Raw genomic sequence first — 57,671 nt, 5'->3', positions numbered from 1 at the left:
CAGATGAACTATTCATAAATTTGTTCGGATTAAGCCAAATTAATCCTGAAGTGGCAAAAGCTTTATTTATTTTCGCGTCTCAAAAAATTAATGCTCTATTTGGCATCTCTTTAGACGAGTACGCTAAAAAAGTCGCTTTAAAAAATTCAGGTGAATTTAAATCATGGTTTGAGTCTTTATCTAATCCACAACCAGTGAAAATTCCTGAAATTGATAATGTATTAAGGCAAAAACGAGTTGAAGATGCTAAAAGAGTGATTTCAGATATCGTTCAGCGCATCAATTCTTTTCCATTTAGTTTTGAAGGTTTTAAAACTGTTGCCCATATTAATCTTAATGCAGAAGAGCTCAGAGGCCAACTTAAGCAAATAATTAATTCTGGCGAATTGCAAAATGCGTTGCAAGTGCTTGATTTACCTGATGAACATCCGGAAGTTCAGAAGGCTTTGCAACGTAAGTTACGCATGATAGACACCGCAGCTAATCGACGTTTGGATTTTCTCAAGAAATATGAAGCGGATATAGATGAACAGGTCAGGCAAATAAGAGAATTCCCAATCAACTTTAATGATGCGAATACCATAGTCGCTATTGAATCACAACGTATTCTGTTGAACAAAAAACTTCACACACTGGTCAAGGCTGAAGATCTTTTGGGCGAACAATTAATCGGCAATCCAAAAATAAAAATTGTCTATTATGCTCAGGTTGAAAAGATCAATTCGCAGGCTGAATTATTGCAAAAACAGCTTCTTGATGAGGGGCAAAAGGTTATCGATTCTGTTGAGAAAAGAATTAATAATTTTGCAGTTCGTTTTAATGATAGAAGTACTTCTTCTGCAATAGAACGGCAGCGTAATCATTTATTACAACAACTGGATAATCTGGTTAAACCGAATCAAGCCTTGTTAAGTGCGGGAAAGGTTCTGGATTGCACGGATTTACACCCATCGATAGCTAGAGCACTGCAAGCTAAAAAGCAAACAATAAATGAAACTGCTGATCAACTGCTCGTTAAAATAAATGCTCAAGAAGTAGTAAAAAGCTATGAAAAACAAATCAGGGAATTTCCGGTAAGTTTTAACAGGTGCCAATCAGTTGAAGAAGTAATTGCCAGAAAACAGGATTTAATTCAATCGGTTCAAAATTTGGTGGAAAGCCAGCCAGATTTGCTTAAGGCCCAAGAAGAGCTTCAACTATCATCCGGTGAGAATCATAGTGACATCAGAATGGCTCTGGCAGATAAAATTCGTGAAATCAACAAACAAGCTGATGCGATGTGTAAGCGGATTAAGAACCAGATCGCAGCGACAAAAGAAACTTTGAATATTCTTGCCGAAATTAAATTTTCCGAGCACTTAAAAGCTATAGAAAGTATGGTTAAAACAATGGAAGCCAAAGCGGTTGGAGATAAAAATTATCAACGTGCAGCACCCATAGCAAGAACATTTTATAGTGATTTATTAATGGCTGAAGAGCATTTCAAAAATTCGCATCTGCCCAGGAATGTGAAATGTAGGGATTTTCATCAGGCTTGTGTCGCCGCCATCAATGCGACTTTACCTGTTTTAGAGGTGCATCGTGGCTGGAAACAAGTTCTTGCTGATTTAGCGAGTGCTTTAGTCACTTTATGCACTTTGGGCGGAGCCAATTTATACGCGGGGAGATGGCGATTATTTCCTGTACCCACCGAGTCTGAAAAAATTGTCAAAGATTTTTCATTGTCAATGCAACCGCTCGCTGTCAGAGCCTGATGAAATTGATTTGATATTATTTGGACTGGTTGTCAGGCTTCACATAGTTTATTTGTTTGCTATCAGAATAAACTTTGTGAAGCTCGACGGTTCTTTTACCGCTTCAAAATATTTTTCATGAGTTCCTCAACGATCTGAGAGTTAGCAAGGGTTGTTAAATCTCCCAGCTCATCAATGTGGGAAACTTCTTTGCAAGCAATTTTTCTTAGTATTCGGCGCATAATTTTACCTGAACGGGTTTTCGGCAAATCATTTACAAACTGAATGACATCTGGTTTGGCAATAGCGCTGATTTCATCCTTGACTCGCTCCATCAATTCAGTCTGGAGTTTGGCATCCGGCTCATTTCCCTGTTTCAGAATGACATAGGCAAATATGCCTTGCCCTTTTAAATCGTGAGGAATACCTACAACACCAGCTTCTGCCACCTTAGGATGGCTGACTAAGGCTGATTCAATTTCAGCAGTACCCAATCGATGCCCGGAAACATTAAGTACGTCATCAATTCGGCCTGTAATCCAATAGTCTCCGTCTTCATCTCGTCTGGCGCCATCGCCAGTGATGTAATAGCCATTGGATAAATAAGTGTTGCAGTATCTTTGGTGATCTCCTGCAATGGTTCTTGCCATAGAAGGCCATGGGTATTTGATAGCCAAAAATCCTTCTCCAGCACCATTAATTTCATGCCCTTGCTCATTCAACAGGACTGGTATGATCCCCGGAACGGGTTTACGAGCAGAGCCTGGTTTGATAACTTCATCGCTGGCGCTGGGACTAATCATAATGGCTCCGGTTTCTGTTTGCCACCATGTATCCACTATCGGGCATTTCCCTTGCCCAACTTTTTGGTGATACCAATTCCATGCTTCCGGGTTAATTGGCTCACCTACTGAACCCAGTAAACGAAGAGAACTTCTTGAGCTTGAGTTTAGCCATTGATCGCCTGCTCTCATGAGGGAGCGGATGGCCGTAGGGGCTGTATAGAATACATTCACTTGATGCTTATCAATGATGCGCCAATTCCTTGCTGCGTCAGGCCAAGTGGGTATTCCTTCAAACATCAACGTAGTAATGCCATTGCATAGGGGGCCATAGACGACATAACTATGGCCTGTAATCCAACCTACATCAGCAGTGCACCAAAATACTTCATGGTCCTGACAATCAAATATCAGTTGATGCGTATAAGCGGCCTGCACTAAATAGCCGCCTGTGGTATGTACCACTCCTTTCGGCTGTCCAGTGCTTCCAGAGGTATAGAGAATAAACAGAGGATCTTCTGCGCCCATTGTTTCCGGCGCGCATTGATCCGATACGGTTTGTTTCAGCTCATGCCACCAATGCTCTTTATCTTTATCTAGTGTTATTGAGGTATTAGAGTTTTTAACAATCAGTTTGGTGATATTTAGATCCCGGCTGGCTTCATCGGCCTGTTTCTTTAAAAGGATAGTTTTTCCACCACGTTGAAACGCATCCGCAATGATTAAATATTTGCAGGACGAGGCTACTAATCGCTGTTGCAGTGCATGGGCTGAAAACCCGGCAAACACCACGGTATGAATAGCCCCAATGCGAGCACAAGCCAGCATGGCAATGGCCGCTTCAGGAATCATGGGCATGTAAATGCCTACCGTATCACCTTTGCGAACATTTAGGCTTTTTAACACATTGCTCATTTTACATACTTCAGAATAAAGCTGCGCAAAAGTCAGGGTTTTATTTTGGTTTTCATCATCACTTTCCCAAATGATGGCCGTTTGATTCGCTTTATGGGGTAAATGCTTATCCAGACAATTAGCGCTCACATTGAGCAAGCCGCCTTGAAACCATTTCACATCGCCTTTGTGTAATCCTCCCTGCAGGGTAATACTCCAAGGTTGTATCCAGTCAATGGTTTGTGCGGCAATTTCAGACCAAAATTCAGATAAAGATTCTTCTGTAGGTGTTAAATGAGGGTGCCTTAGATGAACGGGAAGCATGCTACACCTCTTGTGTTTTGCCAATGTGTTTAATAATGGCTGAAAAATCGATATCACCAAGGCCTTGATCGACAAATTGTTGATAAATTTCAGTTGTTTTGGCGCCAAGGGGTGTTTCAATGTGTACTGATTTCGCAGTATTTTGACTCAATAACAAATCCTTCAACATCATGTTTGCTGCAAACCCTGGCTTATAATTATTATTTGCAGGAACATTGTCCAATATTCCCGGCACAGGGGCGTATTTGCTCATAGCCCAACATTGACCTGATGAATTGTTTACCACCTCAAATAATTTTTCATTAGATAATCCTAACTCTTTCGCCAGAATGAACGCTTCTGATATGGCAATCATTGTGGTGCCCAGTATCATGTTATTGCAAATTTTGGCTGCTTGCCCACTGCCTGCACCGCCAGTGTGAATGATTTTTTTCCCCATAGCAGAGAGCATGGGATGCGCCGCATTATAAGCCTCTATTTCACCACCGACCATGAATGTCAATGTGGCTGCGGCCGCGCCCGCTACGCCGCCAGAGACGGGGGCATCGACGACCAGAAGATGATTTTCTTTCGCTATTTGATGAGTTTCTCGAGAGCTTTTTACATCAATTGTAGAGCAATCGATGTACAATGAGCCAGCATTTAACTGACTGAATATACCATCTACACCAAGGCATACGTGTAAAACTTGCTGTCCGGTTTGTAACATAGTAACAATGACATCTTTGCCTTTTGCCAATTCCTGCAAGTTATGGGCAATAGCTCCTCCTTGTTCAGCAAAATGCTCAAGTGCTGATTGTTGCAAATCATAGCCCATGACACTATGACCAGCTTTCAAAAGATTAATGGCCATTGGAAAACCCATATGACCCAATCCCACAAATCCAATATTAGCCATATATTTCTCCGTAATAAGCCTGATTAATCATGAGTGGGCATGGCAAAGCTGCTGTCCTTTAATTCAGTTATTGGCCATTTGCTGGTAACCGTTTTGCGTCGAGTATAGAAATGAATACTTTCCTCTCCATGCATGTTGGTGTCTCCAAACACAGATCGCTTCCAGCCTCCGAAAGGATGGTTAGCAATGGGAACAGGTATTGGAATATTAACCCCGACCAAGCCTGCTTGAACCCGTTGACTATACTCACGAGCTGTAAAGCCATCTCGAGTGAAAATAGCAGTGCCATTTCCATATTGGTGTTTATTGACCAAAGCAAGAGCTTCTTCAAAATGGTTGACTCGCACGATAACCAGTACGGGGCCAAAAATTTCATTTTGATAGACAGACATTTCTTCGGTCACTTCGTCAAACAAACAAGGTCCCAGGTAAAAACCCTGAGGGTATTGAGGATGTTGGAAGGTTCTGCCATCGATAATCAAGCGAGCACCTTCATTAACCCCTTTTTCAATAGCAGCCAACACTCTCTGCCGGTGAGCCTGGCTGATAAGAGGCCCCATATCCGCGCCCTCAACATCTCCCGCGTCTACACGAATGGCTCGAATGAGGGGAGCAATTTTATTGATTAAGGCATCTGCTGTATGTTGACCAACCGTTACAACGACCGATAACGCCATACAACGCTCTCCAGCCGAACCATAGGCTGCTCCGACGATAGCATTAGCGGCTTGATCCAAATCGGCGTCAGGCATAACCACACAATGATTTTTAGCCCCGCCAAAAGTATGTGCCCGCTTTCCATAGGCTGCTGCAGTGGTATAGATGTATTCGGCAACAGGAGTGGAGGCGACTGCAGTAAAGGCAGCTATATCCGGATGGGCCAGTAAATGCTCGACAGTCGTTTTATTACCCTGGATACAATTGGCAACGCCCGGAGGTAAACCGGCATCACTTAACAGTTCCAGCAAGCGGATGGGCGCCGACGGATCTTGCTCGGAGGGTTTAAGGATAAAGGTATTTCCACAAGCAATGGCAGGAATCATCATCCAAATGGGTACCATGACAGGAAAATTAAATGGAGATACTCCGGCACAGACTCCCAAGGGTTGTCGAAAAGTATGACAATCAATATGGCTGGCCACTTCGGCAGAAAAATCCCCCTTCAGCTCGTTGACAAGCCCACAGTGCAATTCCACCACTTCAATGCCTCTGGCCACTGAGCCTTTGGCGTCATCCAGGGTTTTTCCATGTTCACGAGTGACTATTCGTGCCAGATCCGTTTGGTATTTTTCCAACAACTCTCTAAATCGGAATAAAACCCGTGCTCTTTTTATAGCTGGGGTTTGTGACCATTCATTTCCTGCTGCTTTAGCAACAGCCACAGCTTTGTCACAGGTTGCCTTTGACGCAAAATGAACTTGGCCAATAATTTCACCCAGAGCCGGATTATAAATGGCTTGAGCTTCCGTATCAGTTTCATTAATAAGTTGTCCACCAATATAGTGAGGTACATTGTATCCCATTTTTAAACTCCTTGTATTGAAAGGCAGTAGCTAGATAATAGTTAGAGAAACAGGACTGACATTAATTTTTTGTCATTTATTTCTAGCCAATGATCGCCATTACTTAATGATTAGTCACTTTGTGTTTTAAGTGTTACCTGATATCGTCGATCTGATTGGCTACCTTGTGAACCTAGTGTTTCAACGACTTCAAAATGAGCTGGATTGCCTGCTTTTTTTAAAGCATTTTGAATGGCATCATCAATCCCGGATTCTGAAAAACCGGTAAAATCCTCTATACTTTTCATAGCTATCCTTTTACTATTCCTCCAAAAAAACTAGTTTAGCATGAAGTAATGCTATTAAGGCAATTAACTTCCTGATATCTTAGGCTAAATATATAATTCAATTGTTAATTCAAAACATTGTCACTTTGAATTATTTATACAATAATGAGGAAATTAAGGCAGTAAGGGAATTAAGCTATGGGAAAAGGTATAATTTTACGTGTTTTGGAAAATACAATATTATCTCCTGAGGTATTTGATACACTAGAGCGGCTTCTACCTGGTTACAAATTAGAGTATTTTAAAGAGCAGCCAGATTATCGTAAAAGTATCGCTCGCCGGATAGACAGCCTTCATGATGCCTTTTCATTTATTTTAAAAGCTTATCCTCTTGACCCAAAACATACTTCACTGACGGTTGAAACCTTAAGTACTTATGCTGCGGAATGCAAGGCTTCATGTGATCTGGAAAAGCTGACATTAGAAGAGTTGCATTTTGAACTGGAACGATTTACTGCCAAACTGGTTGAAGCCATTTCAATCGCATGGAAATGGCCTAAAGGCAAGGCAGTCAAAGAAGCGATAGCCTGCCTTAATGAAGCAGAGCAATATGTGCTAATGAGCCGAGGCCGTAGTGATATCGCTACGATAATGCCCATTGAAATGGACAGTGAGACAAAGTATGTTTTGCAATATGACGAGTCCCTTTCTCCTGTTTATGAGCAATGGTTAAATGAATTAAAGCAATTAAAAGAATATAATTTTCCTAAAACACCTGCCTGGTTTAAAAATCTGCCGTCCTATCAACAGGCTTATTATTGTAATCTGAATTTAAGTTCAGTTGATCCTAAAAAAGCGCTGCAGCACTTTAATACATTTTTTGGCAATTGGGGAGATATTGCAAAACGGTCACTGAATTTGACCACGGAATTAAATCAAATACATACCAACTCACCGCCGTATCCTTCCTGGTTCAATGAATTAAGCCTTGCGCAGCAAGCCATGATTCGAGTCTTGTCTGCTACTCCGCATGAGATTAAATCCAGTTTAAAAGAGTTTAAAAAATTTATGGTCGAGCAGGCCAAAAATGAGCAATATGCTTTGACGCTGAGCTTAGTGCCTAAGCTTCCACAATGGTATTGGGTTTTGTCCGAGAAACAACAATACTTTTTGGAATATGCTCTCAAAAATGCAGAGAAAATAGAAGATGTCGTATCCTATTTATCAAGCCGGCACCGAACTTTGCCTGCTCCGGCAAATTATGGTGCACACAGTTTGTATTTAATCGATGGTGAGGGTAAAGAAACTTTATTTTATGACAAGAGGTATCGTTCAAGCCATGTTGCCAGTCGTGATTCATTAAAGTTTCCTGAAGATGTCCAGCAGCGTCATGTTGACTCCAACCTGGTCAAGGTGATGGAGTTTGCCAAACCACAACAGCCTTTCTTATTGCAAACATTAATTAGCCCTATCCATGCGGTAGATTATATTCCGACAGTGGTTACTGACTTTTTACCTGAATTACCTCCGGATCTGGAGTTGTATAAAATTGCCCGAGATGCGGCCACTCGGAGCAAGCGCAGGCATGAAATATTCCAACATAATCATCCTTTTAATATTGCCAAGCGTTATTATTATACCCAGGCAACGGATAAAGACAGCGAGTTTTTATTAAAAGCGGCGCAGAAATGTGTGTCTACCAAGCCCGGATTACAGGCGTTAATCGATGATTATAAGGCTGTTTTAGAGTCTCCTTTAGGATCTGCAACGTTTTGGGATTACGATGGCAGGGAATTATTCCTTAGCTCTTTGGAAGAACTAATCATTCTAACCATGAGTGGGTATAGCTATGGTTCCTGTGTCAGTGGTAAAGACAGAAAAGCAGTCGAGTTGTTGCATACTGATGCCATGATTTTGTATAAGGCAAAATATGGAAATTGGCCTAAATTTGGAATTCCCAAAGAAAAAGAAGAACGAGTCAATTTTATCAATATTGTTGTAGATCTTTATATCTCCAGGCATCAACATGAGCTTGCAGGGCAAAATGCGCCAGGTTCAGAGGGAATCAAAACGCCTGACTGGTACTGGCCAAACGATATCGCTGAGGCTATTAACAAGCGTTTAGGGAGTGAGAAAGCATTAGCCTATGATGACCGATTAGCCACTGATAATGAAGTGAAAAATATTAGCAAGGATTTGCGTTCCTTTTTTCTACCAGAAAACGAATTGCATTGCTTGTTAATTGCCAAACAGCTGGGCGAAAAAATGTGCACCAGGCTTTATGATGTGCTAAGCGCTTTAATCAATGAAGAGCGCAGATTTCAAAAATCAAGCAAAGATTCCTGGAAATTACGGTGGTTCTCTGATAAAGATGTGAGCTCAACGCCGACTGGAATACTCAATATCCGTGAAGTAATGCACGATGAAAACTCCGGCAATGATAATATTCTGCGTATTGGAAAAATATTTGCAGCCGTTTTAAATCGGCCAGAAAGTGATTCATCGAGGACTACAGCAACCAATTCAGTATATGATCGTATTAGGAAATTATTACAACCTCTGACATCAGAAGCTACATTACAAACATTGGCAGATGAAGCGATTTTAGAATGGTCTTCTTTATTTGAGAGTTCCAAAAGAGAAAACAGCGGATTGGTTTATATGTAATGTTTAAGAAGTAGAATTGAAAACCGTTCCATGCCATTTGCTGAAGCGCGAGACCCGTATACTCTGCAGTAATACGGGTCAAATTAATCCTTGCAATTTAAAGCAAATGTTCCAAACCATAAACCAGGTTATTTAAACTTAATACTTTTTGGCAAGCCAGTACTATTCCCGGCATAAAACAGCGGCGATCGATACTGTTATGTGTAATAGTTAATGTCTCGCCAATATTGCCAAAAAGGACTTCTTGCCGGGCAAGCAATCCAGGTAGTCTGAGGGAATGGATATTAATATCATGATGAGAGCCGCCACGGGCCCCTGGGGTTAATTCTTTTAACGCAAGCTTGTTTTTTGGATTTTTGCGTGCCGCAGCTATCATTTCTGCAGTTTTTAAAGCGGTCCCTGATGGCGCATCCAATTTTTGTTGATGATGACCTTCAATAATTTCTACCTCCGAAAAGTATTCAGACACTTTCGTGGCGAGCATCATCATTAAAACGGCACCAAGAGAAAAGTTAGGCGCAATAATTCCACCCATTTGTTTTATTGCACAAAGCTTGCTGAGTTCATCGATTTGCGTTTCAAGCAATCCCGATGTTCCAATAACAGGTCGGGCGCCATGATTAATAATGGTTAAAGAATTTTCATAGACGCAGTCTGCTCTTGTTAAATCAACAACTATTTGTGCTTGGGTGTCCAGTATACTTTGACCAAGGTTGTCCTGTCTGCTTAGTTTGGCAACTATTTCAAACTGCTCATGGTTTTCCAATGTTTCACAGGCGAGTACTCCCATTTTTCCGTGGGCACCATTCACAATGACACGTGTTCGCATTTATAACTCCGAATTATTTACATGGCTTACGAAAAAAACCAATCTTTTTGTTAAAAACATTTTCTTGCCTCGACCTTGGCATTTTTCGTAAGTCCTGATTTAGTTATATGTTGGATAAAAACAGGATTGGGATATTTATTGTTTGGTGTGAGACGCCGGGGTAAGTGGATTGACTGCCCGCCATGCCCAGATTGAAGCAAAAGGCCAGCCAATCAGCGTCGCTTGCATAATCAAGGCAACAACAGCTCCGCCTGGATTGTCTTTAATCAATAAAACCAACCAAGGGATGAATATAGCAAGAATTGAAAGTATTATCCTCATTTTGTAATCACCATTTATACATGATTGAGCGATAAGGTTTCCTTATTTAGTAATCTGGCAAGTATCCTATGCTCTATTCTGTCTGACTTAAATTAATTATAGACATATCATAATGTATTTTGCTAATTGGATACAAATCAAAAGGCATTCAGCTTAATGGAAATAATAAAGAAGGCTTGCAAACAACCAATAAACATTGTACATTGTGCGCTCATTCCTCGAGTAACTAATAGCATAATTTACACCATCTGACTTCACGATATGACTATCATACATTCAAGGTCGACAGACTTTTGCAAATCAAATGATTTTGATAATTTTCATGCCAATAGACTAAACACAATAAGGGTACCAGAATGAGAAAGCAGGCGCTGCACCCACGAACCGCTGTTATCAATAAAGCACAAAAAAATCAATCCAAACGTGCACGATCAGACGCATTATTATGGCTTGCGGCTAATTTTCCTGAGGCATTTGATAATTCCTTGCGTATTCGGCCATTAAAGATTGGTATTATGTCTGACATATTGCAGCATGCAGAAAAAGCAGAGCAAGTTGGAATTTCTAAAAGTAAATTAAGAGAAGCGGTCGTTCTTTTTACCCGTCGTCTTGATTATCTGGCGTGCCTGAAGGCACGTGAAGTCCGTATCGATTTGCAAGGAAATCCAGTGGCGGAGGTTACGGAAGAAGAAGCTGAGCATGCTTCCATGAAAATTAAAAAACGTGTGGAAAAGAGTGTTAAAAATGCTCGCAAACAAGTAAGTGGAAAAGTAGTTACTCATTCGCATGTCAATAATCAACAGAGTACAATTTCCAGCATTAAGCCAATCAATTCGATTGACTCTCATCCTGAGCCTGTTTTGCCAGTATATCCCCTCAGGAGTTCTGCGTATACATCACAAAATACGGCCATGCAATCCGCCAAGCCATCATCCGTAGTAGTCAAACATAAAGCGCCAAAGCAATATGATCCGGATGCCGTAGCTCGTTTAAAAGAAAAATTAGGATTGTCTCGAAAAGCAGAAGATAAAAAGGAAACAACAGAGTAAATGCGAATAGCGACATTATTTTCAGCAGTACTGTTTATTTCTCCACTATGGGCTGCGCCAAAATTCTTTCCATCCCAACCTGCCTTGAATGGAGTATATGACATTAAGGGAACTGAATTATGCAGTACAGCAAAGCATACTTTAGCCTACTTAAATAAAGGCAAAAATTATGATCCCCAAGTGATTCACGATGGAAAAGTCATTAAGATTTCTTTAGACAGAGTGAAAAAAACCTTGGAATTTATTTGTCAAAACCAAAAAAAATTAAATAACCCGGATTTTGTAAAACAGCACTTCGATTTTATTCGATGGTATCCTGACTTAAGGCAAGCGAAACAATTATCTGCCAATAAACCATTATTACAAAATATACCCAAAGATAAGATATTGATGACTAAATATTTTGTGCATTTGGCAGGTGCCAGTCCCAAACCAAGCTCCGCGAAACCCTATCCTTTGTATGCTTTGCCTGAAGACGAGCAGAATTTGACTCTGGATGAAGCAAATGCCAAACCAGGACTGATCCGTTTCAAATATGGTAAGCAAGCGATATTATCCGGTGCTCTTAAAAATCAACCGGTTAGCGAATTGGCTTATTTAAGTCGAGATGATTTGGAGGCGGCTTTACTGCAAGGTACTGTTGTCGCGGATTTTGGACCGACTGCGGGTAAGAAAATATTTAATGTCCATCGTAGTAATAATATTACTTATGATCGAACTAAAACCCCCTATCAGCAGGAGCGATTTTGGTATTTCAAGGAAGTTGATGGAATTAAAGGTTATGGTAAGGACGCTGAATACAAAATTACAGTTAACCCCAAGGTGACCTTTGCGGCTGATTTGGCTGAGTTTGGTTTAGGGAAATTACTGATGATTCAGTATCAAGACAAATCAGGACGCCCAATGACTAAAATGGGCATCCTGGCTGATACTGGGGGCGCTTTTAATAATAATTTATATCAAATTGATTATTTGGCAGGAAGCTTTGCAGGAAAGGACGCTTTGTACAGGGCTACTCGAGATTTACCTGATTATGTTGATGCTTACTTTATGATTTTAAAGCAACCTTAGGCATTTAACATGATTACTTTTGCCATTGCTGTTTACGCACTGTTCACGGGGTAAGTCCTGAGTGTAGAATGATTTTCTACCAATATAGCCTATTGAGCCTTACAATTTGGTAAATTCGATTTCACCTTCTTGTCCTTCTTCCTTGCGTGGTGAAGGGCCATCAGGATCTTTTATGGTATGGAGCTCTTCTTTAAAGCTTATTGATTTTTCTATATTCTTTATTGATTGTTCCATTTGTTTTTGGCGATAAATATAAACCAAACTGCCCCCGGTTTTTATTGCTTCGGTGATGCTTGCTGTAATGATTGTAATAAACTGCATGAATTTTCTCAGGAAATGAGTGCCTTTATCAGCTGAAATTAATTTTTCAATAAAGACAGTGTCATTGGGTAATAATTTAACTTTTAAAGCACGTTGCCTTATTGGGATGTCTCTATTTTGTAATTCTCTATTGATGTTCTCAATATACTCTTTGACATCCTGATTTTTGGGGGGGAGTTTTGCACTGAATAGGCGGAGCCTGTCGTAGGCTTCAAAAACTATCAAATGATCAGGCAAATGTTTTTTTTCAAATTCTTTCAATCCTTGCAGCAACTCTTTTGAACAGTCATCGGCATATAGAAAGCGATTTTTATTTTTTTTGTAATATTCTCTGGCAATTTGTTCATATTCCTGGGCAATCGGCGCTTTAAGCGTTGTATAAACAAGGTGATTACGTAATGACACTTCGAACTGCATGTCCATTAAGACATTTCTGGTTTGATTGGGGTTTTTATCTTCAAGCAACACCATCTGTTGCCTGAGGAAAGCTAATTTATCGTTCTTAATCTCAATTTCAAATGCTATTTCATGATTCGAGGGATCTTCGGACAGCTTTTTCTTTAATGTTTGCAGATCGCTTTCGGTTTGTCTGATGAGAATATTGACATAAGTGGTATCGTCCAGAATAGATAACTTTTTACTAAAAGGCATGTCTAATTCCAAGGCAGCAGATAAGAATAATTGGTTGACTGCAGCCATGGCTGGATTAATTAATGTGCCTGGTTTTAAATTCAGGTAGTCTTCTTCCTGAGATAATTTCGTAAGTAAATCTCTATACGCATTTTCTTTTATCTTGGGGAAGTCATAAGTAACCAAGGTATTGACCATGCCAGCTACCTCAGCTGCCTGAGCCCCAGCCCGTTGAATTTGTTCTAATAAATCAAGAAGAACTTTGATCGTTGCAATATTAAAACCATACTTCTCTTCTAATGTTTCTTTCAATCTGCTAATTTCAGCGTCCATAAATTCTTCATTCGCTAATTGTTCTCGGGTAAACGAACGAATAACCTTGGGCTGTTGACCAAACGCATTTTTGTATCTGGAACTTAAATAGGCTCTTGCTTTCTCTAACTGAGGGGAGGCCAGGTGCGCGTATTTTACCCCCAGTTTTGCAGCTTTTTTTCCTACCGATTCATTACGATCGATTTGTACTTCACGAACTCCAGCTTCAAAAAATGCTTTTTCAATACGATGGTCTCTTGGAGTTTTTCTTTTTAACAATTCTTTATGGGCCTTATTAAGAATAAACTGAAGATCGGCCCAATCTTCTTTGTTGTAATTGATGGATTGAATCTTATTACTGAAACTCAATACAGTCCGAACTAATGGACCATAATGCTCTTTTAACTCAGGAGAAAATCGTTCCACTGCCATTTTTAATTCATGAGCATGGTTTGCAATTTCTACCAACGCTTTTGTTTGCGATACAAGGCTGTCGCTCTTTTTCATTTGCTCGAATTGTTTTAAAGCGGTTTCCAGGTGATATAATCCGTTTTCGACTTCTTTAATTTGCCTTACCATGAGTGGATCTTTGTCATTTATCACATGCAACGGCTTGCCTTGAGGTTTGATTAAATATTTTTGCACTCGAGTGGAGAAATTATCTCTGGTAAGAGCCGAAAATTGCTCTCGTATCATACCCACAGTAGATGACAATTTTAATTCTTGAATGTAAGCTAAATTACCACGAACGGTGTTAAGAGATGAGACCGATGTTGGTTTTAATTCTCCAGGGCCTACAGCAGGTTTCTTGCCTTCGATTTCTAAAAATGTTCTGCGCAGTTGGGGCATATTGATTTCTTTTGATACATCAGATTTTAACTCGAAAGATTTGGCTATAACATGATCTAAGGCTTTATCAATGACTGCAATTTTTAATTCACAGGATTTTTTGTGTTCGTTTAAATTGTTTTCAACAGCAGGCTGCAATTTTATCAATTGAGAGACTGTAACCTTGATTTTATTGCTCTCTTCAGGTGGGGACGTTTCAAGTTGATTTAAAGCAGCAACAAAATCATTGCTTAATTCCAAATTACTATTTGCCATTGCGGATTGAATTTTTACAAAAGCAAGGCGCAATTGAACGAGCTCATTTGGCTTTATGTTGGAGAGTGGTTGACCTGAATAGTTTTTAAGTATCCCGAAAAAAGTGTTAACCGCTTTTTTTTGCTCTTCTATTTGGATCAATGCAAGGCAGTGTTCCGTTTTTTTAGCCATTAAGCGCTCCATGCGCTTGTCGCCCATATAGAATGAAAGAGGAATTTTTTGCAATTTAAAATCAGGTTTGGTTTCAATAATTTCATTAAGCTTGTCGTTAATTTGGTCTAATTCCAGGGCAATAGGTGCTGATAAAAAGCCAGGGGTTAAGTAGTGACGAGTCTCAATTTCATCAAGCATCATCATCAAATTGGGATAACCTTCTTTTAACCATGACTGGTATTGTCGAATAGTGACTTCCTGCAGGTTGGTTCCTTCAAGTTGAATTTTTTTATTTAATTCGATAAGACCAGAGATAGCGCTGAATCCTTTGAACATGCTCATTAAGTGGGCATTTTCTTCAAAAAACAATTCAAATACTGCGCCTATGGCTTCAATTTTTTTGTTGCTGATTCTTAACTCATCAATTGATTTCTCAGATTTTTGATCCAATGAACTTGAAATATTGTTCAATAACCTTGGAATTTCTGAAAATAATTTAACCAGAGAAGCGGTTTGCGTTATTTCATCCGTTTTAGGTTGAACTGTATTAATTCCCTGACCTAAAATGCTTCCCAGTTGTTGCGCTATATCAAGCTCACTGAATTGACGTGCCCATCCATACTGATTAACCAGCTTGTTTGCTTCGATAATCACAGGCGCTATTAAATCGTGGTTCTCACGAATTAAATTGTGAATGTCTGAGAAATCCTCGGTGAACAATGTAAATGATTTGTACACTTGAGATAATGCCGCTACGCCTTGATGTGCTGCAGCAACCTTGCCCAATGTAGTGCTGGTATCTATGCCATGCCAGGTCTTAAGAGCACACTCCGCATGATACATACTGTTGATGATTTTTTTTATTGCCGCGATTTGTGGCGGGTCTTGATCAAGATGAACAAATGGAACGCCATGTTCCTGTGGGTTTAGACTGTCGGCTATGGCAGGAGATAAGGTGGATTTAAACTTACTTAATAACAATGCCCGAGCAGCACTGATTTTATCAGCATAATCCAATAATTCAGTCGTTTTTTCTTTTGGTTTTTTTTCATTTCCCTTTACAGTTTCTTCAGGTAACGTTTTTGTTTTTTCCGGAGATGTTTCGAGTGGACTTCCGGGCCTGGCTTGGCCTTCTATTTTTAATTGTTGCAAGGCGGATAAGTCATTAGCTGTATAATTGGTGTCTGAGAAAGATGACCCTAAAGTCATAATTTGTTGCAACAGTGGAGCTAGCGCTTTTTGACCCTCTGGTGAAAGTTCTTTGACACTTGATTTTAGTTTGGAGGCTGCAGAAGCGATTGCGATAAAATAATGCAATCGGATCATAATCCCATAGCTCAAATCTATTTTTTCAAAATCTTTAAGCGCTTTTTCTAATTGAAACAAATTATTTTCAACGGTTTTAATTTGTTTCACCAACCCAGGATCATTTTCACTGATTTTATATGGAAGAGTTGAAAAACAGGCTTGATATTTTTCTGGTAAATGGCGATGAATCAGAGTATCGACACTTGTTCTTGTGCCATTTACTGTAGTCGATAATTGCATTTCCTGAATGGCTGTAAGTGTTCCACGAAGATTGACCAGTTTCGACGGTTTCACTGCAACAAATTCGGATGGGGGAGCCTCCATCTGAGAGGGTTGTTTTCTCAGGGTTGATTTTATAGCATTGAGACGAGCTTCCGCTTGATATTGTAGTACAGTTTCTTTTATTTTATCTGATCCGGTTCTTAATTTTTCACGGGCTTTTTCAGCAATCAGGATCTTAAATTGCTCGGACGCAATTTGGCTTGACAGAAAACGATCAACAGATTCCCTGGTTCCCAGGATTTTATCAACGTTGTAATTGACCACATAACTGGCTACATAACCTAAACCATCTTTGGCTAATTCCCACCATGATTTAGGTTTAGCTGGGGTTTTTTCAGGGCCGGTAGTGTTTAAAACAGAGGTTAACTGATTTTCAAGATCCAAACTGGCATGCGCCAGCGCTGTTTGTATTTGGGGATATAATTGTCTTAGCACTCTCCGATCCGGTTCTGTTATTTGTGAAAGATTCATGCCCTTATAGGCTTCCAGGATCTGATAAAAATCAGCAGTGGCCGCTAGTTGTTTTTCAGTAGCCATGATAACTTGCACACTTTTGACCTGAGCGTTATGAATTTTTTGCTCTCTTTGTCCCTGCAATGAGTCTATTGTTACAACTCGCTCAGTAACACCAAAACCAGGTTCAGATAAAATGTCATTCACTTGTTTACCCAAATGTTCTATCTGAGAACACAAATTGGCGGATAAGCTGCCTGGTTTTAAATAGTTTTGCCGTTCCAGTTGATCAGCGAAGGCGATTAATGTGGGTAAATAGTGATTTGCCCAGGAAACATATTGCTTAATGGATTTCTTGCTAAAATCAAAACCATCGTCTTGTATGTTCTTAAACCATTCCAATAAATCCTTTATGGCTTTGGAGTCTTCAAAATCACTGATACTTAATTTGCTGATAAAAGGGTTATTGTCCAGGTCATCAAGTAAGGCGCGAATCAATTCTACCGCTTGTTCTTTCTCTTTTCCCGGCATGTCCTTTTCTTGCAGTGTGGATATGGTTTCTACCAGTTTTGATATTTTTGAAAATGCGTCAACAAGAGGATGCGTATCATGCCATTTATCGATATCGGGACCTAATAAATCCATCCCTTGGAAGATCACTTTGGATGCTTTATCGGTCACATCCATTTCCATGAATTCTGATAACCAGCCAGACTCTTGCACGATGGCATACGCTTGAGTAAATAGAGGTTCAAGTAAATGGTAATTGTCTGCTATGACACTTCTTATTTCAGGGCTTGCCTCATCAAGTAAGCCCAAGGATTTGTATATCTGGGTTAGCGCGTGAATTAATTTTGGTGCTGCTTTGGCTTTACCCAATAGCGTACTGGTGTCAATGCTTTCCCAGCTTTTAAAAGCTTCCTCTGCATGATAAAGACAATTAATTACTTTTTTTAGAGTTGCAATTTGTGGTGGATCTTTCTCAAAATCAACAAAAGGAACGCCACTTGGTTGTGGAACGAGTTTTTCAGCTATCAGATCATCTAATTGAGTTTTAAGGGCTTGCAGCAGCAAACCTCTTACTTCATTTATTTGCTGCGATAATAGAGTTTCTGATGATTTTTTATCTGGCATTTTGATCACCTCTATGCTTAATAGTAGCATAGAGGTGATAATTTGATTAAAGTGTCATTAAAATAATCATTTTTTGTTTTTTATGAAAGAACCTTGCTTTCATTAACAGGATATTTTGAACTCAGACAACAGGTATAATTTCCATGCAGTTGGTGCCGCCAGGCATTCCAATTTGGGTTCCACGTGTTAATAAAACATAGCCTCTCTTTTCAAGGTGCCCTGATTTGATTAATTCATGTAAAATTTGTTGATTCAATCCTTCGGGGTTGAATTGATGAAAATCAATGTAGATAGGAAAGACATTGTTTACAAGGCTTAAACGGCCAATGGTTCTCTTATTGGCTGATACAGCAAAAATAGGAACAGTGCTATGGTGTCGGGATACCCATAAAGCCGTGTCTCCGGATTCGGTCAGTGTGATAATGGCCTGAATGGGAAAATGATTGGCGGTATGCATGGTAGCCATAGCGATTGCCTGGTCAGCGCGTTGATAATGACAGGTTTCCGGATCACTATGATAAAAAAAGCTGGCATGCTTCTCAGCGCTTAAACATATTTTATTGACCATGGAAATGACCTTGACTGGAAAAAGGCCGCTTGCTGTTTCTGCCGAGAGCATCACAGCATCAGTTCCATCCAGAATCGCGTTGGCTACATCAGAAACCTCGGCACGGGTAGGCTGAGGATTGCTTATCATGGATTCCATCATTTGTGTTGCGGTAATCACCACTTTATCTAAAAGTCGCGTTTGTTCTATGATGTGTTTTTGAATAGCGGGAACTTCAGCAGCACCCACTTCAACGCCTAAATCTCCTCTGGCCACCATAATGGCGTCTGCTTCGCGAATAATATCAGTTAAGTGATCCAAAGCTTCCATGCGCTCAATTTTAGCGATAATAGGGGTTATTTGGGCCCCATAGTCTTTCATTAGCGCTCTTGCTTGCCGGATATCCTCTGCGTCTTTTACAAAAGATAAACTGATGTAATCCACTTCTGCTTCAATTGCTGTACGTAAATCATTTCTGTCTTTTTCTGTTAAAGTCCTGGCTGCTAAGCCGCCACCCTTTCTATTCAAACCTTTCAAATCAGTGAGTATTCCACCTTCCACTACCTTGCAATGAATTTTTGACCCGGCAATCTCGATGACTTCCAATTCAATTAAGCCATCATTAATCAGAAGATGATCACCAATACTGAGTTCATTGGCCAAATTAGGATAAGCGACTGAAACGCCATTGATGTCGCCCAGGGTATCCGGGGCCATACAATCCAATGTAAAATTTTGTCCATCAATTAAAGTGATGGATTTGTTGTGAAAACGGCCGACTCTTATTTTAGGTCCTTGTAAATCAGCCATTACGGCAACCGGGTGGTTTAATTCATCTGCGATTTTACGAACCAGTGCAATTAATTGCAGGGCAGAGGCATCGGCATGGGAAAAGTTAATTCGTACTACGTTGACTCCTGCAGCCAACATGGAACGCAGGATTTCAGGTTCCTTGCTGGCTGGGCCTAAAGTGGCAACAATTTTAGTTCGTCTTAACATGTTTTGCGCGCTCCTGCAAAATAGCAACAGCAGGCAAGCTTTTTCCTTCCAGACATTCGAGAAATGCCCCACCTCCTGTGGAAATATAAGAAATTTGCTGATTCAAATCATAGAGATCAACAGCAGCTAAGGTATCACCACCACCAGCAATAGAAAAAGCATCACTCTCGGCAATCGCTATAGCAATGGCTCTTGTTCCATATGCAAACTGCGGGAATTCGAATACACCAACCGGACCATTCCAGATGATGGTGTTGGCGTCATGGATGAGGTCTACATAATCTCTTATGGTTTCTGGGCCAATATCAAGAATCATATCGTCTTCAGCCACATTAGACAGAGACTTATTAAAAGCAGGGCAGGTTTCACTAAAGGTTTTGCCTACGACAACGTCGGTGGGTAGTGGGATTTGGCAACCCTTTTCTTTGGCTAGGATAAGAATATGACGAGCCTCATCTAATAAATCAGGTTCGTACAGGGAAATACCAATTTCAAATCCCTGAGCTTTCAGAAAAGTATTGGCAATACCTCCCCCTGGAATAAGAACATCAACCATACCCACTAATTGTTTCAATAGACTGAGCTTGGAGGAGACTTTGGCTCCTCCAACAATAGCGACGATAGGTTTTTTAGGCGCTTTAAGCACTTGGTTTAACGCTTCAAGTTCCCGGATTAGCAGAGGACCAGCAACGGCGATTGGGGCATATTGAGCAACACCATAGGTAGACGCCTGTGCCCTGTGTGCCGTGCCAAAAGCATCCATGACAAAGACATCGCAAAGGTTGGCCAATTTTTTGGCCAGGGATTCGTCATTGGATTTTTCACCAGGATTAAATCGGACATTTTCGCAAATAACTAACTCCCCGGGTTTCACATCCAGGCCATTCAAGTAATCCTTGACGAAGCGAACAGGATATTCCAGGTTTTCTTTTAAATAGTCAGCAACAGGTTCCAAAGAGAATTTTTTTTCGTATTTTCCTTCTTCTGGACGCCCAAGATGGGACAATACAATCACTGCGGCACCACTGTCCAGGGCGGATTTGATGGTAGGCAGGGCTGCTTGCAATCTTTGATCACTGGTAATCATGCCGTCTTTGATCGGGACATTTAAATCCTCACGAATCAGGACTCTTTTGCCAGACAGATCAATGTCGCTCATTTTAATCAGGTTCATTGGTTATCCTTTAGCAGTTCATCATTTGGTGTGCGGTATCAATCATGCGGTTAGAGAAACCCCATTCATTGTCATACCAGGCGACCACTTTGACCAAATTACCTATCACTTTAGTTTCCGTTGTATCGAAAATAGCCGAAGCAGGGTTATGATTGAAGTCACAAGAAACTAAAGGATCTTCATTAATTTGTAAAATTCGGCTTTTAGCCTTGCGCATGATGTCATTGATTTCTTCTACAGAGGTTTCGCGTTTCGCCTGGAAGGTTAAATCAACAACGGATACGTTTAATACCGGTACTCGCATCGCAAATCCGTCCAACTTCCCTGCCAGTTCAGGTAAAACCAAACCAACGGCTGCAGCAGCGCCAGTTTTGGTTGGAATGATGGACTGCGTTGCAGAGCGAGCGCGTCGTAAATCTTTATGGCTTCCGTCCAGAAGCATTTGATCTTTTGTATAGGCATGAACAGTGTTGACCAATCCTGACTCAATTCCTATGGCGTCATTTAATACTTTAACCACTGGGGCAAGACAGTTTGTTGTACAGGATGCATTGGATACAATGACATCAGACGCTTTGATGACAGTGTGATTGACTCCATAGACCACAGTCGTATCAACGCCCTTGGCCGGAGCCGATATTAATACTTTTTTAGCGCCGGCAGTAATATGGCCCATTGCCGCATCTCTGCTGGTAAAGAAACCGGTGCATTCAAAGACGATATCAACGTCCAGTTGTTTCCATGGCAATTTGGACGGATCACGTTCAGCAATCACTTGAATGCCATGCCCATCAACAATCAGCATGTTTCCTTCTATGCTGACATCTGAGCGAAAAGGACCGTGGGTTGAATCGTAGCGAGTCAGATGAGCGGTCACATCGATGCCAGATAAATCGTTAATGGCAACGACTTCAAACTCATTTTGCCTGTTGTATTCAAAAATCGATCTTAAAATGCAACGACCAATGCGGCCATAGCCATTAATCGCGACTCGTATTGTCATACTACTTCTCCGAGTTAGGGTACCCTCCATACTCAGTCAGACTGAATACAGACCTTCTTGAAACTTAAGAAGGGGTATGGGTTACACCATTGTTTGTTTGGTTAATGTATCCAGAGTATTAATAATTTTTTCTACTGTAATTCCAAGGTAATTAAAAGCATCCGTGGCAGGGGCTGATACGCCAAAACAATCCAGCCCAATGACGGCGCCGTCAAAGCCAACAAATTGGTGCCAATAGGCACTGCTGGCCGCTTCTATAGCGATACGTGTACGAACGTCACCAGGTAATACCCTGTTTTTGTAATCATCACTCTGGGCAAGGAATCGCTCGGCACAGGGCATGGATACCACCCTGACATGGAGTCCTCTTGATTTGACCTTCTCTGCCGCAGCCACAGCCAGTTGAACCTCTGAACCTGTGGCTATCAGGATAGCATCAGGCTTTCTTTCACAATCTGCAATAATGTATCCACCTTTCTTAATCAAGTCAGCCGCATCGGTGCCATGAGCTAAAGCGGGCAGATTTTGTCTTGAGAGCAATAAAGCGGATGGGCCATCATGGTGTTCCAACGCTTGTTGCCATGCAACAGCAGTTTCCATTAAATCAGCAGGACGCCAGACCGTCATGCCAGGAGTCATTCTTAACATAGCGATGTGTTCTACAGGTTGGTGTGTAGGGCCATCTTCCCCTAAACCGATAGAATCATGGGTCAATACATATATTACTCTTTGTTTCATTAAAGCGCTTAAACGGATAGCATTTCTTGCATAATCTGCGAAAACAAGGAATGTTCCACCGTAGGGAATAAATCCTCCATGCACAGCAAGCCCATTCATGATGGCTGCCATGGCGAATTCCCTCACCCCATAATAGAGGTAGTTTCCGGAAAAATTGTGAGCCGTGATGGCTTTGCTGCCTGACCAGTCGGTATTATTGGAACCAGTCAAATCAGCCGAGCCGCCGAACATTTCCGGTAATATTGGCGCGAAAAATTCTATGCATTGCTGCGACGCTTTACGCGTTGCTATGGCTTTTTCATTATTCAGACATTGTTTCAGGAATCCAGCCGATATTTCCTGCCAATCATCAGGCAGGTCACCATTGGCACGGCGTAAAAAGTCATCATGTTCCGATGGATATTGTTGCTGGTATTCATGCAGGAGTTGCAGCCATTGTTGTTCTTCTTTTTCTCCCTGCTCTCTATGATCCCACTGCGTATAAAGAGAATCTGGGATTTCGAAGGGAGCATGTTTCCAATTAAAAAATTCGCGAACATTATTTATGTCTTGGGCACTCAATGGAGAACCGTGCGCTTTTTCGCTGCCTGCCACAGAGGAGCCCAGTCCTATGACGGTTTTACAGATAATTAATGAAGGTTGGGTGGTGTTCTTGCGCGCTTCTAATATGGCGTGCTCAATTTGATTTGCATCATGGCCATCGATGGGGCCTATGACTTGCCAGTTGTAGGCTTTAAAGCGAGACGTGGTATCGTCCGTAAACCAGGATTCCACCTTGCCATCAATAGAAATACCGTTGTCGTCATAAAACACAATGAGCTTTCCCAAACCAAGAGTGCCAGCTAAAGAACAAGCTTCATGAGAAATGCCTTCCATCAGGCAACCATCACCGGCAAAAGTATAAGTATAATGATCAACCAGGTTAAAGTGGTCGTGGTTAAAGGTACTGGCCAGCACACGTTCTGCTAAGGCCATCCCGACTGAATTAGCCAAACCTTGGCCTAACGGCCCTGTTGTTGTTTCAACACCGGGAGTATGTCCAAGTTCCGGATGTCCTGGTGTTTTTGAATGCAATTGGCGGAAATTTTTAAGCTCGTTAATATCCAAATTGTATCCAGTCAAATGCAGCAAGGAATAGAGAAGCATGGAACCATGGCCATTAGATAATACAAAACGATCTCTGTTAAACCAGTGCGGATTTTTGGGATTAAATTTTAGAAATTTTTTCCATAAAACGGTGGCAATATCAGCCATACCCAAGGGCATGCCAGGGTGGCCTGATTGAGCCTGGTTTACTGCATCGATGCTTAACATGCGTACCGCATTAGCTAATTCTGTAAAACTGTTCATGCCTACTCTTATGCATTTAACTGAGGCACTATTGTCGCTCAGAAGGCATAAATCGGCAAGAACACCAATCATTTTTAGTTGAAAATAATGCCAATATTAGAGCAAAATGTAAATTTAAGTTTAAATTTTTCCTAATTTTTGACATAATGTTAGGGTTTGATTAATTTTTGCAGTCCAGATAAAGTGACTGGAGCAAAAATTTTTGTAAAGCTACATTACAAACACAAATGATATGCGGATTATTTATTTCAAAAAATCATGACACCGATTATTAGTCATTTACTAAAAATGTTTCCAGAGCTGACCACGCAAGTTGAAACCGATTCTTTGAATTGGACATTTAACACGTGCCTGAAACAATTGGGTCCTGATTTTTATTCGAAAGTAGCGCGCCTTCATCCTATTCTCAATATTGAATACAGTGTATTGTGCCAGCGCTTAAGATATAACCTGTCCTCTCCTGATTACAGTTCGCCTGAGCAAATCAAGGAACAACTGATTGATGCACTCAAACTGGCTGAGCTTTTGGAATACACCTATCAACACTATCTGGTCGTTCCCCGCGAAGTGCTGCGTTTGCGCCGCCATAAAGCCATATACAGAGAATTATTGACTGAATTGTCCGGGTATTCTTTTGTTTTGGATAATCCGGAGCCGGAATCTCTCAAGACAAGCTTGTCATTGACGCAGGCCATTCGTGAGAAAACTGCTCAATCCAATTGGTATAGAATTTTTATCAGCAGAAGTAAACGAGTCATTAATCTTTTGGATAATTTAGACACTGGTTCAAAAGCATTTCGTGATTTTGTCGTGCTGCTTGATAAATACACTAATCCATTTTTGGCTTATTTGGGCTGGTGTTTTTTTGCCCCCAGATTATTTACCAATCTCTTTTTAATTTTAAAGCATACCATTCCTGGGCAATGGATGGGCGAAAAAGAAAAATCACTGGATTGGTCGGATCGATTTTATGCCCACCTGCAACGACGGTGGTTTGAGCTGGCCAATGACAGCGTTTGGTTTACAGTCGGGATTCTCAATTGCTTCGTGCTGGTAGGCGCTTTGGCACCCCTCTCTGTTTATTTGTCGTTGTTTGCGTTTGTCTTTGACGTCGCCAACACAAGCCTGCGTGCTTACATAGAGATTGGTCGATTACAGCAGTTGCAAAAGGAATATGGTGAACTCTTTAATCAGGAAAAAAATGAAGACAAGAAAAAGACAATCAAAGAGTACCAGGACTCCATCAGTTATCGCATTAAATTTGAGGTTCTGCGTTCCTTTTTATCGGTTGGCGGGGCAGCCGCTGTTGTGATTGCAATGGCTTTATCAGTTCCTGCTTTAGGTTTTATAAATCCGGTCATCCCCTTGGTTGGAGCACTTCTTTTATTGGTATTGTGGGGTGTTTCATTATACTTGACCAACAAGTTGGATGAATACAGGCCTGTCGATAACATTGAAAAGCCAGCTCTTTCTGTTATCAACAAATTAGGCTTTTTTGCCTCCAAAAATGAAAAAAGAGAGAGCCTGCATCTTTCTGCCAAGACAGAAAAAGACGATGAAGTGGGGGAGTTAATCCCAACATCCGCCTTTAATTGATTACTGTACTTTGCTGTTTCACAGCGGATAAAGTATAGAGACTAATTCAATTGAATGTTATGCTTTCAAAAAATTACATGATGGAAAGGTATAACATGTCGACCACCGTTGGATTACCACAATTTAGCCATATAGAAGTTGAACATTTCAAATCCCATCTTGATGCGTTATTAAAAAACCATCTCGAGGAAATTGACAGGCTGCTTAAAGAAAATCACCACTACACCTGGGATAATTTAATTTATCCTTTAGATAGTCTGGCTGATGAGCTTGAGCGTTTTTGGTCTCCCTTTGCACACATGCATGCGGTGATGGATTCTGAGGCAATACGTGAATCTTATGAGGCGTGTCTGCCCTTGCTGTCTGCCTATGATGCAGCGATTGGGCATAATCAAGACTTGTATGAGGCCATTAAATCGATAGATCAGCATTCCCTTAATCCTGCCCAGAAAAAAATTATTGCAGACAACATACAGGATTTTGAGTTATCAGGAGTTGCTTTATCCAAGGCGAATAAAAAGCGTTTTGAAGCCATTCAATCGAGACTGGCCGAATTATCCAGCAAATTCGAAAACAATGTGTTGGATGCGACCCATGCCTACACTATTCATATCACCGAAGCAGAACGTTTGGCCGGATTACCCGAGCACGCTTTAAATACGGCAAAAGAATTGGCGCATGAGAAGGGGCTGGATGGCTTTGTTTTAACACTCGAATACCCTTGTTTTCAGGCCGTCATTACGCATGCTGAAGACAGGGCTTTACGTGAAGAAATGTATCGGGCTTACGTCACCAGAGCCTCAGATCAAGGCCCTAATGCAGGAACCTTTGACAATACTCCGCTGATTGATGAAATTCTGTCCTTGCGCCATGAAAAAGCCGAGCTTTTAGGGTTCAATAATTTTGCCGAATTATCCCTGGCGACCAAGATGGCGGCCTCGACCAATCAAGTCACTGAATTTATTTATGATTTGATTGGCAGAACCCGTGACAAGGGTAAGGCTGAATTTAGGCAACTTGAACTGTTTGCACAGGATAAATTCAATCTAAGCCCAGTAAACCCATGGGACGTTGCTTATCTTTCTGAAAAAAGAAGACAGGATTTGTATTCCTTATCTCAAGAGGAATTACGGCCTTATTTCCCACAACCTAAAGTGATGCAAGGCTTGTTCGCGATTGTTAAAAAGCTCTTTGGTATGAGTATCGAGGAGATTGAGGGCGTGGATGTTTGGCATAAGGACGTTCAATGCTATTGCATAGTCGATGAATCCAATCAAACGCGCGGGTACATTTACACGGATTTGTTTGCCAGACCGCACAAGCGCAATGGTGCCTGGATGGACTCCATGCAAAGCCGCAGAAAACTCGAGGATGGCACAGTTCAATTACCCATTGCGACCTTGACTTGCAATTTTGCCAAGCCTTCTGCAAACAGACCCGCCATGTTATCGCACGATGAAGTGGTGACTTTGTTTCACGAGTTTGGTCATTGCTTGCATCACGTTTTGACTCAAGTCGATTACCTTGGCGGCTCAGGAATTAATGGCGTGGAATGGGATGCGGTGGAATTACCCAGCCAATTTTTCGAAAACTGGTGCTGGGATGAGCACGCATTGTCTTTACTGACTTCGCACGTGGATACAGGGGAAACCTTGCCTTCCGCATTGTACGAGCGCTTGATTGCCGCTAAAAATTTTCAATCCGCCATGGCCATGTTAAGACAAATGGAATTCGCCTTGTTTGATTTTCGCATTCACCAGGAATATCAAACGGGTAAAGCGTCATTTGTCCCAAATATTCTGGCGGATGTACGTTCTAAAACCAGTGTTGTACCCATTGTTCCTTATAATCGTTTTCAGCACAGTTTCTCGCATATTTTTGGGGGTGGCTACGCCGCTGGTTATTACAGTTACATGTGGGCAGAAGTATTATCCAGCGATGCCTTTGCGCGCTTTGAGGAGGAAGGTATTTTCAACCCCAAAACCGGGCATGACTTTTTGAAATCCATCTTGGAGGCAGGCGGCTCAAGAAAAGCAGCCGATGCTTTCGTTGAATTCCGAGGGAGACCCGCGACGATTGATGCTTTGCTGCGCCATAATGGGATTTTATAAAATCAGGGCTTACGCCCCCCAATCTTGTTGTTAAAAACTATTGTGTTTTGACCTTGAGGGGCTGTAAGTCCTGAAAATTTATTCGGTATGCTGGCGGGATTTTGCTTACATGCGAGCATTTTATGTTATAATTAAAGTGTACAGAATGGGGGGCGACCTGGCTTCGACGTGGGTTGCAAAACCGGAAGTGCATGCCGAGAAGGAGATCTCTCGTAAATAAGACTCAATTAAATATAAATGCAAACGATGAAAACTTTGCTGGTGGGGAAGCTATCGCTGCCTAATAAGCACTTTAGTTAAACCATCACTGTGTACTGGCCAATAAACCCAGTATCCCGTTCGACCGAGCCCGCTTATCGGTATCGAATCAACGGTCATAAGAGATAAGCTAGCGTCCTAATCTATCCCGGGTTATGGCGCGAAACTCAGGGAATCGCTGTGTATCATCCTGCCCGTCGGAGGAGCCACAGTTAAATTCAAAAGACAAGGCTATGCATGTAGAGCTAAAGGCAGAGGACTTGCGGACGCGGGTTCGATTCCCGCCGCCTCCACCAATTATCAAAACCATTCCTGACCACCAAAGACCATCATAAACCCATGTAGATCAACGAGTTAAATCCACTTTTCTGGTTGATAGGGTCGTCTTTTGTGGTTTTCTGTTGGCTCAAAAATCACCCAAAATATGCCCAAAATTTTTGAAAAAGTACCCAATATCTGCCCAAAAATAGAGCCCAATCAATATCCTACAAATCATGCCATAAAATTATGACAGTCTATAACAAAAATGGGTTGCAAAAAGGATCAAGGGGTTGGATAAAAAATTGAATAAAGCCTTTGTAAAGCGCGATATTGAAGAATTACCTGTTTTAAATAAAATAAAGGATTGTATAATAGTACAAATAATTAGTTGAACAGTCTCTATGTATCATTATACAACAACAAATTGTGCCATAAAAATACTTGGTAATTGTCAATTAAAATATAGCAAATATCCAACCATCAATGATCCTTTCGACACTGGAAAAGACATCATTTATGACCCTAAGGATACAAATGGGGAAAAATTTAAAAATGAGTTTCTAAACAATAAAATTTTAAAGAACACAAAACCCATGCTTTTTGAGATGATAAAAAATCTTAAAGGCAATGAAACTCTGAATGTAGTAAAAAAAAATATAGAAGAAAGCTATTTCTCTAAAATGATAAAAAACACTCCATTCGTGTGTTTTTCTAAAAACAATAACATACAGCTTTTGTGGGCGCACTATGGTGAAAAATATGCCGGTGTAGTATTAGAGTTCAATATAAGTAGGGATAAAGCGGAAGAAGTTAATTATAAAGATTTAAGTAAAGGACCCTTACCAAGTGTTCTAACAGCTAAAAAATTTATTGAAGTTGCTTTTCTTAAAAACAATAATAAATTATTTTCGTATGTAAATGAGCTACTACTGACCAAGCATAAAGTTTGGAGATATGAACAAGAAATAAGACTACTAGGTAACCCAAATACCAATAAAGAATACCTTCCTTTTGACCCTATAGAATTAAAAGGTATTTATTTCGGAATAAATCACGAACCTAATGAAGAATTAATTAAAGCGATAACATCAGAAAAATACTCTCATGTAAAAATCTATAAAATGATCAGAGACCCTGGCTTTATGAATATACGTCCAATCGAAGCTGAAGTTACTTCGCTATAACAACCACTCTTCTCATACAAAAAATTTGAATCATAACTAAAATGGGGAGCAATTGCCTATTCGCATATAAGGGGTATCACTATCATAATTCGGGTTCCAGTAACCATTTGAACCCACTTCAAGAAACCTTCCAGTTACCAAGCTAAATTTGAAATCAGCTAAAAAACAATCGCATAGAATAGAGGCTTTAGAATAATACTTACAGCCACATCTCGATTGTGTATCACCCATTTTCGTTAGCTTATACTCACAATCCATGGTCCAAAAGGTCTCTTTATCTGAGTTACTACATTTTGAAATAATATATTTCTCTCCCTTAAACGAGGTTATAACCCAGTCATTTATTTTATTATTATATTCAAATCCAACAGTTTGTTTCGTAATACACAAGTATTGGTCAGAGTCCGAATAGGAACTATTAGATAACAGAAGAAAAAAAATAATACTTATTACCCCTTTTGAATAAGTACTTGCTAACATAAAAAATTCCTTCCGATGGAAAGCCTTATATCAACTAATAATAGCACAGGATGGATGTTTTCCTTTCATCTATCAAGTCAATTGCAGAACAGTTTGTAGCCCGATTTTTGGCATAATGGACTACCGATCCAATTACATGTGCTCTTTGAAAATTTATATAAAGAGTAAAATAAAGCGGGGTTATTTATGTTTGATGGCAGCTCTACCCACGCCAGCAAGCGTCTTGAGTTAAAAACCCAACACGGTTGCTACTCGATGAATCAAAAAAATTGCTTCAAAGCTTCTATAATAAAATGACAAGAATGATAAAACAAATCGGTGATCAAGTAGGTATCTAAAAATAGAGACGTATTATGGCAAGGCATCATTATGTTCCCCAATTTCTATTAAAGAAATGGCTCAACAAAGGTTTTTTTTATTATTATGCTCTAGAGAATAATATAGCTAGGGAATTCACACCCAATTCCACACAAAAAATATTTGCAAAAAAAAATCTCTACCAAGCTTTTGAGAAAATACATTTTGCAAAAATTGATGCTCTCGGAAGTTCTATTATTCGTATTTTAGAAAATAATACTTCCTTGAATGAATGCATTTTCCTAGATAACAAGTTATTGTCCAAAGAAGATAAGAATAATTTTGCAATGTTTGTTATTTCATTAACTGGAAGGCATCCAAGAACTATTAAAAAGCATAAAAATACAGCAAAAATAATCTCAGATGTTCTTCTTTCTTCTAACAACCCCTACAAAAGCACATTTGAAAATAGTGGGCATATAGAGGCTTTAGCATTAAGATGTGGATATAACTCAGCTGTAGTGCCGGAACTATCTATTAATCCATTACCGATTTTAACCAAGTTGGATTGGTATTTAGTTAATTTCTCGAAATCAAAATTTAAACTTATTATTACTGATCAACCTATAACATTGATTGTTGCTAATCATGCAAATAATAGAACACCAAGAAATATAAATGAATGTTTAGAAGATGGAGCTTCTTTATTTCTCCCAATTAATCCTAATTTAGGCTGGGTTGCAACACATTCTATACCTAAAATAGAAAACATGAGTTTCCACGCAAAGTGGTTAAATCTATTGCAGCTATCAAAGGATCCTACTGAAATTTGTTCCTCTGTTTCAATATTAAATTTTATTAATAAATATACAGGTATATTTAAGAAATCAATCTAATTTTAGCAGAAAGCTAACTTAAATTATGGCTGACTATGAAGCTTGGACATACAAAAAACATATTACTAATAGGTACTTTGCTGTCCAATTGGATTATTTGAATATTTCAAAAATAACTTCTGATATTTTGAACCACCTTACCGATAATATTAACCTGAATACCATCATTAACTTTAATATTAGGCCAATTGTCATTCAAAGTTAGCAACTCAAACTCTGTGGAGGTATAAGAAAGTTTTTTATACTGACAAATTATTAACTCTGCCTTCTCAGCAATTTTAACAGCAACGAAATCACCTGGGGCTGGAGAAACGGAAGGATCAATCACTAATACATCATTGACTCTGATTTCAGGCTTCATACTGTCATCTGTAATTTTCAATGCAAATGCATCAGAGCTTAATTCTGAGAGCATTGTGGTACTTACAGAAACTAATGTCCTATCACTAGTGACAACATGCTGATAATCTAAAAGGGGGATTAATTGGCTATAACTTCTCACTTCTTTAACCCCCGTTTCATCTGACAAACACATCAAATAAGCAGGAGAAATATTCAAAGCCTCTGCAAGCTGTTTTATTTCTTCCGGCCCAGGAGTTCGCACACCTTGCTCCCAGTTTGTCAATCGCGTTTGTTTCAACCCGCCAGCAAGCTCGCCTAGAGCCTTTAACGTCAAGCCTTTAGCCTTCCGTGCTTCAAGAATACGTTTGCCAATTTCCTTTTTGATATTCAGCTCAGTCAAATTTACCCCTAAAAAATGAGAGTTAACTATTGCAATATCACTTTACGTGATATAAATTAGTTTATAAATTCACATAACGTGAATAATAATCTTTTATTTTTATAAAGATATCACATTATGGAAATAAAAACGAGGATGAGTAGGGATATTACCCATGATGGATTTTGTGATTAATGGTGATGAGTTAGAGGCGATGTGTGGTTTGCCACATATCCAGCAACTGACTTATTTAAGAGGGATACGACCTTATATGGACGTTAAAACCGGAATAGTGGGAATCAAAAGGCGCATCAGTCATCAGTCGATTTCTGAGCAGCTTTATGTTGAGCCGCATCAAGGCATAAAAAACCAAAGCTTTTCGCGAGATCAAGTTAGGCGTGCTGTTTCAGGATTGGTTCGTGCGGGCTTAATTGAAGTGCAATCCGAAGGGATGCATTTGATTTTAAAATGCCTTTTGGCTTCACAGCATTATTCTGTCCAAAATAAAGCCGCCATAAACCCGCCACAGAAAGCCACCATAAAGCCGCGCGAGGAATCCCTTGAAAATACTGGGCTATCTGAGGTTGAGGCACTAAAAGCCGACACAGTGGAACCCCCAAAAGCCGCCATACCTCATAAAGATAATTATTATATTTATTTATTATCGCAATTCGAAAAATTCTGGTCGCTTTATCCTGAGAAAAAATCAAGGAACAACGCACAAGCTGTATTTGAAGAACTGAATCCCGATGCTGAGCTATTTCACACCATCATCAACGCATTGAACGCCCAAATTAATCATCGTGAAACCATGAAACTACAAGGCACATGGGTGCCGCCTTGGAAATACCCGGCAAATTGGCTTGCCCAACGTTGCTGGGAGGATGAATTACCTACGGATGCATTACAGGAGAAGCACCATGCAGAGCATACAAAAAATACTCGTAAACGTCACACCACAGAAGACTTGTTCTGCCCACCCTGTGATGTCGAAGAGCGAGGGAACAACAATGTCATCCAGCTCCAAAGATACCTTCAAAGCTGAGAGACGTATTGATTTGCTATTCTCCAAGTTTGCAGCCTTTTATGGCCATGTTTGGAGAAGTCAGTTTAAGGATGAAGTGTTTTTGAGGTTTGCCAAAAAAGAGTGGCAAGAGGCGTTAGCTGATTTTACAGATGCGGTATTGGCTAAGGCGATTTTGAATTGCCGTGAGTTTTACGAGTTACCGCCTACGCTGCCGCAAATGCTGTATTGCTGCAGGCAAATCAGGAAGCAAGTGACGTTTTATGTGATTAAGGATGAGTATCAACCTGCAAACAAAGCCGTTGTGAGTTCCTGTTTGCAGAAGTGCAAGGAACTTTTAGCAAAATAACCGGAGAACATCATGTTGGTTTTAACACGAAAAGCAGGGCAACAGATTTTAATTGGCAAGGGCTTGATTCAAATGAAGGTGCTCAAGGTCGATGACGACATCATCAGCATTGGCATTAAAGCCCCTCAGCATATCGACATTGACCGCGAAGAAATTTATCTGAAAAAACTCCAAAAGGAGCAAGCTGAATCTTCCCTGCAGAAGGTGGCACTATGAGTAAATTCAACCGTTTAAGCCAATCGATTAGCGATCTCTATCTAGTGGCTGTTTGTACTCTGCTGCCCTCACTATCCCATGCCCAATCGATAGAAAGCATCATCAACAGAACTATCAATTACCTTCAGGGTGGGCTTGCAAGAACCGTAGGCGTGTTTTGCATCATCATTGCAGGCTACCTCTGTCTGGCACGTCAAAAATTTCCCAAGGAATATTTTGTGATGATTCTTGTCGGAATGGGGATCATCTTTGGTGGATCTTCCCTGTACTCAACCCTTATTGGATAGGAGGCTCTTGTGAGCGATTTGGAAATAAGCCCCATATTCAATGCGCTGACCCGTCCGGCAATGATTGCAGGCGTTACCTTTGAATACCATATGTTAAACCTGATTGTCTCAATGTGTGTGTTTATTGGTTTATCCCCACTGTATGGGCTGATTTTTATTCCCTTGCATGTTTTTGGGTGGCTGGTATGCCGTTACGACACCCATTTCTTTACCATCTGCGCAAAGCGTTACTTATTGCCAGAAGCTCCGAATGCATCAATATGGAGGGTTCGCGCATATGAACCTTTCTAAGACTTTGAAGCAGGTGTATCAGGAGGCGAAGGTTTCTGATTTGTTTCCCATAACACATCTTAATACACCCAGCATTTTTGAATCGCAATCAGGATTTGTGGGTTCGGTGCTTAAAGTAGACGGAGCTGCTTTTGAAATCGAAGAAGCGGATACGCTAAATCACCAACGCTTTTTGCTTCATCAGGCTTTGGTGAGTCTGGATTCACGTTTTATCATTTATGTAACCACACACCGACAAAAAATATCCTGTCCTTTAATTGGGGAATTTAAGCCTGGCTTTGCCAAGGATCTGGATGAGCGCTACCAACAACGCTTTACAGATAAAAACCTTTATAAAAATACCCTTTATATTACCGTGATTCTTAAAGGTGATGACAGCGGCAAAACTGGCTCTTGGTTGCAGTGGGCAAAACGCTTCTCAATTCAAGGAAACAGTGAGCTGGCCGAGCATCACAGAGAACAAAACATCCAAACCTTAAATCGAGCAGTTGAGCAATTGCAGGCAAACCTCGCACCTTTTCGAGCATCACTACTTGGCCAACAGGATGACGCACTAGGCTTTAGCGAATTGCTTCAGTTTCTTGGGTTGGTAGTCAATGCTGGTCATCCCGCCCTATTCAAACATCCCTTTTACAGTCCTCCAATAGCAAACTCGATACCCAACACATTCAAACACGAAACCAGATACCCCGAAGGGCACATCGGCCAGTACTTAAGTGGTTGTCAGATTTTATTTGGAGAATGCATCCAGTTTCAGGGAAATACCCGAGACGATTGTTTATTTGGCGCGATGCTGTCACTCAAAAAATACCCCACCAACACCGCCAGCATCCTGTTAGATTCGTTGTTATCTTTGGATTGTGAATTTATCGCCACACACAGCTTTGCCCCGATTGGTCGTGATGGTGCTTTGGACACGATTTCAAAAAAACGCTCCAAACTTCTCAATGTCGAAGACAAGGCATTAAGCCAAACCACGGCATTAAGCGATTTGGAAGATGGAATTGCCAGTGAAACCTTGTTATTAGGCGCACATCATCACACCGTGATGTTATTGGCACCCAGCCAGTCGTTATTGGATGCAGCCATATTGGAAGCCACCAAACGCTATGGATCTGCCGGAATTGTTGTAGTGAAAGAAACACTAGGTCAAGAGCCAGCCTTCTGGAGTCAATTACCATGCAACCAGCATTTTATAACGCGAGCCTCCCTGATTACTTCCCAAAATTTTGTGGACTTTTGCCCATTACACAACACACAAACGGGCTTTTCCAATGAGAACTTTTTAGGTGGTGCAGTCACGCTTTTGGAAACCCCATCGAAAACGCCTGTCTATTTCAACTACCATGCACGAGGCTCGAAAACCAACCCATCCAAAGGTCATGCTGCTATTTTCGGGGGTAATAACGCCGGTAAAACCACACTGGTGAATTTCCTTGATGCGCAAATGGGACGTTTTGGTGGAAGAAGTTTTTTCATTGACCGAGATGAATCCTCCAAAATTTATGTATTAGCTTCCGGTAACAGCTCTTACATCAAGGTGGAACCATCCAACCCCATTGCCATGAATCCTTTGCAACTGCCAGACACTGCAGAAAATCGCTCCTTTTTAAAATCGTGGTTTGCAACACTGGTACAAGAAGAAGGTGAGCGCATGATTCCCAGCGATATCGCTGGAATCATCAATGACTGCATTGACTACAACTTTGAGCAACTTGCACCCGAGTTCAGAACACTCAGTCATCTAAGCCAATTTCTACCGGTTGATTTCCCACGCTGGCCTCATTTAAGACGCTGGTTAAAGCGTAACGATTCCAGAATTGATGGGGAATTTCACTGGCTCTTTGATAACCCAAACGATGCCCTAAACCTTGATTTTGACAAGGTGGGGTTTGATGTGACCTATCTTATGGACCAAGTCCAGAGCATCATCGCAACCCCTGTTTACCTGTATTTACTGCATCGTATGCGCCAATGCCTAGATGGTCGCTTGACCTCATTTATTATCGCCGAGGCATGGCAGCTTTTTGCCTCTCCTTTTTGGGAAAAGTGCCTGAAAGAATGGTTGCCCACCATCCGAAAGAAAAACGGGCATTTTATCTTTGATACCCAATCCCCGAAGACGATAACTGACTCGCCGATTAAACATATTGTGCTCGATAACCTGGCCACCTTGATTGCATTTCCCAATCCGCTTGCAGACAGGGAAACCTACATGGAGCATTTAAAACTGACCGAAGCGCAATTTGAAGCGATTAAAGAAAACACACCCGAATCACGCATCTTTCTTTATAAACAAGATCACGAAGCCTTTTTATGCAAACTCGATTTAAGCGGTTTGAGCCAATACATCAGGGTGCTTTCTGCCAATACCCAATCGGTTAAGTTGCTGGATGAAATTATCGAAGAGGTAGGTCAAGAACCTGAGCTTTGGCTTCCTGTTTTTTTTGAAAGGAGCAACAAATGAAAAGAACAGCCTGTTTCTTAATAGCAGCTCTATCTCTAAGCAGTGTCAGTCACGCGGATATTTTAGGTGTTGAAGACGCACAATTAATTCTCTTGGCAATGAAACAACTCAGTGAGTTACAAGAGCAATATCGGGTGTTATCCGATACCTACCAAACCGCCAAAAACCAATTGGACAACCTCAACCAGCTTAAATCCATGAACTCAGGCCATTATGGTTTTGGCGATATCAACAATAGCCTCGACTCATTACAAAGCTGGCAATCACCCGTAAGCACTTGGCAGGATGCTTTACAAAACCTCTCAGGTGGCAACCAGCAACGCTATCAGGCATTGGTCGATGCCTATGAAAAGAACCATCCTGCATTGGATGAGGCTAGCTACTCTCGATTTACAACACCCGCCAACGCGATGCGCTTTAAAGAAGATAAAGCCGTCAATCGTGCGGTGATGGTGCAAACCACCGAAAGTTATAACGAAATCAATAAGCACATGGAAGCCCTCCATAAGCTCTCGCAACAAATTGAGAAAACACCCAACACCAAGGGAGCCATTGATTTGAATTCACGACTGATTACCGAAATCGGATTTATTCAACTAATGAGCTTAAGACTTCAGGCATTAATCAGCCAGCAAAGCGCGCAGGAGAATTTATCCGCACTGCAGGACAGGGCTGAAATGGCAAAGTTTAATCGATTACCCAAGTGACAAGGAGTAAGCACATGAAATGGCTTTTGAGTGTATTGATGATGGTAGTACTGAGCGGCTGTTCAAAGCCCCCCGATTTGGACTCTCCCTGCCATCACTTTGGGCAGTATTGCCCTCAGTATCCCATTAACGATGAACCCATTATGGAACTGACAAAATGAACCATCTCTTAAAAAGTTTAATGGTTGTTTTAATGGCTGCAGCAATCAGCGCATGTCAGCACGAAAACCCGTTAAAAACACAACCTGCCAAAACCAGTGTGACGTTTTTGATTAATGCCTCAGCTAATGCGGAAAAGCGATTGCATTTTGCCATTCACAAAGATGCTTATGGCTTTGCCTATCTGGAATGTATGGAGGGCAAACAAAGCCCAGAGATCCGATGCGATGCCCTGTATCAAGGCATGATTGCCTTTGCCAAAGAAGGCCATTATTCAGGATTCCAAAAAATAACACTGGCTGATTTAACCGATAAAAATCTCTTTGAATCACTGGCAGATGAATATGCCGAAACAGCAGCCACCACATGGCCACATTTGGTTTCGGGAACTTAAACCATGAATACACTACAGTTTGATAATTTCATCATACAGCTTGCAGGTGAAGTGGATAAGCTGACCAATCACTTTGTATTTGATGGCTATAGTGCACTGGCCACGCTATTAAAAGCCCCGTTAGGAGCCATGGTTGTTCTGTACATTATTTTGAAAGGTTATGGCATTGCTCTGGGCATCATTGAGCGACCACGGCATGAATTGTTTCGATTCAGTATGCGGGTGGGGTTGATTTACATGATGGCGATGAACTGGGATCTGTTTTCATCCTACATGCGTGATCTGTTTGTATCGGGCAGTGAAACTATTGCAACCCGATTAATGCAGGCCGTCCATAAATACCCTTCAGGCGGATCAATCAATCAGGGATTACAAAATGTCTTGAATGAAATCCTCAAACTGGGTTCGGATTTATTTGATGCGGGTTCTCTTAGAAAACTCACGCCTTATTTTGCAGGCATGATGGTGTTTTTATCTGGAAGCGTCACGATAGGTCTTGCGTTTATTGAAATCGTCATCGCCAAACTGATGTTAGCCGTGACTTTATGCACCGCGCCCTTATTTATTCTGTTTACTTTGTTTGACCAAACGAAATCATTTTTTGATCGTTGGCTCGGTGTGCTGGCCGGATTTGCTTTTGTGCTTATTTTTGTGTCCAGCGTGGTGGGGCTTTGCATCCACTTACTACACTGGGTGACCTATGCCTTTCTTGGAAATACAGAAACACTGACTGCAGCCATCTGGGTGCCGATTTTTATTGTGGCCTGCCTCTGCGTGATGGGCATCACCCAAGCTGTGACCATAGGCAAAAGCATTGGTGGGTCGGTGTGCACCTCTGCTGGCTCTGCCATGGTTGGTGGCTTTATTGGTGGCAGTTTAGGGGCATGGGGATTTTCCAAGTCATCTGTTCAAAAACCAATAAATGCCCTGCGCCAAGGGTTAGGAAACGCATCGCGTTTGATGGAAAAAGGCAAGCAATTAGGTGGAGCCAGTCACAACGTATTCAAACAACTGCATAAAAACCTGCGAAAAGGAGCATCATGAACAAAACCCATATGAATGATTACTTTAAACGTGCGCGAAGCTGGGCAGACGATCAGTTTGGCAGAGTCGAGCAATCACGAAACCGTTATCAAGCCGCATTTCTATCAGCCATGGGCTTGAATGTGGCAGCACTTATCGTAATTGGAATGCTCGCGCATTATCAAACGGTGGTACCCATGCTGGTTCATCATTACGACAATGGGGTAACCACTGTTGAACCGATAGAGAATAAAGAAACACCCATCAATCGCGCACAAATCGAAAGCGACATTGCCCGATACATTCAATACCGTGAATCTTATGATGCATCAAGCTATCGCGCTCAATTTGAACTGGTGCACCTGTTATCAAACAGCACGGTTGCCAAGGAATATCTGCAGGAGCAGGATGCTGCAAATACTGCCTCACCCATCCATGCCTTGGGAAATCACATCAAGCGAGAAGTTCGCATTTACAGCATTAATTTTCTTGATTCTGTTTTGGCGAATGAAAAAGACCTTCATAAAGATCATCACGCACTGGCAGAGGTGGTATTCAGTCTGATTGATACCGACAAAACCAGCGGCAAAAGCACATCCGCGCATTACAACGCCATGATTTCATGGCGATACACCAATCCCCCGGATTCGCCTGAAACCCGCTGGAAAAACTGGGATGGATTTGAAGTCACTCGCTACTCAAGACAAACCCGTTTAATGGAGGCTCAAGCATGAAAAAAATACTGTTAAGTGCAGCAGTCCTGCTCTTGTCGTTAGGCACCTATGCCCAAAATAACCCAACGTCATTACCAACCGATGGCCGAATCAAAAAGGTGGTGTATCGGGAAAACGATGTGGTTCCTGTCCACGGCATCCCCTTTACCACCACGCAAATTCAATTTGCGAAACATGAGCGTGTTCTCGATATTGAAGGCGGTGATACCACCGCATGGATGGTGACCTATCATCCGCAATTGGAGCATATGATTTTTGTTAAACCCACGATGTTTGATTCCAAAACCAATATGACCGTAATCACCAATCAACGCGCCTATTATTTTAGTCTGACCAGCACCAAACAACTGGAACAGGAGCCAGGCAAAAAAACCTATGCATTGAAGTTTGAATACCCAGAGCCAAAAGCTGTTCAGCCAAAACATCTGACATCAAATAAAAAGGTACAACCCAAAGTTCTAAACACCGCTTATCGATTTAGTGGCAGCCCGCAGCTTGTTCCTCGTCATGTTTTTGATGATGGGAAATTCACCTATTTTGAGCTGAGTGCTCAAGGCAGTGTTCCGGCTATTTTTGCAGTGGATGACCAAAGCGGAAAAGAATCAACCGTCAATACACGGCGTGAAGGAAAGTACATTGTGGTACAGCGTTTAGCCCCGCAATTTACCCTAAGACACGGTGGCCTTACTGCTTCCGTATTTAATACACCAGAAATCAATCGCATCAAAGCAAACAGGAGGCCAAAATGAGTAGTGATGATAAAAAGCGGCAAGAGGCTTTGGGCAATCGAACTCAGGTTGCCAAAAATACAAAACATGCTGCCATGAAAGACAAGCTATTGTTGGCAGGCGTTGTGGTGATTTGTATTGTCATCGCCATTGGCGGCTTGCTGCCCAAGCGTAAAGCAAACGCCATGAATGAGCCCGATGAAAAACAAAGTTTAAGCATGGCCTTAAATCAAAATCTGGAACTGATTGCAGCCCTTAAAGAGAAGAATGCAAAAGCACAATCGGGTTATAAAGGTGGTGATCCAAGGCATCCACCTTTACTAAAAACAATACAAACCCAAACAATCAGCAAGGAAACCTTAGCCCGTATGAATGCGCCATCAACTTTTTTTAATGCAGGCAGTGGTGAGCTTTCTACTAATGCAACGAGCGCGGAAGTTCAAGCCAGCAAAACACTAACAGGCCGTGATGGAAACTCTGAATTTTTAAATCAGCAAAATGACATCACATCCGTTTCTGCCAAACGATTACCGCATCCTGCAATGACCGTACCTGCTGGTGAAATGATTCCAGCCACACTAGAAACGGCCATTAATTCGGAGTTGGCAGGAATGGTTCGAGCCATCACGACACGCGATATCTTTGCCTTGGAAGGAAGCAGGCTATTAATCCCTAAAGGTTCCACTCTAGTTGGGCAATTTAATACCGCAATCACCCAAGGCCAAAGTCGTATTTTTGTGGTATGGAATCGTCTGCAAATGACCAATGGCATCATCGTGACCTTAAATAGCCCCGGAAGTGATCCGATAGGTCGCTCAGGGCAAGCGGCAGACTACATTGATCGCCATTTCTTTGAGCGTTTTGGAAGCGGTGCGCTTTTATCGGTTTTGGGCGCGTATACGGCAACAGGTGGCGTTCATGGACAGGACGAATACAACTCCATGTCACAGTACCGCATGAATATTGCGAGCAGTTTCCAACAGGCAGCCAATCAAACGCTCCAGCAAGACATGCAAACACGTCCCACCTTGCAAGTCAATCAGGGAGCTGCCATTAACGTCTTTGTAGCACACGACCTAGACTTCTACCGTGTGGCTGAGAGGGCATAAGATGGAAGCCATCAAAGCCTGTTTCTCACCCGGTGCTACCGGGCTGCTCTCTCCCTTGCAGGATTTTTTGGAAGATGAGCACGTTTCAGAGATTTTAATCAATAAGCCCCAAGAGGTCTTTATTGAGCGCAATGGGCAATTAATCCGGTTTGATATTCCGGTATTAACTCCTCAATACCTACGGCGTTTGTTTTTACTCATTGCAAATGAAAACAAACAAACTGTATCGGCAGCCTCACCCGTGCTTTCGGGCAATCTGACCGATGGCTCAAGAGTACAACTGGTGATTCCTCCGGCTTCTCTTTATGAAACGCTCTCCATCCGAAAACTCACCTTAAAGCAGGTTAGTTTCGAAGAGTACGATGCCATGGACTTTTTTTCATCCGCGCGAGGGGTTGGAATTAAGGAGTATTCTGAGAGCTATAGCCAAACCGATGAATTGCTTGATTTATACGATGCAAAAAACTGGCAGGGCTTTATAAGACAAGCCATTCTGCAGAAGAAAAACATCATCATATCGGGTGGAACTTCCTCTGGTAAGACAACTTTTCTAAACAGTTGTGTAGGGCAAATTCCCCTTCATGAGCGCCTCATCACCCTTGAGGATACTTATGAAATGGATGTGCCTCACAGCAATATCGTTCGATTGAAAGCATTAAAGCAAGTTGGGGATCAAACGCAAAAAGTCTCCATGCAGGATTTGGTACAAGCCACCTTAAGACTGCGCCCAGATCGCATCATCATGGGTGAAATTCGCGGGAAAGAACTCTTTGATTTTGTATCCGCCTGCTCCACAGGGCATAGTGGCGCACTTGCAACTATTCATGCTAACAATCCCAAAGTTGCCTTCATGCGCATGGCGCAGCTCTATAAACTTAATCAGGTTGCAGGTATGGATGAAGCGGATATTTACAAAATTCTGCATGAAGTCATTGATGTCATCGTCCAGTTACAAAAAACATCAGGCGGCAGGCGATTGGTGGAGGTGTATTATAAACATGCCTAATCCACGGGTTATTGCCATTGCTTTATTCATCGGGCTTGCCATAACCGCCCAAATCGCGGTGCTGTTGACAGGTATCGCTCAGTGGGCAAGTCCATTGGTGCTTATTAATTTAATCAGACATGGATTTTATTGGGAAACCACAATCGCAGCCTGTATCACCGCTGTTGTGATGGGTTGCATGGCTGGCTTTTTGAAACAGGGATTTTATCGATACCTTTCCCTTTTAATTTTAAGCACCTTGGTGAGTGTAATCGCCATTATGCTATTGGGATTTGAACTCTATAGCTGGCTTTTTTTAAATGCGTTCCAAAGTCCTTTCAAAGTAGTGGAGCTAGCCACCCTTCGATATCAAGAGCCTGAGCTATGGCGAAACTTCCTGACCACTGAAGGGGTTGCATTCTTCCTGATGTTTTTAGCGCTTGTGATTTACCTGTTTCATTGGCTTAGGCCAGATAACAAGGCACTGGGTAACGCGCATTTTTCAAATGGCTTTGAAACCCAACGCGCAGGATTTTTTAAGCCGCAGGAGCAAAGCATCCTGATTGGTAAAAAATATGGTGCGCCTCTGTATTCAAACGGCTTTGAACACGTTCTGGTTTTTGCACCCACCGGAAGCGGTAAAACACGAAGCATTGGCATACCCAATCTGTTTCACTACCCATACTCAGTGGTATGCAATGATGTAAAACTCACGCTTTTTAAAACAACCTCAGGATACCGTGAGCGCGTTTTAGGGCATCGATGCTTTTGCTGGGCACCTGCTGATGAGAACCGAATCACGCATTGTTACAATCCCTTATCCTTAATCTCTGAGGATAAAATTCAACGCCTAACGGACATTCAGCGCATAGCCCATATTTTAATGCCCGACAATAAAAAGTCCGACCCAATTTGGCAGCAAGCCTCACGTAAATTATTTAAAGTGGCCGTGCTGTACCTGCTGGATACGCCTGAAAGACCCACCACCCTTGGCGAAATAAACCGTTTGTTAAAACAGGCCGGATTTGATGATTGGCTGGCCTCAGTCTTGGAGGAAACCGATCATCTCGACCCTGAGTTTTACCGCAATGGCTATTCCTATCTCAACAATCATGAAAAAACGAGAAGCTCGATTCTTGAAACGTTTTCAGGATACTTTGAATTATTCGATGATCCCACCATTGATGCAGCCACAGCTCGTTCTGATTTTGATTTACGTCAGTTAAGACGAGAAAAAATAACGATTTACATCGGTTTTACCGATGACGACATGGAGCGGCTTTCACCCTTGTTAACGCTGTTCTGGCAGCAATTAATTTCAGTCATGATTAAAAAGATACCCGATCCGGTGGAAGAGCCGTATCCTTTGCTGTGCCTGATTGATGAATTTTCCTCTTTAGGCCGTATCGAAAGGCTAAGACGCTCGCTTAAATTACTGCGCGAATACCGAGTGCGCTGTGTGCTCATCATACAATACATCGCCCAAACCTATGAGCAATACTCCCACGATGAAGCCAAAGCCTTTACCAACATTAAAACCAAAATAGCCTTTGCCACCGAGGACATTCATGATGCCGAGTATGTCAGTAAATTGCTGGGTACTCGTACTATAAAAGTATCCGCAGGCTCTACCAGTACCCAAACCCAAGGCTATTCCGAGTCTAAAAGCTACAACTATCAGGCCATTCCCTTACTACGACCAGATGAAGTCATGCGTTTACCCGAAGATCAAACCCTGATTATGCGAACAGGTCATGCGCCTATTAAGGCTTCGCAAATGATTTGGTATCTGGATCCTGAAATGAAGCATTTGGCCTGCGGCAGTACCGAAGTACCGCGCCAAAACGTTACGCATCATCCATTTGTCCATCAGGCATCGGATAAATCGCTGATGCCTGAAGCACTCGAACTATAAACCACTACAGGAGGAAACAAAGCCAGTAAAAAAATCACAAAGGATGCTCTTTAAAGAGATTATGGATTCATACAGACTTAGAACCTGTCTTCCCTGTCGGCCAGCATAGTAGATTGAGAAGGCAGGTTCTTAATTGATGTGAGAATTAAAGAATGAATCATCTTAAAATTATAGGTACAGCAGGGCTTTTCATGATGTCATGTGCAGCTCAGGCAAATGACAAGGAACTTTGGGCTCATATTGAGGCTTTATACAGTAAAATTGGTACTTTGCAAACGCAAATTAACTCGATACCCCAAGGTGCACACGGTCCAATGGGTCCAGCAGGACCAAAAGGGGAGCGAGGACCTGCCGGAACCTATACAGCGGGGGAAGGCATTGAGATTAGCGGCGGTGAAATTAAAACGACTCTAACCCACCACATTGGCGAAGAATATAACGGGGGCATTATCTTCTGGGTCGATAAAACAGGACAGCATGGATTAATTGCTTCCAAAACCGACCTCAATAACAATGAAGGGATACAATGGCGAAACGGCGAAAGTGGCAATAAAGTAACCAATGCCCGCGCTGATGGGATTTACGCAGGCGAATCCAATACCAAACTCATCATTGCCCAGCAAACCATAGACAACCAATCAGGAACTTTTGCAGCACTTCTGGCGGCGAATTACCGGGTGCAAGGCGATGGCATAACCTCTTGCCCAATCCCAAGCAGCGAATCAATAACATGTTATGGTGGATGGTATTTACCTTCAGCCTATGAATTGACTTTGCTTCATAATAATCTGCAGCGTCAGGGTATTAGTAGCTTTGCTCCTGGTTATTATTGGAGCTCAACTGAATCCGGTGTGGGTGAAGCATGGCTGTATAACTTTTCTACTGGGGAGTTAACGGCTAGTGGAAAAGCCAGTTCTTTGGGGTATGTGAGGGCGATAAGTCGGTTTTAATATCAAGTATTAACTACTCATTCAACTAGGGGTAGTTAATCCTTAAAGTGTAATAACTCATAATCCATTGATCCTAGGTTCAAGTCCTAGTGAACCCATAAATAAAATCAAGCAGTTACGGTAGTTTTTAAAAAATATCAAAAAGTCATGTAGACGCAATGTAGACAGATTTTGGCGCTCTTATGGCTCTCTTACCCATTTCTTTTAAATAAATTTTAACATCTTGGGGTCAAAAATTTGTTCCCACATAAATATTGCATATCTATCCGTCATCCCTGAAATATAATCTGATATATAATTATATTTCTGTTCTTCAAAATTCTCATTTCTATGTGCTTTTGAAATGTTTCTTTGAACATATTCGGGAATAATTTTAAATAAATCAGTTGAATTATATTTTGGACTTAATAATTGACTTTCCATAATTTCCCAAAGATCTTCTATAACCTTTTTAGCAAGTAGCTCTGTCCGCGCTATTTCAGGTGCTTTAAGAATATAGTTCTTATAAATATCTTTCTTTAAAGATAAATAAATTTTTCCTGCTCCAAAATAAAGTATATTTAAGTCGCAGTCCCCTGCTTTAAAATACCTATCTAACAGTTTAGGTAAGTCATTAATATCTTCATTTTTGCAGCAGTTTTCTAAAAAATTGCCTAAGTTATTTTTTGTATTTTGAATCATAGCCTTTATTAGTAGGGATGAAAGCACCCCAAAGTTATCAGTATCAAAACTATGATAAATAAAATCGACCCAATTTTTTTTATCCAAATGATATAAACTCTCTGGCAAATTTATTTCAGTAAATACACTTAAAACATTTTCTTTACTCATTAGATTAAGTTTCAATGCATCTTGTAGATCACTACTAATATAGGCAATATCATCGGCGGCCTCCATTATGTAACAAGATGGATGTCTTAAGTTTTGGGTTTTAGAAATACTAAATAATTTCTCCAAAGGTATTCTTTCAAATTCATAATACCCAGGATATTTTGATTTTTGTTTGAAAGTAGATGACTTATACTTCATTATTCCATCTATTAAAGCACATGTTACTTCATATGGCTTTCTACTCTCATTTCCCAGTAATAGCCTTATATTTTGTTTATTAGCTTCAAAACAATTGCTCTCTTCAACATCTTTTTTTTTCATTAATTCATGAAGAATTTCTTCTCCTCTATGCCCAAAAGGAGCCTGTCCAATGTCATGTGCTAGACATAAAGTTGCCACCAGATCTTCGAAATCCTTTTCAAATGAACTCTCATTTTTTAAGTCAAATTTTTCCACTATTTTTGAAACAAAGAATCTAGATAATTCCCTCCCTATTTGTTCTACTTCTACAGAATGAGTTAATCTAGTTCGCGGATAGTCAATAAATGGATTAAGATAAACCTGCGCCTTATTTGATAGTCGTCTAAATTGGGATTTATGGATAATCGTACCGTAATCGACTAAATATTCAGAGCGCTCATGATTCACGTCTGTTCTACGACTAATTCCTTCAAATGTGCAGATATTGCTATTCATCCATGAAATGGCCATCTAAATACTCCTATATCATATAAGTACTATTTTAGATCAAATATTAATCAAGTGCTCATATTTCAGAAAGTTGCAAGCCCGTTATCAAATAGCCCGCTTGCTTGCGGCCAAGGAAACCAGCCTATCATTCCCAATGAAATAATAGATCATTAGCCGACTTGTAAAAAATATACGGGATGAAAGGGACAAATGGGACACCCCTACTAGGACTGAGCTATCGCCGTTCCCATCTCAAATTATCCAGGTGAGGCATGGAAGACATTTTTAGATTTGATCGTTAACATCAACGATCGTGATACAATGCCTTTTCTTTCTGTTTGTCATAGATACTTTGTATCTTTTGATAAAGCTCTGGGTGTTGATTTTTGACTTGATTTGCAAAGGCCTTATTAGTTAATAATTGCTGTGACATAGTTGTAATTTGTTTATCCACTTTTTCAGCAAAATAACCTGTCATTTGCTGCCGTTTCTTGATAAGAGCTTCAAACTCACTCATTTGAGGAAAGTCCTTAATTAAACTATCAAAGGATTTATCTGATATTGTGTAATCTTTTTTCTCAGGTATTGTGGTATCAACTTTAAGTGCATCCTGTTTAGCAGCAGTTCGGGCTTGTTCCATATCCTGTAACTTATCCTCTTGTCTTGCTTTTAAAAAATTAGCTTCATAATTAACGATAAAATTGTAAGTCTGCTTTATCTTATGTCCTACTCCAACAATATGATTCACTGCTCTGCCAATCAATGAATCAGAATCAAAGCCTGCTCGGGTAGCAAAATCCAAAGGCCAGTCAATGACATTATCTTTGGTACAACTTCGGGATAACGTTTGTTTTAATGCCTGTTCTGTTGGGTGATTTTCTTTGTCTGTATAGATATTGAGTTGTTCTTTATGGCGTGTCATTGCAACAAAGCTTAAGTTTCTATCCCAGTATTTGCTATCTACTAGAACACGAACCTTTTTTGCAGTCATGCCTTGTGATTTATGAACAGTCAACGCATAAGCATAATCTAACGCCTTATATTCTTTGGGAATCGTCAGTAACTCACCACTGTCTAATTGAACGCTCATTTGTTGGGTATTTATTTCTTTAACGGTTGCTGTATCTCCATTACGAACGCCTAAAACTTTGTTATTTTCCCTAAATAATAATCGTTCACCTGTAGATATCTTTAGGCATCTCTCCATGCCCTGATACACAATATTCTCTTCACCAAGTTTATTCTCAACAATTAATGCTTCACGAGCTTGGTCATTGAGGTGATTTACAGCCTTTCTGGTGTAGGACAGTATGATGGTGTCAGCCATATTTGTTATTTCAAGATCTTGTTTCCAGTCTACAATGACCTGTTCTAGTGCTTTTAGCTTGGTATCTGCAATCGTTATTGCTCCTTTGTCTCGATAATGTTGAATGGCTTTTTCTATATCCCCTTTGGATAAATCAAGGCTCGCTTGCCGGTCGCCTACATCTTGCTGTCGTTGGATATTTTCAAGCTCTATATAGCCGGTTCGAGCGGCAATACCTCGGAATATTTCACCCTTTTGAATAGGTTTTAATTGATCCGGATCACCAATCAGTACCACTTTACTACCTGCCTTACTCGCTTCTTTAATCAGGTACGCCATGCTGGAAAAATCAACCATTCCTGCCTCATCAATAATCAGGACATGTTTGTTACTTAACTGCATCATGTTATTCGCTAATTGATAAGATAAGGATTTAATCGTTGATGTAGTAATGCCTGTTTCTGCTTGCAAAGACTTAGCCACTTTCCCCGATAAAGCAGCTCCAATGACTTCCATCCCTGCTTGGGCATAATAATCATGTACTGGTTTTAACAAATAGCTCTTACCCGTTCCTGGGCGCCCAATCACTACTGAAATATCAGGACCTTGGGTAATATAGCCAAAGGCTTCTTGTTGTTCTTCACTTAATCGATAATGTTGGGCTAGCATATCAATGGATTGATGAAGTCTATGCTTATGAGAAACCATCATCGATTCAATATCATTTAACAAATGAGCTTCCTGCATGAAATGGGAGCGTGTAGTAAAGCTTAGCTGCCCTTTGCTATTATCTCCCACCCCTACCACATTATGATGCCCCAATACTCTTTCAACAAACTGCAAATATTCTTGAGGACTATCTGAGGCTTGAAATGTTTTAAATAATAAACGCTCAACATCCCTGCGAGTAAAGACACTGTATTGTGTAGATAAATGGTTAATCACAAAATCAATATTACCTCGTGTAAGCTCCAAGCGTGCTTGTTGAATCAATTGGTTTTCTTCAAGTAAATAATGTGCATTTGGATTGTGATGTTTACCCCGATGGCGTTCTGAAATCAGATGATTTGCATCCACCTGGAAATCGAGATTATTCTCAATAAAAAATTCGTTCTGCATCTCTCTCCATTGTTCACCCCAGTAATCTTGCTCCACTACAAACCCTTTAGCAAAAACTGGATTTAAATCGCGAGCCTTGTATTTGGAAAATCGGTTGTTCTCCAATCTTCGTGTTGGAATCAGAATATGCGCATGAGGATTGCCATCACCATGATCATGAATAGAGATATCGGCTGGTAAACCTTTCTCCACAAAATGCGTTTGAGCAAACCGTTTTGCCAATTCAATCTGCTGAACTAAATTCAATTCACGCGGCAACGCCAAAACAAAATCCTTGCATAATTGAGAGTTAGATCGATTTTCAGCGCGTTCAACTTCATTCCATAAATAATCACGTTCTAGAAATGAGTCAATAGCACCATCAGGTAAAAGAATTTCAGAAAAAACGACATCATGCCGTTTTGAAAAATCATAGGTGCGCCCAATGCGATCATCATAAAGCTGAGCACCCGATCGATAAGCAGCCGCAGCTACGGCACTATGACCTTTTGAACGAGAGTGAATAGAAACTTGTGCGAAAGCAATCGCCACGGAATCTCCAAAGAGAACGAATCCATCGGTTGCTTTTTAAAATGAAAAAACCTTTATCCATTAAAGATTTTAAACGTTAGAATCATGATACTAGCAAACAAACGAAAGTTTGTATATTGCGCCCTTGAATTCATCTGCGGGATAGCCAGTGTTCGCTTCGCTCACTTCAGATGGAACACCCTATTGATTTTACAGATCTGGCATTGTACGCTTGTTCTGTTACCTCATTTGCGGAGAAATGATCATGTCAACGAAGACAGTATCGCAAATGGAAGCAGTACTCTTGGATAGAATCGAAAAAGCCAAAATCAAGCTGGATAAATTGCAGCAAAAGCACAAACTTGAGATTGGTACTCTTGCCTACAAACATGGCCTTCATCAATTTGATATTCAGCGATTGGATGCAGCATTTTTAAAGCTGTCTGGAGAGTTGCGCCATGACAATGCTTGAGGAAATTGAGAGGGAAAAGCAGTTGATTGCTCGGTGTGAGAGGTCATTAGCTTTGGAGAAGTTGAAGAAGCGTAGAGCGGATACTCGATGTAAAATTGAATGGGGCGGATTAGTTGCTAAATCTGGTATGAATAAGTATTCTAAATTAGTAATTTTAGGAGCACTTGCATTTTCATATAATCTAATCCAAAAAGAAAATAAGTATTTGGAAGTTTTTGAAGTTGAAGGTGAGACTCTTTTCTCAAAAAAACCTGTTGAGAGCAAAAAATGACAAATGAGAGCGATGCTTATTTTGACAAAGATAAGCAACAGAAGGTTATTGACTGGATCAATACAAAATGGAATCAAAAAAAATGCGAAGTTTGTCAAAATAACACTTGGGAACTTGCAGATTTTTTAGTTGTTTCGCCACGCTTCGAAGGCAATCTGACTCTGGGAGGAAAAGTTGCGCCGCATGTTTTACTTACCTGTAAAAACTGTGCGAATACAAAATTTTTTAATGCTGTGATGGTAGGCATTATAGACAGGAATAAAGATGAGTGACATGGAAATTCAATCAGGAGGGCTAGAGGTTACCTCGATAGGTAGTACTGTCACTCCAGTTTATGCAAAAAGGAATATAAAAATCTTTGCCATACCTGAATCAGAGCTTGAGATATTAAGTAGCATGAGCACGGATGTTACTATATTTTATTCTGTTTTTTCATTTTTTCTGTCAATGACCATCGCATTATTTTTAAGTGGGATCTTTGCTGATAAGCTTGAAGAAAATATGTTTGGAAAGTTTTTATTTTGCTATGGCACTCCAACAGCTCTTGTCCTTGCAGTACTCTTTTTGGGTATAGCAGTATACAAACACTCTAAGAGGAAAAATTTAATTACGATAATTAAGCAAGAATCCGTTATCAGTTAGACTGGTAGTTGACTTGACATTCCATGGTGCATTAATTTTCACAAGTTGATTGGTTTATGATCGTTAATTAAGGTTAAAGTGCTCTTAGTTTTTTTGCCTCATCAAATAGCTGATTACACTCATCCTCCATCACTCCACCAATCACATCACACCTATAAAAATCCGGCGTCTTAGACAAAATATCTTCCGCTGCAACCTGAATTTGCCGACCAAACAGCTCATGCAAAAATGAAATAGAACTCCCATAAACCACCTTGGGAATCATCGCCCAATAAATTGCAGCGGCACACATTGGGCAAGGCTCTGCAGTGGTATAAAGGCTTAATTTGCTCGCATCGCCATCAAACCCGTTATCAAAGAGTCTATGAATTACTGACAATTCACCATGCATCAAAGGATTATTATGTGCACTGTTTACTGACTTCAAAAGAATTTCCTTATCATCATAAACAATCATTGCACCGTAGGGAGCCATAGGGTTAGTCGCGGCTACTTCAATCGTAGCAGCCATAAAGTCATAAATGTATTTATCCATCGTTACGCCTCGCTGGGTTCACGTAGTTTTCAGCAAACTTATTTGCACTGACCTTGTAATTGGTATCAATTCTGAATGGGTTTAAATTTGATAGTTCATCGTAAATATCAACTTTTTCCTTAACCTTGAGGAAATAAATAAGCAAAATTGAAACAGGTGCGAGAAACACTTCGTAAGATATTTTATAAACATCCTCAAAAATGATCACACTTGCCAATTTTTCATTCGGAACAATTCCATAGAATGCTACTAATGAGAAAAGGCTCACATCAATAATAATCCCAAAAGCTGATGAGGTGGCAATTCTTGTCCAAACGGTAGTGATAAACTCCTTCTTCAAAGAAATGCCACGTCTGCGCTGCCTCGATTTAATAAACGAAATGACTGTAGAGTTGATAGTCATGCCAAGAAAAAATGCGGTTGCTGAGGCAATAAACATCCTTGCTTGGTTGTGCAAAATCAATCTAAATGGATCGTTTTCTCCAATAGCTAATAAATTGGTTATCCAAACATCAAAGACAAAAAGCAAATTGCAGAAAATAACAAACAACACCATCTGCTTGGTTCGTTCAATACCATATACATCGGTCATCATGTCTGCTGCAAGATAAGCCAATGAAAAAACGATACCGCCTACATTTATAGTCAAAAAACCAATTGAAATAAATTTGGCGGCCATGGTTTTTGATGCAATAAAAAACACGATACTGGAACAAAATAGCATGTGATGATATTTGAAAGTCTTTCCATCATTTTTTATAGTTTGAGGGAGAGAAAATTTAAAAAGATGCATATCCATAAGATTTGGGCATTCTATTTGTTCGATTCTTGCAATAAGTTCTGATAGCAACTTATAGAAAATATTAAGTAAGCCATATATTAACAAAGGAGCAATGATCTGGGTGACATTATTATCTTTGTGAAGATTTAACCAGAATATATCCATCAAACAAAATATTAATAAAGATATCCAGAAAATATACCCGCAACATCTTTGGTCCGAGGTATATGCAAAGCGTATCGGCAACAAAGAACATGCCCATAAGAATAAGGAGCTTTGTGTCAGGTATAATAAATCACGGCCAAGTACTTGCGTATAAGTTTCTTGCATTTTCCAGAATGAAGATGATGGCAACCAGATAGCAAATTTTAAAAATAAGATGTAAATTGCATGGAATAATAATACCAAATACACCCCATGCCGAAGATAAGGGAAACCATACACGGAGTATATCAATCGCAGTACAAAAAAGACGACTGGCCACCAAAGTAATTGGGATGATATTGTTATTCCAAATATATTAATCACCTGAGCCTCAGCTGGCACTGTAATTAAAGAAAAGAAAACAGCGAACCCGAGCAGAGTATGGAGCACTTTAAATTGAAGAGGTGTTTTAGATTTGCCTGCAATTGACTTATTCATCGATGAAAACCCTCTTCAAAGTGGTCAGGCATTTGTTTTTAAAACTAGGTTCTGACTTTTTTGCAACGATAAGCTTTTCTGAATGAGAGCCAAATTGTTGCCCCATATCGAACACGATACGAGGATCAACAAGATAAATCATATCGGTTTTTACAAACTCAGCTATAGACATTTCCTGATTAACACGTTTGTTGGCAATATGAAAAGCAACTTCTAATTCATTGCTATCTGGATTGGTATAGATATTATCAATTCGAATCAGGTAAGGTTCTCTGATTTGTCCTGTGAACCGTAAATACAAATGTTGATAAAAAAACCGTAAAAATCGATTTCCTTGATTCCGCTTTTCCATGTTTACATCCTACAACTTATTTTTTTGAGCGCAGTTTTTGATGCACCTCAAGAATCACTCCTGCGATAGTGTATAAATTTTTATCGAATAGCTCTACTGGCAATTTGGGATTAATTGGGTATAGATAGCTTTGACTACCTTCGATAACGTACTTTTTAATGGAGTAATGCTGCTGATTATCTTTTCTTTTCACTACAATGTATGAGCGATCATCTGGCATGATATGAGGATTAACAATCAGTAAGGAATTTTTCGGGAAGGTTGGCTCATATAAGTCCGTATCTATAGCTAGAGCGTAATACTCACCATCAATTTCATTAGACGACCAGCGATACCATTCTTTAGCCTTTTGTGTTGGGCTACTAAATTCATAAATTGGTAAAGATTGTATAGCTGGCTCTTGATTAGATACTCCCTCACGAACTATCGGCTCTATACCAAGCAACTGCTCAATAGTAATTCCAAAATAATTCGCAATTTGCAGTAATGTACTGGCTTTAGGATCGGTAACATCACCATTCAAAATTCTCGTGATTTTGTTGGTTGGTATACCCAGCTTTCGTGCAAGTGCTGCAGGTGTCAGTTTATTCTCACGTTCAATCAAATCCGTAAGCGTTTGCGCCAATTGGAGATTATTAGGTTCACTTAAAATATTTATCGACATACCTTGACTTTCGTTACATAAATGTAATAATTTACATTGATGTAACGAATTACACCGATGTAAAATTAGATATTACCATAATTTATGGGAATATCACTTAGTCATTTGGTAATGATTTTAATTAAATCAGCAGCACGGTAGATTAGCCTTGCAGTAAGGAGTGTTCGCACATGGATCACCAACTAAAACTGAACATCTATAAAGGAATGATTCAGTACATCATCAACTCGACTCACTATACCTTGAAAAACATTGCAGATTTGTCGGATACGCATATTGACAATATTCGCTCCATTTATTGCCACAATGCGGTTCCTAACGGTTTCAAGTCAGAGATGCAATTAATGAAACTCTATCAAATTGTTCTTGAAATCAGCTCCAATCCAAAGAGTCATTCTTTGGTTGGATAGTTTTTCATAAATGAAGAAGGAAGTTTTGATTATGAAATGGGTAAAACTTAAAAAATATTGTCAGGATTCAGGAGATACTTCTGATGCAGTACACGCTAAACGCAAACGTGGTATCTGGCTCGATGGTGTACAATGTAAATTAGGACCAGACGGCAACATATGGATTAATTTAGTTGAGGTTGAAAAATGGGTGGAAAACGGCAACAAGGCAACGAACTGCAGCCTCCGCGCGGTGTAAGTATCCGTCAGTGGGAAACTGGATCCGCAATTCGGATTATCTTCAGTTATCGCGGAGTACAGTGCCGCGAGACGTTGAAACTGGAGCCCACCAAGGCGAATCTAAAATATGCCGAGCGGTTGCGGGGCGAGATCATTAATGCAATCGCCCTGGGAACATTTAACTATGCTGATTATTTCCCTGACTCCAAACGTGCAAAATTATTTGGCCATGCAATCATCAAAGCCACAACGGCTGAGTTACTCAAGGATTACATGGCCATTGCTGAGAGAACTTTGGAGGCCAGTACTTACAATGGCTATAGAAAAGTTTGTGAGGCTCATTTATATCCTGCTTTTGGTAAAATACCCATTCGTGAATTATCACCTGTGATTATCCGTAACTGGATTACAGGGTTAAATGTTACGGTAAAAACGGTTCGCAATATTTTGACTCCCCTGCGAAATATGCTGGACCAAGCTATGAATGATGGGATTATCGAACGCAACCCCCTTGATAGATTGGTGCTTTCTAAATTGCTCAATAAGAAAACCAGTAAAAGTGACTGGGAGGTTGACCCATTTGATCAGGATGAAATTAAGGCAATTCTGGATGCAGCAACTGGACAGGCAAGAAACTTGTTTCAATTTGCTTTTTTTTCAGGTTTGAGAACATCTGAGCTTATTGCATTGGAGTGGAATGATATTGATTGGCTCAAAGGAACTGTCCGTGTATCTAAGGCGGTAGTTTTAAAACAGGAAAAGGGAACTAAAACAAAATCAGGGGTGAGGGATGTGTTATTACTACCCCCAGCTGTTGATGCATTAAAAAATCAAAAAGCATTTACCTATCTGGAAGGCTCTAGGGTTTTTTATAACCCAAGAACCAATTCTCCGTGGGAGACAGACGGCCAGATTCGCAAAACTTGCTGGACGCATCTTTTGAAAAAAGCAGGCGTGCGCTATCGCAATCCTTACCAAACGCGGCATACTTACGCATCAATGCTGCTTTCTGCCGGTGAGAACCCTTTATGGCTAGCCACACAGATGGGGCATAGAGATACGGAGATGATTATCAAACATTATGGGCGGTGGATCCCTGATAAGTCCACTGTTGCTGGATATCAACCGGTGAGTGATTGGAATTTAAGCATGGGTACTACCAAGATCGGATAGTTAATTTATGCGGTCTAGTTGAGATTCTTAACAAGATATGTAAAGTTACTCAATCAAATTGCAGAGTACATGTTTCTTGCGAACGCTCGATTTTTGACAAAATCAGTCGGCATTACTAATTTAATTAGTGATACTGACAAATAATGTCAAACTCATATGAGTTGCACTTGGTTTTTTGCACTATATATGTTAGTTGAGCAAACTAAGTAATCTATGTATCTGCCCCACAAGATAAAAGGGAATGGATATAAAAGTATAGTTTACGGATTTCCCTAAATTATCTTTTACATCTACATTAGTTTTACTTGGATAATCAGAATTAATTCGCATGGCGAGAGGTAATTTTTTTAATCCCATGAAAACATGTAGTGACTTTAGGCTTCCTGTGGCACCAGCTTTTACTTCAATAGGTATAATTTTATTACCATGTTGGATTACATAATCAATTTCAGCACTTGAACCAGCCTCTTCTCTATGCCAATAATACAAAACTGGTTCAATATAGGGTGGTTCAATTGTTCTTAGCAATTGGCCAACTACCTGTTCAGCGATGCCGCCATTATTAATCAAAAGAATTTCATTTGTTGAATTAATTTGGTTTAAACTCAGTCCTAGTGCTGTACTACATAAGCCTATATCAAGGAAAATTTCTTTAAAAAATTTTTCTTTAATTTCAGATGCGAGGGGAACACCATTTGCTGAGCTACTTTGTACTCGGTGGCTAATTCGGGCTTTTTCTAACAGATCTAATACATGCTTTATTGTCGATGCTTGAATCGTTTTATTAACTCTACTAAATACAAATTTTTGTCCAAGCATTTTTGGAATAGAATTAAGTACTTCGTCTAATCTTTCTGTCGCTAAACGACCTTTATATTTTGAAAAGTCATCGCGATAGGTGGCCAATAAGTCATTTTGTATTTGACTAACTCTATTCAGAGAGCGTTCAGCAGCCCAATTAGAGACTACAGCGGGCATACCGCCGATAATCAGATATTCTTTAAATAAAGTAGTTAATTGCTCGTGAATCGCAGAGGGGAGCTCGATACTTAGGTCATATTGATTTAAATAGTCATAAAGTGATTCTTTGTCATTTGCTAATAAAAATTCATCAAATGACAATGGTTCCAAATGCATATAGCTAACTCGCCCAACCGGCATACTAAATGAGTGCTCCGCTAGAATAAATTCTAATAGAGAGCCAGCGGAGATTACTGCTAGTTGGGGTAAATCTTCTGCAAACCAACGGAGTTTGCTAAGCAGTTGAGGTGCTGCCTGTATTTCATCTAGGAATAATAAGCACTTTGGGGGATCTATTTTCTGATTTAATACCGTACTTAAATTTAATAAAATTTGATTTACATCATTAGAAGCAAAAAGACTGGCATAGGAAGGTTGCTTCTCGAAGTTGAGTTCAATTAATTGCATTCCTGTCTTTTCAGCTAAGTGCCTTACTAGCCATGTTTTACCAACTTGTCTTGCCCCACGAATGACTAATGGTTTCCGGTCAGGTGAAACCAGCCAGTTATCCATATAATTTAATAGAGTTCGTTTCATTTAATATACTTATCATTAGTAATATACTAAATTATAAGCAATAATATATTTAAGTCAACAAAACAGACGGTTGTTTTTATTATTAAACCAACAAAACAGCACCCTGTTTTAATTAATAGCCATGGAAAACAGAGGGTTGTTATTTGAATTTTTAAAGTATTGAGGGCTAGTAACACCACATGATATTTACTTTAATCTCCATTAAATACTAATACTTACCTATTACTGGAGATTAAGGTAAATGATGGTAGAACAATTTTTTTATGACCACTCAACCAACCATAAATTGGGTTATCAAGTAACACCAAAGGTTAATTAAAAAATATAGCGGTTGTAAGGAAACAAATTCAATTCCCATATACGGAATCAAACTGAACAAAAACGCAATTGTTAACAAAAAACTACCCAATATCTGCCCAAAAAAGTTGAGCTAAAAATAAAACGCAGTAATATCAATAGATTAAAAAAAATTGTCGCGGGTTCGATTCCC

The 57,671-nt window shown here is 40.4% G+C and carries 50 protein-coding genes and 1 other RNA gene (1 of these 51 running past the window's edge); 32 read left to right on the top strand and 19 right to left on the bottom strand.

All coding sequences use genetic code 11. The features are described from left to right. Positions 1-1,754 carry the 3' portion of a coiled-coil domain-containing protein gene (locus CC34_RS0104100; RefSeq protein ID WP_027228086.1) on the top strand. It extends 1,555 nt beyond the left edge of the window, so the window shows 1,754 of its 3,309 coding nt (coding positions 1,556-3,309); its start codon lies off the left edge, out of view; its stop codon occupies positions 1,752-1,754. Between the two features lie 95 nt (positions 1,755-1,849). On the opposite strand, the gene acs is transcribed toward CC34_RS0104100, so the two are convergent. The 4 genes from acs to CC34_RS1000000117340 all read right to left on the bottom strand — a co-directional run bounded on the left by acs (position 1,850) and on the right by CC34_RS1000000117340 (position 6,441). Then, entirely contained in the window at positions 1,850-3,733 is a 1,884-nt protein-coding gene (gene acs, locus CC34_RS0104095) for an acetate--CoA ligase (RefSeq protein ID WP_028378856.1), read from the bottom strand. Between the two features lies 1 nt (position 3,734). Next, positions 3,735-4,631 (bottom strand): 3-hydroxyisobutyrate dehydrogenase, encoded by an 897-nt coding sequence (gene mmsB, locus CC34_RS0104090; protein WP_028378857.1) that lies wholly within the window; start codon positions 4,629-4,631, stop codon positions 3,735-3,737. Positions 4,632-4,654: 23 nt separating this feature from the next. Continuing rightward, complete coding sequence (locus CC34_RS0104085) at positions 4,655-6,154, bottom strand: CoA-acylating methylmalonate-semialdehyde dehydrogenase (RefSeq protein WP_027228089.1); 1,500 nt, start codon at positions 6,152-6,154, stop codon at positions 4,655-4,657. 110 nt (positions 6,155-6,264) lie between these two features. Further along, positions 6,265-6,441: a dodecin domain-containing protein gene (locus CC34_RS1000000117340; protein ID WP_106228963.1), complete on the bottom strand. Its 177-nt coding sequence runs from the start codon at positions 6,439-6,441 to the stop codon at positions 6,265-6,267. Between the two features lie 177 nt (positions 6,442-6,618). On the opposite strand from CC34_RS1000000117340, the gene CC34_RS0104075 reads away from it, so the two are divergent. Beyond that, a complete protein-coding gene (locus tag CC34_RS0104075) occupies positions 6,619-9,087 on the top strand; it encodes a hypothetical protein (RefSeq protein WP_028378858.1) in 2,469 nt (822 codons plus the stop codon). Between the two features lie 97 nt (positions 9,088-9,184). On the opposite strand, the gene dapB is transcribed toward CC34_RS0104075, so the two are convergent. Both dapB and CC34_RS0104065 read right to left on the bottom strand, forming a co-directional pair. Continuing rightward, positions 9,185-9,916 (bottom strand): 4-hydroxy-tetrahydrodipicolinate reductase, encoded by a 732-nt coding sequence (dapB, locus tag CC34_RS0104070; protein ID WP_027228091.1) that lies wholly within the window; start codon positions 9,914-9,916, stop codon positions 9,185-9,187. A 135-nt stretch (positions 9,917-10,051) separates the two neighbouring features. Beyond that, positions 10,052-10,237 carry a hypothetical protein gene (locus CC34_RS0104065; protein ID WP_027223239.1) on the bottom strand — a complete coding sequence of 62 codons (186 nt, stop codon included), beginning with the start codon at positions 10,235-10,237 and terminating at the stop codon, positions 10,052-10,054. A gap of 356 nt (positions 10,238-10,593) precedes the next feature. On the opposite strand from CC34_RS0104065, the gene CC34_RS0104060 reads away from it, so the two are divergent. Both CC34_RS0104060 and CC34_RS0104055 read left to right on the top strand, forming a co-directional pair. After that, positions 10,594-11,286 (top strand): ProQ/FINO family protein, encoded by a 693-nt coding sequence (locus CC34_RS0104060; protein WP_027228093.1) that lies wholly within the window; start codon positions 10,594-10,596, stop codon positions 11,284-11,286. After that, positions 11,287-12,357 (top strand): hypothetical protein, encoded by a 1,071-nt coding sequence (locus CC34_RS0104055; RefSeq protein WP_011945330.1) that lies wholly within the window; start codon positions 11,287-11,289, stop codon positions 12,355-12,357. Between the two features lie 99 nt (positions 12,358-12,456). Here the strand turns inward: CC34_RS0104055 and CC34_RS0104050 are convergent, their stop codons facing one another. The 5 genes from CC34_RS0104050 to tkt all read right to left on the bottom strand — a co-directional run bounded on the left by CC34_RS0104050 (position 12,457) and on the right by tkt (position 23,865). After that, positions 12,457-18,084 (bottom strand): SdhB, encoded by a 5,628-nt coding sequence (locus tag CC34_RS0104050; protein ID WP_080274094.1) that lies wholly within the window; start codon positions 18,082-18,084, stop codon positions 12,457-12,459. 91 nt (positions 18,085-18,175) lie between these two features. Next, complete coding sequence (gene pyk / locus CC34_RS0104045) at positions 18,176-19,600, bottom strand: pyruvate kinase (protein ID WP_028378860.1); 1,425 nt, start codon at positions 19,598-19,600, stop codon at positions 18,176-18,178. Further along, positions 19,584-20,774 (bottom strand): phosphoglycerate kinase, encoded by a 1,191-nt coding sequence (locus tag CC34_RS0104040; RefSeq protein ID WP_027228097.1) that lies wholly within the window; start codon positions 20,772-20,774, stop codon positions 19,584-19,586. Before CC34_RS0104040 ends, pyk begins: the two co-directional genes overlap by 17 nt. A gap of 10 nt (positions 20,775-20,784) precedes the next feature. Then, the gene (gap, locus tag CC34_RS0104035) at positions 20,785-21,777 is read right to left on the bottom strand and encodes a type I glyceraldehyde-3-phosphate dehydrogenase (protein WP_027228098.1); all 993 of its coding nucleotides are present in this window, start codon (positions 21,775-21,777) and stop codon (positions 20,785-20,787) included. 81 nt (positions 21,778-21,858) lie between these two features. Beyond that, a complete protein-coding gene (gene tkt, locus CC34_RS0104030; protein ID WP_027228099.1) occupies positions 21,859-23,865 on the bottom strand; it encodes a transketolase in 2,007 nt (668 codons plus the stop codon). A 258-nt stretch (positions 23,866-24,123) separates the two neighbouring features. Here tkt and CC34_RS0104025 point away from each other — a divergent pair, with 258 nt between their 5' ends. From CC34_RS0104025 to CC34_RS0104000, 5 genes are all read left to right on the top strand, one after another. After that, positions 24,124-25,461: a hypothetical protein gene (locus tag CC34_RS0104025; protein ID WP_027228100.1), complete on the top strand. Its 1,338-nt coding sequence runs from the start codon at positions 24,124-24,126 to the stop codon at positions 25,459-25,461. Between the two features lie 95 nt (positions 25,462-25,556). Continuing rightward, positions 25,557-27,572 carry a M3 family metallopeptidase gene (locus CC34_RS0104020; protein ID WP_027228101.1) on the top strand — a complete coding sequence of 672 codons (2,016 nt, stop codon included), beginning with the start codon at positions 25,557-25,559 and terminating at the stop codon, positions 27,570-27,572. 148 nt (positions 27,573-27,720) lie between these two features. Beyond that, positions 27,721-28,126, top strand: a transfer-messenger RNA (tmRNA) gene (gene ssrA, locus CC34_RS1000000116865). A 366-nt stretch (positions 28,127-28,492) separates the two neighbouring features. Then, positions 28,493-29,275, top strand: a complete 783-nt coding sequence (locus CC34_RS0104010) for a DUF2971 domain-containing protein (protein WP_028379190.1) — start codon at positions 28,493-28,495, stop codon at positions 29,273-29,275. A gap of 833 nt (positions 29,276-30,108) precedes the next feature. Further along, positions 30,109-30,948, top strand: coding sequence for a DUF4238 domain-containing protein (locus tag CC34_RS0104000; RefSeq protein ID WP_028379188.1), 840 nt, complete (start codon positions 30,109-30,111; stop codon positions 30,946-30,948). 106 nt (positions 30,949-31,054) lie between these two features. On the opposite strand, the gene CC34_RS0103995 is transcribed toward CC34_RS0104000, so the two are convergent. Next, entirely contained in the window at positions 31,055-31,681 is a 627-nt protein-coding gene (locus CC34_RS0103995) for a helix-turn-helix domain-containing protein (protein ID WP_028379187.1), read from the bottom strand. Positions 31,682-31,844: 163 nt separating this feature from the next. On the opposite strand from CC34_RS0103995, the gene CC34_RS0103990 reads away from it, so the two are divergent. The 16 genes from CC34_RS0103990 to CC34_RS0103915 all read left to right on the top strand — a co-directional run bounded on the left by CC34_RS0103990 (position 31,845) and on the right by CC34_RS0103915 (position 45,007). Continuing rightward, entirely contained in the window at positions 31,845-32,714 is an 870-nt protein-coding gene (locus CC34_RS0103990; RefSeq protein ID WP_028378713.1) for an LvrA C-terminal domain-related protein, read from the top strand. After that, on the top strand, positions 32,680-33,042 hold the full coding sequence (locus CC34_RS0103985) for a hypothetical protein (RefSeq protein WP_028378714.1): 363 nt from the start codon (positions 32,680-32,682) through the stop codon (positions 33,040-33,042). Before CC34_RS0103990 ends, CC34_RS0103985 begins: the two co-directional genes overlap by 35 nt. 12 nt (positions 33,043-33,054) lie before the next feature. After that, a complete protein-coding gene (locus CC34_RS0103980; RefSeq protein ID WP_028378715.1) occupies positions 33,055-33,258 on the top strand; it encodes a carbon storage regulator in 204 nt (67 codons plus the stop codon). Then, positions 33,255-33,545 carry a TrbC/VirB2 family protein gene (locus CC34_RS0103975; RefSeq protein ID WP_028378716.1) on the top strand — a complete coding sequence of 97 codons (291 nt, stop codon included), beginning with the start codon at positions 33,255-33,257 and terminating at the stop codon, positions 33,543-33,545. The genes CC34_RS0103980 and CC34_RS0103975 overlap by 4 nt, the downstream gene beginning before the upstream one ends. 9 nt (positions 33,546-33,554) lie before the next feature. Further along, positions 33,555-33,836, top strand: a complete 282-nt coding sequence (locus tag CC34_RS0103970; protein WP_028378717.1) for a VirB3 family type IV secretion system protein — start codon at positions 33,555-33,557, stop codon at positions 33,834-33,836. Then, the gene (locus tag CC34_RS0103965; protein ID WP_028379186.1) at positions 33,823-36,303 is read left to right on the top strand and encodes a VirB4 family type IV secretion/conjugal transfer ATPase; all 2,481 of its coding nucleotides are present in this window, start codon (positions 33,823-33,825) and stop codon (positions 36,301-36,303) included. Before CC34_RS0103970 ends, CC34_RS0103965 begins: the two co-directional genes overlap by 14 nt. Further along, on the top strand, positions 36,300-37,010 hold the full coding sequence (locus CC34_RS0103960) for a TrbJ/VirB5 family protein (RefSeq protein WP_028378719.1): 711 nt from the start codon (positions 36,300-36,302) through the stop codon (positions 37,008-37,010). Before CC34_RS0103965 ends, CC34_RS0103960 begins: the two co-directional genes overlap by 4 nt. Before the next feature lie 14 nt (positions 37,011-37,024). Then, on the top strand, positions 37,025-37,171 hold the full coding sequence (gene lvhB7, locus CC34_RS1000000117760; RefSeq protein WP_080274090.1) for a T4SS-associated protein LvhB7: 147 nt from the start codon (positions 37,025-37,027) through the stop codon (positions 37,169-37,171). Further along, the gene (gene lvrD / locus CC34_RS0103950) at positions 37,168-37,563 is read left to right on the top strand and encodes a T4SS-associated protein LvrD (RefSeq protein WP_028378720.1); all 396 of its coding nucleotides are present in this window, start codon (positions 37,168-37,170) and stop codon (positions 37,561-37,563) included. Before lvhB7 ends, lvrD begins: the two co-directional genes overlap by 4 nt. Positions 37,564-37,566: 3 nt before the next feature. Next, complete coding sequence (locus CC34_RS0103945; RefSeq protein ID WP_028378721.1) at positions 37,567-38,607, top strand: TrbL/VirB6 family protein; 1,041 nt, start codon at positions 37,567-37,569, stop codon at positions 38,605-38,607. Beyond that, on the top strand, positions 38,604-39,320 hold the full coding sequence (locus CC34_RS0103940; RefSeq protein WP_027228118.1) for a VirB8 family type IV secretion system protein: 717 nt from the start codon (positions 38,604-38,606) through the stop codon (positions 39,318-39,320). Before CC34_RS0103945 ends, CC34_RS0103940 begins: the two co-directional genes overlap by 4 nt. Beyond that, positions 39,317-40,069 (top strand): P-type conjugative transfer protein VirB9, encoded by a 753-nt coding sequence (gene virB9 / locus CC34_RS0103935; RefSeq protein WP_027266226.1) that lies wholly within the window; start codon positions 39,317-39,319, stop codon positions 40,067-40,069. Before CC34_RS0103940 ends, virB9 begins: the two co-directional genes overlap by 4 nt. Beyond that, the gene (locus CC34_RS0103930) at positions 40,066-41,157 is read left to right on the top strand and encodes a TraB/TrbI/VirB10 family type IV secretion system protein (RefSeq protein WP_028379185.1); all 1,092 of its coding nucleotides are present in this window, start codon (positions 40,066-40,068) and stop codon (positions 41,155-41,157) included. Before virB9 ends, CC34_RS0103930 begins: the two co-directional genes overlap by 4 nt. A 1-nt stretch (position 41,158) precedes the next feature. Then, the gene (virB11, locus tag CC34_RS0103925) at positions 41,159-42,163 is read left to right on the top strand and encodes a P-type DNA transfer ATPase VirB11 (RefSeq protein WP_028379184.1); all 1,005 of its coding nucleotides are present in this window, start codon (positions 41,159-41,161) and stop codon (positions 42,161-42,163) included. After that, positions 42,156-44,057, top strand: coding sequence for a type IV secretory system conjugative DNA transfer family protein (locus CC34_RS0103920; RefSeq protein WP_028379183.1), 1,902 nt, complete (start codon positions 42,156-42,158; stop codon positions 44,055-44,057). Before virB11 ends, CC34_RS0103920 begins: the two co-directional genes overlap by 8 nt. Before the next feature lie 152 nt (positions 44,058-44,209). After that, complete coding sequence (locus CC34_RS0103915) at positions 44,210-45,007, top strand: DUF1566 domain-containing protein (RefSeq protein ID WP_028379182.1); 798 nt, start codon at positions 44,210-44,212, stop codon at positions 45,005-45,007. A 204-nt stretch (positions 45,008-45,211) separates the two neighbouring features. On the opposite strand, the gene CC34_RS0103910 is transcribed toward CC34_RS0103915, so the two are convergent. Both CC34_RS0103910 and traA read right to left on the bottom strand, forming a co-directional pair. Beyond that, on the bottom strand, positions 45,212-46,549 hold the full coding sequence (locus CC34_RS0103910) for a deoxyguanosinetriphosphate triphosphohydrolase family protein (protein ID WP_027266221.1): 1,338 nt from the start codon (positions 46,547-46,549) through the stop codon (positions 45,212-45,214). A gap of 283 nt (positions 46,550-46,832) precedes the next feature. Beyond that, the gene (traA, locus tag CC34_RS0103905; RefSeq protein ID WP_028379181.1) at positions 46,833-49,484 is read right to left on the bottom strand and encodes a Ti-type conjugative transfer relaxase TraA; all 2,652 of its coding nucleotides are present in this window, start codon (positions 49,482-49,484) and stop codon (positions 46,833-46,835) included. 244 nt (positions 49,485-49,728) lie between these two features. Here traA and CC34_RS0103900 point away from each other — a divergent pair, with 244 nt between their 5' ends. The 4 genes from CC34_RS0103900 to CC34_RS0103885 are packed head-to-tail and all read left to right on the top strand — an operon-like array spanning position 49,729 to position 50,848. Further along, a complete protein-coding gene (locus CC34_RS0103900; protein ID WP_027219845.1) occupies positions 49,729-49,935 on the top strand; it encodes a hypothetical protein in 207 nt (68 codons plus the stop codon). Further along, entirely contained in the window at positions 49,922-50,206 is a 285-nt protein-coding gene (locus CC34_RS0103895) for a conjugal transfer protein TraD (RefSeq protein WP_028379180.1), read from the top strand. The genes CC34_RS0103900 and CC34_RS0103895 overlap by 14 nt, the downstream gene beginning before the upstream one ends. Next, complete coding sequence (locus CC34_RS0103890) at positions 50,203-50,478, top strand: hypothetical protein (protein ID WP_028379179.1); 276 nt, start codon at positions 50,203-50,205, stop codon at positions 50,476-50,478. The genes CC34_RS0103895 and CC34_RS0103890 overlap by 4 nt, the downstream gene beginning before the upstream one ends. Position 50,479: 1 nt before the next feature. Beyond that, on the top strand, positions 50,480-50,848 hold the full coding sequence (locus tag CC34_RS0103885; RefSeq protein ID WP_129894878.1) for a hypothetical protein: 369 nt from the start codon (positions 50,480-50,482) through the stop codon (positions 50,846-50,848). 73 nt (positions 50,849-50,921) lie between these two features. On the opposite strand, the gene CC34_RS0103880 is transcribed toward CC34_RS0103885, so the two are convergent. The 4 genes from CC34_RS0103880 to CC34_RS0103865 form a co-directional block, all read right to left on the bottom strand. Further along, positions 50,922-51,383, bottom strand: a complete 462-nt coding sequence (locus CC34_RS0103880; RefSeq protein ID WP_028379177.1) for a nucleoside deaminase — start codon at positions 51,381-51,383, stop codon at positions 50,922-50,924. Further along, entirely contained in the window at positions 51,376-52,086 is a 711-nt protein-coding gene (locus CC34_RS1000000117335) for a VUT family protein (protein WP_231957851.1), read from the bottom strand. Before CC34_RS1000000117335 ends, CC34_RS0103880 begins: the two co-directional genes overlap by 8 nt. A 712-nt stretch (positions 52,087-52,798) precedes the next feature. After that, on the bottom strand, positions 52,799-53,158 hold the full coding sequence (locus tag CC34_RS0103870) for a hypothetical protein (RefSeq protein WP_027219849.1): 360 nt from the start codon (positions 53,156-53,158) through the stop codon (positions 52,799-52,801). A 16-nt stretch (positions 53,159-53,174) separates the two neighbouring features. Beyond that, on the bottom strand, positions 53,175-53,822 hold the full coding sequence (locus tag CC34_RS0103865) for a helix-turn-helix domain-containing protein (RefSeq protein WP_028379175.1): 648 nt from the start codon (positions 53,820-53,822) through the stop codon (positions 53,175-53,177). 170 nt (positions 53,823-53,992) lie between these two features. Between CC34_RS0103865 and CC34_RS0103860 the strand changes: the two genes are divergently transcribed. Genes CC34_RS0103860 through CC34_RS0103850 form a run of 3 tightly spaced genes read left to right on the top strand, consistent with a single transcriptional unit; the run spans position 53,993 to position 55,624 of the window. After that, entirely contained in the window at positions 53,993-54,232 is a 240-nt protein-coding gene (locus tag CC34_RS0103860) for a hypothetical protein (protein ID WP_027219851.1), read from the top strand. Positions 54,233-54,263: 31 nt separating this feature from the next. Beyond that, a complete protein-coding gene (locus CC34_RS0103855; RefSeq protein ID WP_011214455.1) occupies positions 54,264-54,470 on the top strand; it encodes an excisionase family protein in 207 nt (68 codons plus the stop codon). Continuing rightward, the gene (locus tag CC34_RS0103850; RefSeq protein ID WP_011214456.1) at positions 54,419-55,624 is read left to right on the top strand and encodes a tyrosine-type recombinase/integrase; all 1,206 of its coding nucleotides are present in this window, start codon (positions 54,419-54,421) and stop codon (positions 55,622-55,624) included. Before CC34_RS0103855 ends, CC34_RS0103850 begins: the two co-directional genes overlap by 52 nt. Positions 55,625-55,813: 189 nt before the next feature. Here CC34_RS0103850 and CC34_RS0103845 read toward each other — a convergent pair whose 3' ends face one another. After that, positions 55,814-57,181, bottom strand: a complete 1,368-nt coding sequence (locus CC34_RS0103845; protein WP_027228136.1) for an ATP-binding protein — start codon at positions 57,179-57,181, stop codon at positions 55,814-55,816. Positions 57,182-57,671 lie beyond the last annotated feature (490 nt).

The organism is Legionella pneumophila subsp. fraseri (assembly GCF_000586315.1).
Taxonomy (GTDB): Bacteria; Pseudomonadota; Gammaproteobacteria; order Legionellales; family Legionellaceae; genus Legionella; species Legionella pneumophila_B.
The sequence above is the reverse complement of the archived record's forward strand: the minus strand, read 5'-3'. Positions and strand labels throughout refer to the sequence as shown.

What these genes read in the sequence shown, in the direction of transcription:
- CC34_RS0103850 (WP_011214456.1), top strand. Translation starts at nt 54,419, where the DNA reads ATGGGTGGAAAACGGCAACAAGGCAACGAACTGCAGCCTCCGCGCGGT.
- CC34_RS0104025 (WP_027228100.1), top strand. Translation starts at nt 24,124, where the DNA reads ATGACACCGATTATTAGTCATTTACTAAAAATGTTTCCAGAGCTGACC.
- lvhB7 (WP_080274090.1), top strand. Translation starts at nt 37,025, where the DNA reads ATGAAATGGCTTTTGAGTGTATTGATGATGGTAGTACTGAGCGGCTGT.
- gap (WP_027228098.1), bottom strand. Translation starts at nt 21,777, where the DNA reads ATGACAATACGAGTCGCGATTAATGGCTATGGCCGCATTGGTCGTTGC.
- CC34_RS0103930 (WP_028379185.1), top strand. Translation starts at nt 40,066, where the DNA reads ATGAGTAGTGATGATAAAAAGCGGCAAGAGGCTTTGGGCAATCGAACT.
- CC34_RS0104020 (WP_027228101.1), top strand. Translation starts at nt 25,557, where the DNA reads ATGTCGACCACCGTTGGATTACCACAATTTAGCCATATAGAAGTTGAA.
- CC34_RS0103855 (WP_011214455.1), top strand. Translation starts at nt 54,264, where the DNA reads ATGAAATGGGTAAAACTTAAAAAATATTGTCAGGATTCAGGAGATACT.
- CC34_RS1000000117340 (WP_106228963.1), bottom strand. Translation starts at nt 6,441, where the DNA reads ATGAAAAGTATAGAGGATTTTACCGGTTTTTCAGAATCCGGGATTGAT.
- CC34_RS0103845 (WP_027228136.1), bottom strand. Translation starts at nt 57,181, where the DNA reads ATGAAACGAACTCTATTAAATTATATGGATAACTGGCTGGTTTCACCT.
- lvrD (WP_028378720.1), top strand. Translation starts at nt 37,168, where the DNA reads ATGAACCATCTCTTAAAAAGTTTAATGGTTGTTTTAATGGCTGCAGCA.
- CC34_RS0103910 (WP_027266221.1), bottom strand. Translation starts at nt 46,549, where the DNA reads ATGGCCATTTCATGGATGAATAGCAATATCTGCACATTTGAAGGAATT.
- CC34_RS0103975 (WP_028378716.1), top strand. Translation starts at nt 33,255, where the DNA reads ATGAGTAAATTCAACCGTTTAAGCCAATCGATTAGCGATCTCTATCTA.
- CC34_RS0103900 (WP_027219845.1), top strand. Translation starts at nt 49,729, where the DNA reads ATGTCAACGAAGACAGTATCGCAAATGGAAGCAGTACTCTTGGATAGA.
- CC34_RS0103890 (WP_028379179.1), top strand. Translation starts at nt 50,203, where the DNA reads ATGACAAATGAGAGCGATGCTTATTTTGACAAAGATAAGCAACAGAAG.
- tkt (WP_027228099.1), bottom strand. Translation starts at nt 23,865, where the DNA reads ATGAACAGTTTTACAGAATTAGCTAATGCGGTACGCATGTTAAGCATC.
- CC34_RS0103960 (WP_028378719.1), top strand. Translation starts at nt 36,300, where the DNA reads ATGAAAAGAACAGCCTGTTTCTTAATAGCAGCTCTATCTCTAAGCAGT.
- CC34_RS0103870 (WP_027219849.1), bottom strand. Translation starts at nt 53,158, where the DNA reads ATGGAAAAGCGGAATCAAGGAAATCGATTTTTACGGTTTTTTTATCAA.
- pyk (WP_028378860.1), bottom strand. Translation starts at nt 19,600, where the DNA reads ATGTTAAGACGAACTAAAATTGTTGCCACTTTAGGCCCAGCCAGCAAG.
- CC34_RS0103915 (WP_028379182.1), top strand. Translation starts at nt 44,210, where the DNA reads ATGAATCATCTTAAAATTATAGGTACAGCAGGGCTTTTCATGATGTCA.
- CC34_RS0104010 (WP_028379190.1), top strand. Translation starts at nt 28,493, where the DNA reads ATGTATCATTATACAACAACAAATTGTGCCATAAAAATACTTGGTAAT.
- CC34_RS0103860 (WP_027219851.1), top strand. Translation starts at nt 53,993, where the DNA reads ATGGATCACCAACTAAAACTGAACATCTATAAAGGAATGATTCAGTAC.
- CC34_RS0104040 (WP_027228097.1), bottom strand. Translation starts at nt 20,774, where the DNA reads ATGAACCTGATTAAAATGAGCGACATTGATCTGTCTGGCAAAAGAGTC.
- CC34_RS0103865 (WP_028379175.1), bottom strand. Translation starts at nt 53,822, where the DNA reads ATGTCGATAAATATTTTAAGTGAACCTAATAATCTCCAATTGGCGCAA.
- CC34_RS0104065 (WP_027223239.1), bottom strand. Translation starts at nt 10,237, where the DNA reads ATGAGGATAATACTTTCAATTCTTGCTATATTCATCCCTTGGTTGGTT.
- CC34_RS0104075 (WP_028378858.1), top strand. Translation starts at nt 6,619, where the DNA reads ATGGGAAAAGGTATAATTTTACGTGTTTTGGAAAATACAATATTATCT.
- CC34_RS0103880 (WP_028379177.1), bottom strand. Translation starts at nt 51,383, where the DNA reads ATGGATAAATACATTTATGACTTTATGGCTGCTACGATTGAAGTAGCC.
- CC34_RS0103980 (WP_028378715.1), top strand. Translation starts at nt 33,055, where the DNA reads ATGTTGGTTTTAACACGAAAAGCAGGGCAACAGATTTTAATTGGCAAG.
- CC34_RS0103895 (WP_028379180.1), top strand. Translation starts at nt 49,922, where the DNA reads ATGACAATGCTTGAGGAAATTGAGAGGGAAAAGCAGTTGATTGCTCGG.
- CC34_RS0104050 (WP_080274094.1), bottom strand. Translation starts at nt 18,084, where the DNA reads ATGCTACTATTAAGCATAGAGGTGATCAAAATGCCAGATAAAAAATCA.
- CC34_RS0103985 (WP_028378714.1), top strand. Translation starts at nt 32,680, where the DNA reads ATGTCATCCAGCTCCAAAGATACCTTCAAAGCTGAGAGACGTATTGAT.
- CC34_RS0104055 (WP_011945330.1), top strand. Translation starts at nt 11,287, where the DNA reads ATGCGAATAGCGACATTATTTTCAGCAGTACTGTTTATTTCTCCACTA.
- virB9 (WP_027266226.1), top strand. Translation starts at nt 39,317, where the DNA reads ATGAAAAAAATACTGTTAAGTGCAGCAGTCCTGCTCTTGTCGTTAGGC.
- acs (WP_028378856.1), bottom strand. Translation starts at nt 3,733, where the DNA reads ATGCTTCCCGTTCATCTAAGGCACCCTCATTTAACACCTACAGAAGAA.
- CC34_RS0104000 (WP_028379188.1), top strand. Translation starts at nt 30,109, where the DNA reads ATGGCAAGGCATCATTATGTTCCCCAATTTCTATTAAAGAAATGGCTC.
- CC34_RS0103965 (WP_028379186.1), top strand. Translation starts at nt 33,823, where the DNA reads ATGAACCTTTCTAAGACTTTGAAGCAGGTGTATCAGGAGGCGAAGGTT.
- CC34_RS0103990 (WP_028378713.1), top strand. Translation starts at nt 31,845, where the DNA reads ATGATGGATTTTGTGATTAATGGTGATGAGTTAGAGGCGATGTGTGGT.
- CC34_RS0104060 (WP_027228093.1), top strand. Translation starts at nt 10,594, where the DNA reads ATGAGAAAGCAGGCGCTGCACCCACGAACCGCTGTTATCAATAAAGCA.
- CC34_RS0103920 (WP_028379183.1), top strand. Translation starts at nt 42,156, where the DNA reads ATGCCTAATCCACGGGTTATTGCCATTGCTTTATTCATCGGGCTTGCC.
- virB11 (WP_028379184.1), top strand. Translation starts at nt 41,159, where the DNA reads ATGGAAGCCATCAAAGCCTGTTTCTCACCCGGTGCTACCGGGCTGCTC.
- CC34_RS0104085 (WP_027228089.1), bottom strand. Translation starts at nt 6,154, where the DNA reads ATGGGATACAATGTACCTCACTATATTGGTGGACAACTTATTAATGAA.
- dapB (WP_027228091.1), bottom strand. Translation starts at nt 9,916, where the DNA reads ATGCGAACACGTGTCATTGTGAATGGTGCCCACGGAAAAATGGGAGTA.
- CC34_RS0103945 (WP_028378721.1), top strand. Translation starts at nt 37,567, where the DNA reads ATGAATACACTACAGTTTGATAATTTCATCATACAGCTTGCAGGTGAA.
- CC34_RS0103940 (WP_027228118.1), top strand. Translation starts at nt 38,604, where the DNA reads ATGAACAAAACCCATATGAATGATTACTTTAAACGTGCGCGAAGCTGG.
- mmsB (WP_028378857.1), bottom strand. Translation starts at nt 4,631, where the DNA reads ATGGCTAATATTGGATTTGTGGGATTGGGTCATATGGGTTTTCCAATG.
- CC34_RS0103885 (WP_129894878.1), top strand. Translation starts at nt 50,480, where the DNA reads ATGGAAATTCAATCAGGAGGGCTAGAGGTTACCTCGATAGGTAGTACT.